Here is a 57,671-nt window from a genome sequence, read left to right as displayed (position 1 = left end):
GGGCCGTCCCCGTCGTGGTCCCGGCCGCGGGTCCCGTGGTGGTTCCGGCCGCGGTCGCCGTCGCGGACTCGATCGTGCTCTCGGTCGTGGTCTCGGTCGTCACGGCCGTCACCTCCGGTATTCCGCGGGTACGGCCCTGGACGCGATGGCCTCGAAGCGCCGGTCGAAGAGCGAGTCGACCTCGAACCCCTTCACGAAGCCGCCCTCCGCCAGCAGGTCGGCGGTCTCCTGCTCCCACTTGACGGCCTCGTCCCAGCTCGGCGGGAACAGCGGCTTGTTGGCGAGCGCGGTGATCGCCCGGGCCTGTGCGAGGGTCAGGTTCTGCGTCTTCACGTAGAACTCCTCGTTCCATTCGTCCGGGTGCTCGTACGCCCACACCTGGCCCTTCGCCCAGTGCGGGATGTACGCGGCGACCGCGGCCGCCTTCGCCCGGTCGGCCAGCACCGACGCCGGCGCCCAGAGCAGGTTGAGCAGGTCCACCACGTCGGTGGCGATGGTGTGGGCGCCCTTGGACCCGTACTGCTTGAGATAGGCCGGTGCCTGGCTGTTGGCGAGCGGCGCGACGTCCACCTGCCCGGCCTGGAGCGCGGTGAGGAACTGGTTGCTGGTCAGCGGTACGAGGTCGACGTCGTCGTAGGCGATGCCGGCCTGCTTCAGGGCGCGCAGCAGGACGACACCCTGCGCCTGTCCCTGGGAGAAGGCCAGCTTCTTCCCCCTGAAGCCCTGGACGTCCTCGATGTCACTGCCGGGCTTGGTGGCGAACAGGTAGTTGGGCTTCCGGGTGAGGTTGATCGCGACGATCTTCGCGTCGAAGCCCTGGAAGTGCGCCTGGATCGGCGGGATGCCGGCGTTGTTGCCGACGTCCAGGGACTTGGAGCGGAAGGCGTTGATGACATCGGGTCCGGCCCCGATGTTCACCCAGTCGGACACGGTGAACGGCAGCCCGGCCAGTCCCGCCAGCTTGAACTGGAGTTCCTGGACGCCCTGGTACGAGGAGATCGCGAGCTCGGTGCCCTGCGGGACCTTGCCGGACAGGGGTGCCGACAGGTCTCCCTGGGACCGGCTGCCGGTCGCGTCGGCAGTGGCGCAACCGCTCAGTCCGGCCGCCGCGGCGACACCGATGAGGGAGGACAGGAACACGCGCCGGTCGACACCGGACGTGGTCAGGGGGGAGGAGGGACGCGGCGGCCGTGCGGACAGTGGTGGCATGGAAGGACTCCGGGGATTCCAAGTGGCGGGAGGGCGCGCGGGGTTCCGGGCATGGCGAAGCCGGAAGGGACGCGGGCGCGCCGGAAGGACGCACGCCGGGGGCGTGACTGGGGAGACGGGCGACCGGGACGAAGGCGGCCGGACGGTCCGCGCGGCCCTCGGGGGTGAAGGCCGCCGGACGGTCCCGGCGCTTCGGCGGTCGGCCGCGGACAAGGACCGGCCGGTCGGCGGATCAGCGCGTCGGCGGACCGGTGTCCCGGAGAATTCGGTGACCGGGCGTCGGCGACGAGGTGTCGGCGACGGAAGCGTCACCGACGGAAGTGCCACTGACAGAAGTGCCGGTGACGGAAGTGCCGGTGACGGAAGTGCCGGTGACGGAAGTGTCAGTGGCAGGAACGCCGGTGACGAGGTGTCGGCGACGGCCGGTCAGCGAAAAGAGGTCAGCAACAACGTGTGCGTGCGACCCGCATCAGGTCGACCACACGGCACTTGGTGAGCGGAACCTGCACCCGCGCGCTGCTCATGCACATGATGCTCCTGTCCGGGAACGAGCCCTGTCAACATTCCGACTTCCTGAATTAATTAGCGCCCGGTGGGCGGCCCGCGGGGCCCAGCGGGTCGCGGTACAGGACGTCGAGCACGACCGATCCGCCCGCCACGGCCAGCACCGAGTCGGGGAAGCTGGTGGGGACGACCGCGGACGCCCGCTCCGGCCCCACCGCCTCGCGCAGCGCGACGAGGCAGTCCTCCCGGTGCATGGCGCCCATCTCGGTGACGACGACCGTCTCCGGGTTGAGCACGTCGAACAGCAGTCCCGCCGCCCGCCCGACCGTCCGGGACCGTTCCGTCAGCAGTTCCACGGCCACCGGGTCGCCCGCCGCCGCCGCGGAGAGCACGTGCATCGGGTTCGAGCCGTCCGTGACACCGCGCTCCCGGGCCCGCCGGCTCAGGGTCCGTTCGCTCAGCTCGGCCTGGAGGCAGCCCGTCCGGCCGCAGTCGCACCGCTCCGACCCGCCCGGCAGGGGCAGATGGGCGATCGCGCCCGCCTGCGATCGGGGCCCGTAGTGCACCTGGTCGTGGGTGGCGAAGGCGGCGTCCACCACGTTGCCGGCGAACAGGTGCAGCACGCTCCGGCTGCCCCTGGCCCGCCCGAACAGCCGCTCCCCGTTGACCAGCGCCCGCGCGTGGCCGTCCACGTGGACCGGCAGCCCCGTGCGGGCCTCGACGGCCTCCCGCACGGCCACGTCGCGCCAGCCCAGCAGCGGGTGCTCCACGATCGTGCCGGAGTCGGGGTCCACCCAGCCGCCGGCCGCCACGCCGACCCCGAGAGGGGTGCGGCCGGGGACGCCGGCGAGGAGGGCGGTGACCGCGTCGGCCGCGTTCGCGAGGACGAGGCCCGGCTCGGTGCGGTCGTGCCGCAGACGCCGCTCGGCCAGGACCCGGCCGCGCAGGTCCAGCAGCGCGACCGTCGTGTACGGCACGGCCACGTGCACCCCGCCGACCACGAAACGGGAGCGGTCCAGGTCGACCGGGAGGTGCGGACGCCCCACCCCGCCCGACCGGTGGGGCGCGGCGGCCTCCCGGATCAGGCCCCGCTCGGTGAAGCGGGCGCAGTAGTCGGTCACCGACGCCGGGGAGAGCCCGGTCAGCCGGGAGATCGTGCTGCGGGCGACCGGTCCGTGCTCCAGCACCGACCGCAGGATCACACTGGCGCTCGCCCGGCGCCGGTCGAGGACGGGGGAGGTGGGGGACGCGGGGGACATGGAGGACGTCGAAGGGGGTGCCACCGTACTGGCCATGGAGTTCTTCCTCGGGAGCTGGTCCGGCCGGGCGCCGACACGCACGCCATGCCGCAACGGGTGCGCCATGGGCCTGGTGTGGTCCGCTGGGCTCTCGTCCGAGGGGGCCGGATCCGTTCCGTCCCGCCTCAGGAGGGGCGGCGACAGGTGGCGGTGCCCTGGCGGCGCAGGTCGACGTAGCGACGCGAGGCGAAGTTCAGGGCCTGGGGAACCATGGGGTGAAGGGTAGGGGCCGGGCCGGGGGACCCGCCAGGTACGCCCAAGGACCGGACACCGCGTACGTCCGACGGGGCGACACCCGTCGGAGTCTTTGGTGAATCCCCACAGTTCCGGACCCGAGCGAACCCGTAGCGAAAACGACGTCACCTCAGTGACCAGCATCACCTTCGGGCAGGTGTACCAGGCACTCTTTGTAAGGAGCCCACCAAGCCCCGGATCCGTGCTTTGTCGAGCGCTGACGGTGATCACCCGCGGGCCCCTGGGATAGCGTCGCCGTGTTCCGACCCGTCCTCCCCCGAGCTCTCCCCGGGCCAAGGGGGCAACCCCGTTCGCCGGAGTCCTCATGAGCACCGCTGTCGCCACGCCCTCCCGCCCCGGTGAGGTCCTCGCCGACCTTCTTCCGGCCTCCCGCGTCCGTGACGCCGCCCTCGTGCTCGGCGGTGCCGCGCTCACCGGTCTCGCCGCGCAGATCTCGCTGCCCGTGCCCGGTTCCCCGGTGCCGGTGACCGGCCAGACCTTCGCCGCGCTGCTCGTCGGCACGGCGCTCGGCGCCCGCCGCGGCTTCCTGTCGCTCGCCGTGTACGCCCTCGTGGGCGTGGCCGGCGTCCCGTGGTTCGCGCAGGGCGGCTCCGGCGCCTCGGCACCGTCCTTCGGCTACATCCTCGGCATGCTGCTCGCGTCGACCGTCGTGGGCGCCCTGGCCCGCCGCGGCGCCGACCGCTCCGTGCTGCGCATGGCGGGCACGATGCTCCTCGGCGAGGCGATCATCTACGCGATCGGCGTCCCCTACCTGGCCCTGGCCACCGGCATGTCGGCGAGCGCGGCCGTCGCGGCGGGCCTCACCCCGTTCCTGATCGGCGACGTCCTCAAGGCCGCCCTGGCGATGGGCATCCTGCCCGCCGCGTGGAAGCTCGTCGACAAGAAGTGATGACCGCGCCGGTGGGGCGACGACTTCACCGGCCACGACGTCACCGGCCTCCCGGACGACGTCGACACCCGCCCGGCGCTCGTGTTCGAGCCGTGGCGGACAAGCGCACGAGGCCCGCCGGGTTCGGTCGGAAGACCGGCCCGGCGGGCCTTCGCGTTTCCCGGTCACCGGCGCCGTGCCCGGCGGCCGGTGTTCCCGCCGCGGCCCCGCGGCTCCGGCCCGCCGCGGCCCCGCGGCTCCGGCCCGCCGCGGCCCCGCGGCTCCGGCCGACACCGGTGCCGCGCCCGCCGTGCCGAGCGGCACGACCCCGGTTCCGGGACCGGTCCTCGGCAGCCGGTCCCCGCCCGGTGCCACCGGCTTGTCGTCGGTGCCCGGCGGCAGCGGGGCCGCCGGGGCGTCCGGGGACGGATTGTCGTACCGGGCGGGAGCGGACCCTGAAGGGCCACGACCAGGTCGAGGCCGGTTCTGTCGTGCCGTGAGACCGGCCACCGCCACGGCCCGGCGGACCGGAGCCGGGGGCGGAGGGGAGCGGAGGGAAACGGGAAGGGGCCCGCGGCGGTGTGCCGCGGGCCCCTCCTCGACTCGGGCTTCGGTGGCGGGTCAGGCGCCGACCTCGGCCCGGGGCTCCTCGTTCGAGACGCTCACGGCCGGCTGCTCGGAGGAGCGGGCGCCGGTCTTCTGGCGGACGAGGGCGATGACCAGCACGACCGCCGCGACGAGCAGCGACAGCAGTACGGTCTCGCGGCCGTCGTGCTCGGTGTCGGTCAGCATGTAGCCGAGCACGAAGACGATCATCGCGGCGGTCGCCCAGGTCAGGTACGGGTAGAGCCACATCCGCACGACGAGCTTCTCCGGCGCCTCACGCTGGATGATCTTCCGCATCCGCAGCTGCGAGAAGCAGATGACGAGCCACACGAACAGGGCCACCGCACCGGAGGAGTTGACCAGGAAGAGGAAGACCGAGTCCGGGAACTTGTAGTTGAAGAACACGGCGACGAAGCCGAACGCGACCGAGGCGAGGATGGCGGCGAGCGGCACACCGCGGCCCGTGGTGCGGGCGAACGCCTTCGGCGCGTCCCCGCGCTGACCGAGCGAGAAGGCCATGCGGGAGGCGGTGTAGAGGCCGGAGTTGAGGCAGGACAGCACGGACGTCAGAACGATGAAGTTCATGATCTGGTCGGCGCCCGTGATGCCGAGGGAGCCGAGCGCGGCGACGTACGAGCCCTTGTCCTTGATCGACGGGTCGTTCCAGGGCAGCAGCGTGACGACGACGAGGATCGAGCCCAGGTAGAAGACGGCGATGCGCCAGATGATGCTGTTCGTCGACTTGGTCACGGCCCGCTGCGGGTCCTCGGACTCACCGGCGGCGAGCGTCGCGATCTCGCTGCCCATGAAGGAGAAGACGACCAGCAGCACACCGGTCAGGATCGCGCCGGGTCCGTTCGGCAGGAAGCCGCCGTGGCCGGTCAGGTTGTCCAGCCCGGCCTTCGGGGCCTCCACGCCGGGCAGCATCCCGAAGACGGCGAGGGCGCCGACCACGATGAACGCGCCGATCGCCACGACCTTGATCCCGGCGAACCAGAACTCGAACTCGCCGTACGAGCCGACCGAGACCAGGTTGGTGGCCGTCAGGACCACCATCACGATGAGCGCCCAGGCCCACTGCGGTACGGCGGGGATCCATCCTTCGAGGATCGCGGCGCCGGCGGTGGCCTCCACGGCCAGGACCACCACCCAGAAGAACCAGTACAGCCAGCCGATGGAGAAGCCCGCCCAGCGGCCGAGCGCGCGGTCGGCGTGCGCGGAGAACGAGCCCGAGGTCGGATTGGCGGCGGACATCTCACCGAGCATCCGCATCACCAGCACCACGAGCGTGCCGACGAGGGCGTACGAGAGGAGGATGCCGGGGCCCGCAGTGGCGATGCCGGAGCTGGAACCGACGAAGAGACCGGCACCGATGACACCACCGATGGCGATCATCGACAGATGGCGGTTCTTGAGCCCGGCATGGAGGCCGCCACCGGGTTCTCCGGGGCCTCCGGAGGCCTGAGCGGCCTTCGTGGGGGTCGGCTGCGAGGTCATGAAAGGGGTTCCTTTGCGCCGGATGAGCAGGTTCCCGCACGGAGCGCCCGACTCGTACGAGCGGTGTGCGGGGTGCGCGCTGGTCCCTCGTGAGGACCGGCGTGCAAGCGGGCTCCAGTGAAACGGAGGCAAATGGATTCGTGAACCTTTGAATCCAGATCGTTACTTGAGGTTTCCTTGAGGTTTTGTAGGCTGGCTCACGTTTTTATGGTGTGGGACCCGGCGCGGCCGCCCCGGAACGGCCGTGTCACACTCGGACCATGCGCGTGTATCTCGGATCCGACCATGCCGGTCTCGAACTGAAGAACCACCTCGTCGAGTGGCTCAAGGCCGCCGGCCACGAGCCCGTCGACTGCGGGCCCCACATCTACGACGCCGAGGACGACTACCCGCCGTTCTGCCTCCGCGCGGCGGAGCGCACCGTGGCCGACCCGGGCTCCCTCGGTGTCGTCATCGGCGGCTCCGGCAACGGCGAGCAGATCGCCGCGAACAAGGTCGCCGGCGTACGGGCCGTCCTCGCCTGGAGCGAGGAGACCGCCGCGCTGGGCCGCGAGCACAACAACGCCAACGTCATCTCCGTCGGCGCCCGCATGCACACCGAGGAGGAGGCGACGAAGTTCGTCGAGACCTTCCTCGGCACGCCCTTCACCGGCGTGGAGCGCCACGTCCGCCGCATCGAGATGCTCGCGGACTACGAGAAGACCCGGAAGCTCCCGCCGATCCCGGCCCACCACCCGCAGCAGCCGCAGGACTAGTACCGCCGGGCCGCGGGCCGGGGACCCGGGGCGCCGACACCCGGCCCGCCGGGTCGCCGGCCGCCGGACGAGACAGACAGCAGGAGGAACGGTGCCCGAGGGGCACACCATTCACCGGCTCGCCGAGGACTACCTCGCCGCGTTCGGTGGCCGCGCCGTCCGCGTCACCAGCCCCCAGGGCAGGTTCGCGGACGCCGCGGCCCTCCTCGACGGATCGGTCCTGACCGAGACGCAGGCCCACGGCAAGCACCTCTTCCTCGGATTCCGTCCACAGCGGTGGGTCCACATCCACCTCGGCCTCTTCGGGAAGGTCGGATTCGGCGGCACGCCCGCCCCGCCGCCCACGGACACCGTCCGCCTGCGTCTCGTGAACGAGACCGCGTACGTCGACCTGCGCGGTCCCACCACCTGCGCGCTGATCACGGACGGCGAGAAACACGCGATACACGACCGTCTCGGCCCCGACCCGCTGCGCCCGGACGCCGATCCCTCGGCCGCCTACCGCCGGGTCTCCCGCAGCCGTACGACGATCGCCGCGCTGCTGATGGACCAGAAGGTCGTCGCCGGTGTGGGCAACGTCTACCGCGCGGAGGTCCTCTTCCGGCACGGCATCGACCCCTACCGCGCGGGGAAGGACCTCGGCGCCGCGGAGTGGGACGCGATCTGGGCCGACCTCGTGGACCTCATGCGCGAGGGCGTCCGCAACAACCGCATCGACACGGTCCGCCCCGAACACACCCCCGAGGCGATGGGCCGCCCGCCGCGCGTGGACGACCACGGCGGCGAGGTCTACGTCTACCGCAGGGCCACTCTGCCCTGCCACATCTGTGGCGGCGAGATCAGCACCGCCGATCTCGCCGCCCGCAACCTCTTCTGGTGCCCGGCCTGCCAGAAGGCCGGGACCTGAGGGCCGCCGACGCCTGAGGGCCGCAGGGACCCGAGGGCCGACAGGGGACCCGAGGACTGCCGGGACCCGAGGGCTCTAGAACCCGTGCGGCAGCCACGGGGCGACCACCGAGGCGAACGCCGTCGACGCCTCGGCCAGCGATCCCTGCCGCAGTTCCCGCACCAGGCCGCCGGCCGCGAGCGAGGCCAGGGACACACCGCCCAGATGGACGGCTCCCAACTCCCGCACGGTCAGGGCGAGATCGGGGGCGTCCTCGGTCCGTACGCACACCGCGCCCTTGGCGTCTCCGGTCAGCCGCCAACGCCCCTCGTTCCAGGGGCAGAAGGAGTCCTCGACCTCGAACACCACGTCCACCGGGGCCTGGTAGGTCCGCGCCTCCAGCGCCGCGCCGACCTCGACGAGCCGCACGTGCAGCGAGTCCTTCACCCGCAGCTGGCAGCGGCGGACGTCCGAGACCAGGTGCTGCCAGGCGTCGTCCACCGGGCGCCCCCGGGTCCGCAGCGTGGACGTCAGGTCGATGTCGAAGAGGAACCGCCACAGCGCGGCCCGTGCCGCCGGGTCCAGTCCCTCCAGGTCCGCCATCGTCACCGCGCCGTTGTGCCCGGCCGGACCCCACTCCGGCTTGACCCGGAAACGCGTGTACCCGACGATCTCGCCGTCCCGCTCGGCGACCACGCACTGCAGCGGCGAGGCGCCGTTCCGTTCGCTCTCCGGGTCGAGCAGCATCAGCCGCTCCCAGCCGGGCCGACGGGCCAGCATCCCGGGCCGCTGCGGCACGAGCCGCGCGTACACCGCCTCGCACGCGTCCAGCACCTCGGCCGGCACCGCGTAGCGCAGCCGTACGTCATCGGTACCGGGCGGCACGGACAGCCGGACCCTGGCGGTGTCGATCTCCGCGCTGACCGACGAGGTCGCGATGCCGTAGCCGAAACGCCCGTAGATCACCGGCTCCGACGCGACCAGGACGGCGAGCGCCTCACCCCGGGCGCGGACGTCGTCGAGCTGGCGGCGCATCATCGCCGTGAGCAGCCCGCGCCGCCGGTGCGTGGCCGCGACGCTCACCATCGTCACCCCGGCCGCCGGCACCGAGGCGCCGCCCGGGACCGTGACACGGAAGGAGAAGGCCCCCGCCGTACCCACACAGCTCTCCCCGTCCCACGCGCCCAGCGAACGGTCGTACTCTGTGAGCGCGTTCCACAGCCCGCGCTCCTCGGACGACTCCGCCACACCCCCGAACGCGCGGAGCAGGCTCTCGTACCATTCGTCCCAGTCGTCCTGCCGCAGCACCCGAACGTCAGTCGTCATGGCCCATGCCTACCAGGGCAATGCGGTACGAGCGAGGGAATTTCGCCCGTCCGCGACGGCTCCCGGCGCGAACGCGCCGGTGCGGTTCTCTGTGAAGTTGAGCGCTCGGAGGGGGGACAAGTGGGACCTCCCGTGCCAAGCGCCTGGTCCGATGGATAGGGTCCCGAACTAATGGCAGCAGGACGAGAGCGGCGCGCTGAAGCCGATACGTTCACGGCCCGGTTGAAGATGCAATGGCACCGGGTCCGCACAGCGCTGCGCAGATCCGCCGTCGACTACTTCCGCGGGGACGGTTCCGACTGGATCGCACTGGCCGGACTGCTGATCATGATCCCGGTGATCGCCTCCACGACCCTGGTCAACTCGGTGTGGTGCTCGCCCGCCGCGCTGGTCCTGCCGATCGTGGCCGGAGGCCTGCTGCTGCGGCCCGCCAGCCTGCTCGGGCTGTACGCGGCCGCCGCCACCGCGCTCATAGTGGAGTCCGTGAAGCTCGGCCCGTACACCGAGGGCCCCTCCCGGGTGACGCCCGGCGTGGTCCTCGTGGTCGCGGCCTGCGGCTTCTTCGGACTGCTGATCGCACAGTTCCGCAGCCGCGTGGGCGTGCCCTGGAGGCGCGGCGGCACGATGCTCTTCGACCTGCGCGAACGCATCCGCGTCCAGAGCAAGCTCCCGAAGCTGCCGGTCGGCTGGCACCGCGAGATGGCGCTGCGCCCGGCGGGCGGCCAGTCCTTCTCCGGGGACTTCGTCGTGGCCGCCCGGACGAACGGCGGCCGGACCCTCGAAGTCGTCCTCACGGACGTCTCCGGCAAGGGAATGGACGCGGGTTCACGCGCCCTGCTGCTGTCCGGGGCCTTCGGCGGCCTCCTAGGCTCCCTGCCCCCGCACGCCTTCCTGCCCGCCGCGAACGGCTACCTGCTGCGCCAGGACTGGGACGAGGGCTTCGCCACCTCGATCCACCTCGTGCTCGACCTCGACTCGGGCGACTACGAGCTCTTCTCCGCCGGACACCCGCCGGGCCTCCAGCTCAGCGCGGGCAGCGGCCGCTGGGAGGAGAAGGCCGCCGAGGGCCCCCTGCTCGGCGTGTACGACGGCGCCCAGTTCGACCCGGTGAAGGGCTCGCTGCGGCCCGGTGATGTGCTCATGCTGTTCACGGACGGCCTGGTGGAGACCGCCGACCGGGACATCGTCGAGGGCATCGACCGGCTCACCGGCGAGGCCGACCGCTATGTCGCCGGCGGCTTCCACGGCGCCGCCTGGCACCTCATCGAGGCGGTGGCCAGGGACGTCAACGACGACCGGGCCCTCCTCCTCATCTGTCGCGACGCGCTGGCCCCGGTACGCTGACCGCGCCCGCGATCCCGGGAGGGGAAGCGGCGGCCCGTACCGAGGAGGCACTGATCGCGTGACCCGACCCCTGCTGACCCTGGCCGAAGTCGAAGCGCTCGCCCGCGCGGCGCACGCGGACCAGACCGACAAGGCCGGCCGTCCGTACGCCGAGCACCTCCAGGCCGTGGCGGACGGCGTCCGTGAGCGCGGCGGCGACGACGACCAGGTGGCGGCGGCCTGGCTGCACGACGCCGTCGAGGACGACGCCCTTTCCGAGCAGTGGCTGGACGAGGCCGCGCTGAGCCCCCGTACGAAGGACATCGTGCGAGCGCTCACCAAGGCGGACGGCGAGCCCCCGGAGTCCTACGCGCGACGCGTCCGCACCACCCGGGGCGCCCTGCTGGTCAAGGCGTCCGACCTGGCGCACAACTCCGACCCGCGCCGCCTCGCCGTCCTCGACGAGCTGACCCGGGCCCGGCTGGCGCGGAAGTACGAGACGATGCGCGCCCTGCTGGGGCTGCCGCCGGGCTGAGCGCCGACGGGTACGGCAAGGGCGGGACCGGAGTCTCCGGTCCCGCCCTTGCCGTACCCGTCCCGTCACCGGTCGTCCGGCGGCCTCTACGCGGCGGTCTTGGCCCGTTCCCGGGCGGCCTCCGTCGCGTCCCGCCTGAACGCCCATTCCATCTTCGGCTCCATCGAGAACCGGAAGACCCGCTGGACGGGCCGGGTGCACAGGACCGTGACGAGCGCGGCCGCGGCCACCGTCACGAGCAGCACGCCGAGCGGCTCGTGCAGCCGGCCGTCGTCGAACCAGCCCCAGTACTCGGACGCCTTGACGACGAAACCGTGCAGCAGGTAGCCGTACAGCGTGCCCGCGCCGAGCGCCGTGAACCAGAACGTGCGCCGCGGCACCCAGGCGAAGAAGCAGGCCGTGAGCACCAGCGAGCAGCCGTAGAGCGCGAGCGTCATGACGACGCCGGCCCACCAGGGGGCACCCAGCTCCTGCGCGCTGTCGCGGTGGAAGAACCAGGCGGTGTTCATCAGGGGCACGGCCCACCAGCCGACGAGCAGCGCCACGGCGAAGACCGGCACCGACAGGATGCGCACCGAGCGGCGCCGCACGAGCTGGAAGTGCTCGGGCTTCATGAACAGGCCGAGGACGAAGAACGGCAGGAACTGCAGCACCCGCTGGAGGTCCAGGTCGTCACCGATCTCGGGGGAGACGGACGCGAGCAGGGCGAGGCACACCGCCACCGGGATCGGCCAGCGGACCAGCTTCCACAGCGGGGTCGTCAGCCGCCAGACGAACAGCGCGACCAGGAACCAGGTGAGGTACCAGGGGTCGAGCAGGCTGATCGCCTGGTCGGGGTCGCCCCCGGCGGAGCGGTCGAAGAGCGAGTACGCCGTCTCGAACAGGACGTACGGGACGACCACGCCGGTGACCAGGCGCTTGAGGCGGTCGGGGCGCATGTCGAAGCCGCGCGAGAAGTAGCCGGAGATGATGATGAAGGCCGGCATGTGGAAGGTGTACACGACCGTGTACAGGGCCTCCAGGAAGCGGCTCTGGCCCTTCAGCGGTTCCCACGCGTGGCCCATGGCCACGAGCACGATCGCCAGGTACTTCGCGTTGTCGAAGAAGGCGTCGCGCGCCTTGGCGGGCTTGGCGCCCGGAGCGGCGGCCGCCGTCGCGGACGTCCCGGGTGTGCGCGGACTCGGTACTCCGTCCGCCGGCTGCTGTACCGGGGGGAGCGGTGATCTGTGGTGGCCGTGGGATCGGAGCACGTTGGTCACAGGCCCTCCCGCCAAGAACTCCGGGGGGCGGTTCTGGACCTCGCTGCTCGAACGGGGGGCGTGGCGGCGTGGAACATCTGAGGCACCCTAGCGTCGTGTGTGCGTTCTCGTAAAACGCCCGATGTCATTCCTGCTTATCGCCTGCGCGTACCCGGGATTCGGAGATGTGTGCCTGCCGATCCGCAAGTGGTTCCGTATATCGATTCGCTCACCGACTGGAGGTGTTCTGTCCGGATTCATGTTGATTAAGTAGTGCATAACGCCTGCGGGCGACTCTGGTGCTATGTCCGATTGGTGCCTATTTCGTCGTCCGTGTGCCGGGCCTGTGGTGTGCCTGTGGCAACAATTCGAATTGCCTGCGAACAGGATGTGTGGACACGGCAACCGTCGTCTGGAATTCGCCGTGGCGGCACGCCTTCGAATTGCGCCGCGCGGCACCGTCCCCGGTGTGCTCCCGCGCGCCCTGCGCAGGACGGGGCGGTGCCGCTCCGATGGGGCGCCGGCTCGCTCGGGGGTCCACCCCTGGCCAACGATGCGTCACCTGTCGCATACGAATGGCCGGTTGGTGGCACGATGTTTCTGGCGGGGGTGTGCGGGGTCGCACCCCCGGGCCGGGAGAGCGGACCGATCGTAGGGTGTGATCAGTTGTGGCCATTTCGCTGTCAGTGGTGCTGCTGTTGGCGATCATCCTCGTGGTGCTGATCCGAGGGGGATCCATCAAGCCGGGACCCGCCATCGTCGCGGTGCTCTTCGGCTTCTTCCTCGCGTCGACCGGTATGGCCCCGTCCATCAACCGGTTTCTCGACTCGATAGCGCAGACCATCAACTCGATCAGCTTCTGAACGGGACGCGGATCGCGCCGGGTGTGCGCCACTGGCCGCGCACGCCGTCCCGTGCGTCCCCGCGCCCGAAAGGCCCGGGGAAAGGACGAGGGCCAGGCGGGGAATCCATCCTCCGGCCTGGCCCTACGTCATATGGAGCGGGTGACGGGAATCGAACCCGCGTAGCTAGTTTGGAAGACTAGTGCTCTACCATTGAGCTACACCCGCACAGCACGCGCCGCAGGTCAGCGACCGCGGCAACAGGATGCATCGTAGCGGGTCGACGGCCCGCAACGCACACTCCGTTCCCGTCCGCGTCCGCGGTCGCGAAATGCGGCGGCCGCACTGTCTGCGGGCATGTACCCTACGTGTCGCACCGACGGGGTGTGGCGCAGCTTGGTAGCGCGTCCGCTTTGGGAGCGGAAGGCCGTGGGTTCAAATCCCGCCACCCCGACCACCGGCAGGGCCGTGCGGGATCCGCCCGGGCGAGATCATCTTTTGGGGCGTGTACCGCCTGCGGTTAGTATGCAAGCTGCGTGCCGTATGTCTGCAGTGTTACGTCTCTCGAGGGCCGCGGAATCCGCCCAGGGCTCTGCCAGGCCGGCAGCGGCACGCAGCAGAACCCCCCAAGAAGTCAGCCACAAGGAGACCGAACCGTGAAGAGCGCCGTGGAGACCCTGAACCCGACCCGGGTTCGGCTCACTGTCGAGGTGCCCTTCGAGGAGCTCAAGGACAGCCTCGACGCGGCGTACAAGAAGATCAACCAGCAGGTCACGGTGAAGGGCTTCCGGAAGGGCAAGATCCCGGCGCGCGTCATCGACCAGCGGTTCGGTCGGGGCGCCGTGCTCGAGGAGGCCGTCAACGACGCGCTCCCGAAGTTCTACACCGAAGCGGTCAACGAGGCTGAGCTGAACGTCCTCGGCCAGCCCGAGGTCGACATCACCGAGCTGAAGGACGGCGAGACGCTGAACTTCACCGCCGAGGTCGACGTCCGCCCGACCATCGAGATCCCGGACTACTCCGGCATCGAGGTCGAGGTCGACGCCGTCGAGGTCAGCGACGAGGACGTCGAGAAGGCCGTCTCCGACCTGCGCGAGCGCTTCGCGTCGACCTCCCCGGTCGAGCGCGCCGCCCAGGACGCCGACGTCGTCACCATCGACCTCGAGGCCAAGGTCGACGGCGAGGTCCTGGAGGACGGCGTCGCCAGCGGTGTCTCCTACACCATCGGCTCCGGCGAGCTGCTCGACGGCATCGACGAGGCCGTGAAGGGCCTGGAGGCCGGTGGCGAGGCCACCTTCACCTCCGAGCTCAAGGGCGGCTCCGCCGCCGGCAAGGAGGCCGAGGTCACCGTCAAGGTCACCCAGGTCGCCGCGCGTGAGCTGCCCGAGCTGGACGACGAGTTCGCGCAGCTCGCCTCCGAGTTCGACACCCTCGACGAGCTCAAGGCGGACAGCCGCAAGCGCCTCGAGAACATGAAGCAGTACGACCAGGCCACGCAGGCCCAGGAGCGCGTCCTGGAGAAGCTGCTGGAGCTCGTCGAGGTGCCGGTCCCCGAGAAGCTCCTCGAGGACGAGATCAACACCCGCAAGCACAACCTCGAGCACCACCAGCTCGGCCAGATGGGCCTCGACCTCGCGAAGTACCTGGAGATCCAGGGCAAGACCGAGGAAGAGTTCGACGCCGAGACCAAGGAAGCCGCGGTCAAGGGCATCAAGACGCAGTTCGTCCTCGACGAGCTCGTCAACAAGGAGAAGCTGAACGTCAACCAGGAGGAGCTCACCGAGCACCTCATGCGTCGCGCGGCCTCCTCCGGCATGTCCCCCGACCAGTTCGCCCAGGCCGTCGTCGAGGGCGGCCAGGTCCCGATGCTCGTCGGCGAGGTCGCCCGCGGCAAGGCCCTCGCGGTCGTCGTCGAGGCCGCCACGGTCAAGGACACCAACGGCGAGATCGTCGACCTGGACGACGAGGAGGACGAGACGGCCGAGACCGTCGAGGCCACCACCGAGGACGCCGAGGCCGCCGAGGCCGAGTCCGAGGAGAACACCGAGGCCTGATCGCCTCAGCAGTAAGCCTTGACGGGCCCCCGGGGACTTCCACGTCCCCGGGGGCCCGTCGGCTTTCCCGGGCGCCGGGAACCTCTCTCCGCCGGGCCCCGCCGGCCGGCCCAGGGGCGCGAGGAACTGCGCGAGCGACCCCCACCGCGCCGCGGCCGCGCTCCGGCCCCGGCCGCAGGCGGGTGCGGCCGTTCGAGGGTGCCCGCCACCGACCCGAGCCGGTGACAGGGGGCGCCCGGAGCCCTGGTGAAGCCGACGCAGCGCACACGCGGCGCATGCGCTCACAGCGAACAGTTCCCTCTGCGGGATTCCCCGGAGGGACCCGCGCGTTAGGGTCCATGAATACGAGGGCAGGGGAGTCCCCGGACGCCGTCGGGAGACGGCGCGGAACCCGGGGTCCCAAGCCCCTGCAGAAGACGTGAGACGGCCCGGCGCCGTCGTAAGACGAGCAGGTGGATACGTGACGAATCTGATGCCCTCCGCCGCCGGTGAGCCCAACTTCGGTGGTGGCCTCGGCGACCAGGTCTACAACCGGCTGCTCAACGAGCGGATCATCTTCCTCGGCCAGCCGGTGGACGACGACATCGCCAACAAGATCACCGCGCAGCTGCTGCTCCTTGCCTCCGACCCGGACAAGGACATCTACCTCTACATCAACAGCCCCGGCGGATCGATCACGGCCGGCATGGCGATCTACGACACCATGCAGTACATCAAGAACGACGTGGTGACGATCGCCATGGGCATGGCGGCCTCGATGGGCCAGTTCCTGCTCAGCGCCGGTACCCCCGGCAAGCGCTTCGCCCTGCCGAACGCCGAGATCCTGATCCACCAGCCCTCCGCGGGTCTCGCGGGCTCCGCGTCGGACATCAAGATCCACGCCGAGCGGCTGCTGCACACCAAGAAGCGGATGGCGGAGCTGACCGCCTTCCACACCGGCCAGACGGTGGAGCAGGTCACCATCGACTCGGACCGCGACCGCTGGTTCGACCCGATCGAGGCCAAGGAGTACGGCCTCATCGACGACATCATGCCCACCGCTGCCGGCATGCCGGGCGGCGGCGGCACCGGGGCGGCGTAAGCCCCTCCAGTGCCCCCGAGGGCGGCGCGGGGCCCCCTCCCGCCCCTGGAGAGGGGCAAGGCCCCCAGCGTGCCCACAGCCGACCGCTCAGCCCTTTTCAGGTTTTCCAGGAGACCACAGTGAACGACTTCCCCGGCAGCGGCCTCTACGCCCGCACGCAGGCCGAGTACACCGGTCCTCGCGCGGAGTCCCGCTACGTCATCCCGCGCTTCGTCGAGCGCACCTCGCAGGGCGTGCGCGAGTACGACCCGTACGCGAAGCTGTTCGAGGAGCGCGTGATCTTCCTCGGCGTGCAGATCGACGACGCCTCCGCCAACGACGTCATGGCGCAGCTCCTGTGCCTGGAGTCGATGGACCCCGACCGTGACATCTCGGTCTACATCAACAGCCCCGGCGGCTCGTTCACGGCCCTCACGGCCATCTACGACACGATGCAGTTCGTGAAGCCGGACATCCAGACCGTCTGCATGGGCCAGGCCGCCTCGGCCGCCGCGATCCTGCTGGCGGCCGGCACCCCGGGCAAGCGCATGGCGCTCCCGAACGCGCGCGTGCTGATCCACCAGCCCTACAGCGAGACCGGACGCGGTCAGGTCTCCGACCTCGAGATCGCCGCGAACGAGATCCTTCGCATGCGCGGTCAGCTGGAGGACATGCTGGCCAAGCACTCGACCACGCCGCTCGAGAAGATCCGCGAGGACATCGAGCGCGACAAGATCCTCACGGCCGAGGACGCGCTGGCGTACGGCCTGATCGACCAGATCATTTCCACCCGGAAGATGAACAACTCCGCGGTCGTGTGACGTATCCCGGTATCGTCTGCCGCTCCTTGGCGCGGTTCACGACAAAGTGAACCGCGCCAAGGGGGGCCCGAACGAGGGGCTCGGCAAGGTACCGTCGGACATAAGGCAGCACCAGGAGCCGCTGGACCCAGGCGGCTCCCAGGCGAAGGGGAAGCACACCGTGGCACGCATCGGTGACGGCGGCGATCTGCTCAAGTGCTCGTTCTGCGGCAAGAGCCAGAAGCAGGTCAAGAAGCTCATCGCAGGCCCCGGTGTGTACATCTGCGACGAGTGCATCGATCTCTGCAACGAGATCATCGAGGAGGAGCTCGCGGAGACGAGCGAGGTGCGCTGGGAGGAACTCCCCAAGCCCCGCGAGATCTACGAGTTCCTCGAGGGTTACGTGGTCGGCCAGGAGTCGGCCAAGAAGGCCCTCTCCGTAGCGGTGTACAACCACTACAAGCGCGTCCAGGCCGGCGAGAACAGCACGGGCCAGAACCGCGAGGACGCCATCGAGCTGGCGAAGTCCAACATCCTCCTGCTGGGCCCCACGGGCTCAGGCAAGACGCTCCTCGCCCAGACCCTCGCGCGCATGCTGAACGTCCCGTTCGCCATCGCCGACGCGACCGCGCTGACGGAGGCGGGTTACGTCGGCGAGGACGTCGAGAACATCCTGCTGAAGCTGATCCAGGCCGCCGACTACGACGTCAAGAAGGCCGAGACCGGGATCATCTACATCGACGAGATCGACAAGGTCGCCCGTAAGAGCGAAAACCCGTCGATCACGCGTGACGTCTCCGGCGAGGGCGTGCAGCAGGCGCTGCTCAAGATCCTGGAGGGCACCACGGCCTCGGTGCCGCCGCAGGGCGGGCGCAAGCACCCGCACCAGGAGTTCATCCAGATCGACACGACGAACGTGCTGTTCATCGTGGGCGGCGCGTTCGCGGGCCTGGAGAAGCTCATCGAGTCCAGGGCCGGCGCGAAGGGCATCGGCTTCGGCGCGACGATCCGCTCGAAGCGCGAGCTGGAGTCCAAGGACCAGTTCGAGGCCGTCATGCCGGAGGACCTGGTCAAGTTCGGCATGATCCCCGAGTTCATCGGCCGTCTGCCGGTCATCACCTCGGTCCACAACCTGGACCGCGAGGCGCTCCTGCAGATCCTGGTCGAGCCGCGCAACGCCCTGGTCAAGCAGTACCAGCGCCTGTTCGAACTCGACGGTGTGGAGCTGGACTTCGAGCGCGAGGCCCTGGAGGCCATCGCCGACCAGGCCATCCTGCGCCAGACCGGTGCCCGGGGCCTGCGCGCCATCATGGAGGAAGTCCTCCAGGCCGTGATGTACGAGGTCCCCTCCCGCAAGGACGTGGCCCGCGTCGTCATCACCGCCGACGTGGTCCTGCGCAACGTCAACCCGACCCTGATCCCGAGGGACGCCCGCCGCGGCGGCCCGGGGGAGCAGAAGACGGCCTAGTCGCCGCACACGTACGAAGGGGCGCCCTGCGATTCGATCGCCGGGCGCCCCTTCGTGGTTGTCCTGTGCGGGCCGGTCAGGCCTTGACGCGGACGTCGTTGCGGAGCTTCGCGGCGATCTCGGCCGCGGCCTCGGGCGTGCTGCCCTTGCCGGCCATCATGCTCGCGAAGTCGATCGGCATCACGAAGCCCAGCGTGCTGTGGTCGCCCCAGATGCAGATCGGCATGTTGAACTCCTTCGGCCCGGCGGCACCCGTGCCCGAGGAGTCGTTCTTGACCTTGATCTCCTGGCACTTGAGGACGGCGCCGTCGAGCGCGCTCGGCGTGTACGCCTTCGGGCTGCCGACGAGCTCGCCGTCCTTGGTGCCTTCCTTCTCCTGGTTCTTCTTCATGTCGGCGAACATGTTGTCGACGGCCTTCTCCGGGTCGTCGATGGTTCCCCAGACACCGCCGAAGGAGATCTGCTTCATCGCCAGCGGGTTGCTCTTGTCGCCCGACTGGTACGCCGCGTTGACGTCCTTGGGGTTCTTCACACCCCAGCCCTCGGCGTCCTTCAGGTCCTTCTTGGTCATGCCGCCACCGGTGTCGCCGGCCTCGGTGGACTTCTTGTACTCGTCGCCGAGGACGGACGCCGGCGTCGTCAGCTTGTGCGGGCCGTCGTCGGCCACGTCGGAGCCGCTGCTGCCGCTGAACATCAGGTACGCGCCCACCGCGACCGCCGCCACCACGGCCACGCCGCCGATGATCAGGGCCGTCTTCTTCTTGCCGCCGGCCGGCTCGGGCGGCATCGGGACCGTGCCGTAGGGCGGCTGGCCGTACGGGGGAGCCTGCGGCGGGACGCCCGGGGCCTGCGGCGGGTAGCCGTAGCCGGGCTGGGGAGCCTGCGGGGGGTAGCCGTAGCCGGGCTGGGGAGCCGGCGGCTGCTGGCCGTAGGGGCCAGGCTGGCCGCCCGGCTGACCGTAGGGTCCGGGCTGCTGGGGCTGCCCGCCGTACGGGCCCGGCTGGTTGTAGCTCATTTCTGGGTTCCCCTCCAGATGCCTTATGTGTTCCCGACATCCTGACGCACAGGTCGGACAACCAGATCCGCAGGGGGTGCACCGTTACGAAGTAATCCCGTTTCGGGACACGGGCGTGACGCCCCTAAACTGATCCCGTGACCGATAACGCTCATCAGCAGCCAACAGCGCCCAACACCGAACTGCCGACCCAGTACGCGCCGGCCGATGTAGAGGGGCCGCTGTACGAGCGCTGGGTAGAGCGCGGCTACTTCGAGGCCGACGCGAAGAGCGACAAGCCTCCGTTCACGGTGGTCATCCCGCCGCCGAACGTCACCGGCAGCCTGCACCTCGGCCACGCCTTCGAGCACACCCTCATCGACGCCCTCACGCGCCGCAAGCGCATGCAGGGCTTCGAGACGCTGTGGCAGCCCGGCATGGACCACGCGGGCATCGCCACCCAGAACGTCGTCGAGCGGGAGCTCGGCAAGGAGGGCAAGTCGCGGCACGACCTCGGCCGGGAGGCGTTCGTCGAGCGCGTCTGGCAGTGGAAGGCCGAGTCCGGCGGGCAGATCTCCGGCCAGATGCGCCGCCTCGGCGACGGCGTCGCCTGGTCGCGCGAGCGCTTCACCATGGACGAGGGTCTCTCCCAGTCCGTCCAGACGATCTTCAAGAAGCTCTACGACGACGAGCTGATCTACCGCGCCGAGCGCATCATCAACTGGTGCCCGCGCTGTCTGACGGCCATCTCCGACATCGAGGTCGAGTACCAGGACGACGACGGCGAGCTCGTCTCCATGAAGTACGGCGAGGGGGACGAGTCCATCGTCGTCGCCACCACCCGTGCCGAGACGATGCTCGGTGACACCGCCGTCGCCGTCCACCCGGAGGACGAGCGCTACAAGCACCTCGTCGGCAAGCTCATCAGGCTGCCGCTGACCGACCGCTCCATCCCGGTCGTCGCGGACGAGCACGTCGACCCCGAGTTCGGCACCGGCGCCGTCAAGGTGACGCCCGCTCACGACCCGAACGACTTCGAGATCGGGCAGCGCCACAACCTGCCCAACATCGCCGTCATGGACGAGCACGCGGTCATCACGGTCCCCGGCCCCTTCCAGGGCCTGGACCGCCTGGAGGCCCGTTCCGCCATCGTCGGCGCCCTGCGCGCCGAAGGCCGGATCGTCGCGGAGAAGCGGCCGTACAGCCACTCCGTGGGCCACTGCTCGCGCTGCAAGACCACCATCGAGCCGCGGCTTTCCATGCAGTGGTGGGTCAAGGTCGGCCCGCTGGCGAAGGCCGCCGGCGACGCCGTCCGCGACGGCCGCGTCAAGATCCACCCGCAGGAGATGGAGAAGCGGTACTTCGACTGGGTCGACAACCTCCACGACTGGTGCATCTCGCGGCAGCTGTGGTGGGGCCACCGGATCCCGGTCTGGTACGGGCCGAACGGCGAGATCGTCTGCGTCGGTCCCGACGACGAGGCTCCGACGGGCGAGGGCTGGCACCAGGACACCGACGTCCTCGACACCTGGTTCTCCTCCGGCCTGTGGCCGTTCTCCACGCTCGGCTGGCCCGAACAGACCGAGAGCCTCGCGAAGTTCTACCCGAACTCCGTCCTGGTCACCGGCTACGACATCCTCTTCTTCTGGGTCGCCCGGATGATGATGTTCGGTCTGTACGCGATGGACGGCACCCCGCCGTTCCACACCATCGCCCTGCACGGCATGGTCCGCGACCAGTTCGGCAAGAAGATGTCCAAGTCCTTCGGGAACGCGGTCAACCCGCTGGACTGGATGGACAAGTACGGCAGCGACGCACTGCGGTTCACGCTCGCGCGCGGCGCCAACCCCGGCGTCGACGTGCCGATCGGCGAGGACTGGGTCCAGGGCTCGCGCAACTTCGCCAACAAGATCTGGAACGCGACCCGCTTCGCGCTGATGAACGGTGCGACGGTCGAGGGCGAACTCCCGCCCGTCGAGAAGCTGTCGGCCACCGACCGCTGGATCCTGTCCCGGCTGAACGCCACGGTCGCCGAAGTCGACGCCCTGTACGACGACTTCCAGTTCGCCAAGCTGTCGGACGCGCTGTTCCACTTCGCGTGGGACGAGGTCTTCGACTGGTACGTCGAGCTGTCCAAGACCACGTTCATGGCGGGCGGCGAGCCCGCGAAGGTCTCCGGCCGGGTCCTCGGCGAGGTCCTGGACGTCACGCTCCGCCTCCTGCACCCGATCGTCCCCTTCGTCACCGAGACGCTGTGGACGACGCTCACCGGCGGCGAGTCGGTCGTCATCGCCGACTGGCCGACCGCTGTGTCCGTCCCTGGGGCTGACGCCCCGGGGGGCTTCCGGGACGAGGCCGCCGAGCAGGAGATCGAGAAGCTCCAGCAGGTCATCACGGAGGTCCGCCGCTTCCGTGCCGACCAGGGCCTCCAGCCGGGCCAGCGGGTCCCGGCCCGGCTGACCCTCGACGGGACCGCGCTGGCCCCGCACGAGGCGGCCATCCGCCAGCTCCTGCGGCTCCAGCCGGAGGGCGAGAGCTTCTCGGCCACGGCGACCCTGCCGGTGGCGGGCGCCACGGTCGCGCTCGACCTCTCGGGCACGATCGACGTCGCCGCGGAGCGCAAGCGGCTGGCCAAGGACCTCGCGGCCGCCGAGAAGGAGAAGGCCCAGGCCAACGCCAAGCTCGGCAACGAGGCGTTCCTCGCCAAGGCGCCGGACAACGTCGTGGACAAGATCCGCGGACGGCTCGCCAAGGCGGACGAGGACATCGCCCGCATCCAGACCCAGCTGGAGCGCCTGCCCGAGGCGTAGCGGTTCGCCCCTGTGCGTGAAGGCCCCCGGAACCCTCCAGTTCCGGGGGCCTTCGGTCTGTCCCCGGCCTTCTTTCGCCCCCTCCGCCCCTACCCGTCCCGTACCCGGGAGCTGCCGCCCCCGGACCCCCGCTTCGGCCTGACGGCCTCGTCCTCAATCGCCGGACGGGCTGAGAACCAGCCCCTCCGGCGTAGCGCCCCCGCGACGGGACGGGTAGGGGCGGAGGGGGCGAAAAACCCCATGCGGCCCCACACGCCCCCACACCCCGCCACCTCCGTAGACTGGCCCCGTGAGCGACCTCCCCCCGCACGACAGCAGCGCGTCCGACGAGTCGCAGGACCGCGACCCGACCGGTCTCTTCGACGAGATCGTGGCCAACGAGACCGACCGCGACCCCGATCTCGCGGTGATCGAGGCCGGCAGCCGCACCCTGCGCACCCAGGGCGGCGGCGGTCCCCAGGCCGACGTACCCGGGCGGCCCGCCGACCCCGAGGTCGACAAGGCACTGCGCGAGGTGGAGGCCGAGCTCGCCACCCGCTGGGGCGAGACCAAGCTGGAGCCGTCCGTCAGCCGGATCGCCGCCCTGATGGACGTCCTCGGCGAGCCGCAGCGCGCGTACCCCTCGATCCACATCACCGGCACCAACGGCAAGACCTCCACCGCCCGCATGGTCGAGGCACTGCTCGGCGCCTTCGAGCTGCGCACCGGCCGCTACACCAGCCCCCACGTGCAGTCGATCACCGAGCGGATCAGCCTGGACGGGGCCCCGATGCCCGCCGAGCGCTTCGTCGAGACGTACAACGACATCAAGCCCTACGTCGAGTTGGTCGACGGACGGCAGGAGTACCGGCTGTCCTTCTTCGAGGTGCTCACCGCGATGGCGTACGCCGCCTTCGCCGACGCTCCCGTGGACGTCGCCGTCGTCGAGGTCGGCATGGGCGGCAGCTGGGACGCCACGAACGTGATCGACGCGGACGTCGCCGTCGTGACCCCCATCGACCTCGACCACACCGACCGGCTCGGCGGGACGCACGCCGAGATCGCCGCCGAGAAGGCCGGCATCGTCAAGCAGGACGCCACCGTCATCCTCGCCCAGCAGCCGGTCGACGCGGCCCAGGTGCTGCTGAAGAAGGCCGTCGAGGTCGACGCGACGGTGGCCCGCGAGGGCCTCGAATTCGGCGTCGTGGCACGGCAGATCGCGGTCGGCGGACAGCTCCTCACCCTGCGCGGACTCGGCGGGGAGTACGAGGAGGTCTTCCTGCCGCTGCACGGCGCCTACCAGGCGCACAACGCAGCCGTAGCGCTCGCCGCGGTCGAGGCGTTCTTCGGCGTCGGCTCGGCCCACGCCCAGCGGCTCGACATCGACACCGTGCGCAAGGCGTTCGCCTCGGTCACCTCGCCGGGCCGTCTGGAGATCGTGCGCCGCTCGCCCACCGTGGTGCTCGACGCGGCGCACAACCCCGCGGGCGCCCGCGCCACCGCCGAGGCGGTGAGCGAGGTCTTCGACTTCAGCAGGCTGATCGGGGTCGTCGGCGCGAGCGGCGACAAGAACGTGCGCGGGGTGCTCGAAGCCTTCGAGCCGATCTTCGCGGAGGTCGTCGTCACCCAGAACTCCAGCCACCGGGCGATGGACGCGGACGAACTGGCCGGGATCGCCGTCGAGGTCTTCGGCGAGGACCGGGTCCAGGTCGAACCGCGGCTCGACGACGCCCTGGAGGCCGCCATCACGCTCGCCGAGGAAGAGGGCGAGTACGCGGGCGGGGGAGTGCTGGTCACCGGATCCGTCATCACGGTCGGCGAGGCCCGACTGCTCCTGGGGAGGGGCTGACCCACATGCGTACGCTCTGTGCTTCCACGCTGATCGGCGAGTTCTTCGTCATCGGCTTCGCCGGGCTCGTGGCCATGAAGGAACCCGACCTGTCCGTCGCCACGGTCTGGACGGTCTGCGGGGTCCTGATGGCGCTGAGCGTGCTGCTGTGCGGCGTGATCACGCGGCCCGGCGGCGTCCAGCTCGGCTGGGTCCTTCAGGTCCTGCTCATCGCCGGCGGGTTCGTCGTGCCGTCGATGTTCGTCCTGGGCGCGGCCTTCGCCGCCCTGTGGTGGGCCTCGGTCCACTACGGCCGGAAGATCGACGAGGCCAAGGCGAGGTTCGCCGCGCAGGCGCAGCCCCCGGCACAGGCCGAGCCGGGCGGCAACCCGGCGTAGCCGTTCCGGTGGGACGCGTGGGGCGCGCGAGCGCGCGGAACGGGCGGACGGGAAGCACGCGCCCCTACCACTTGACGCTGTGCGACAGTCCCCCGGACACGCCCTGTAGCCTCGGTCATCCGCACAAGTGTGACCCTAAGGAGCATTCCCGTGAGCCAGCGCACCCTCGTCCTTCTCAAGCCCGACGCCGTCCGTCGCGGCCTGACCGGCGAGATCATCAGCCGCATCGAGCGCAAGGCCGGCTGGCAGATCACCGCGCTGGAGCTGCGGACCCTGGACCAGGACACGCTGGAGCAGCACTACGGCGAGCACAAGGGCAAGCCCTTCTACGAGCCGCTGGTGGCGTTCATGGCCTCCGGTCCCGTCGTGGCCCTGATCGTCGAGGGCGAGCGGGTCATCGAGGGCGTGCGCGCCCTGGCCGGCCCGACCGACCCGATCGCCGCCGCCCCCGGCTCCATCCGCGGTGACTACGGCGTGATCGTCCGCGAGAACCTGATCCACGCCTCCGACTCCGAGGAGTCCGCCGAGCGCGAGGTGAAGATCTTCTTCCCCGGCCGCGCCTGAGCGCCCGTACGACGGTTCCGCGCGCCGTCCATGTGCACGGACGGTCACGGTCTCGCGTACGGACGGCCTCGCCAAGGTCACGGGCGGCCTCTTCGAGGCCGCCCGAAACGGTCTCCGGAGTCCGTGGAACAGAACATTTTCAAAGAATTTTCTGAGTCCGCGTCAGTAGGGTTTCGGCAGCCTGACCTGGGACGGCCGTGAAAAATCCGGCCGTCCTGTGTCATATACGCGCTGATCTGGGGAACGGGTGACCCCGATGGCCCGTCTCCGCAAGCGAGTCGCTCCGCCATCTGCCGACAATGGCCAAGACCCTCGCGCAGTGTGCGTGCGGGCGCGTCTACGATGGAAGCGTTCACGTCGCTGCACCAACCTCGCGCCGTCCCTAAAAAGCCGTCAACGTTCGCTTTGGGAAGGCCAGACGAATCCTGATGGGGAACTCAATGTCGTTCATCGGCCGTGACATGGCTGTCGACCTCGGGACCGCCAACACGCTGGTGTACGTCAGGGGTCGGGGGATCGTTCTCAACGAGCCGTCCGTCGTCGCGATCAACACCAACACCGGCGGGATCCTCGCGGTGGGCGCGGAAGCCAAGAAGATGATCGGGCGGACGCCGGGCAACATCGTCGCCGTGCGCCCGCTGAAGGACGGCGTCATCGCCGACTTCGAGATCACCGAGCGCATGCTCCGCTACTTCATCCTGAAGATCCACAAGCGACGCTACCTCGCCCGCCCCCGTGTCGTCGTCTGCGTGCCCTCGGGCATCACGGGCGTCGAGCGCCGTGCCGTCATCGAGGCGTCGTCCCAGGCCGGCGCCCGTCAGGTGCACATCATCGAGGAGCCCATGGCCGCGGCCATCGGCGCCGGCCTGCCGGTCCACGAGGCCACGGGCAACATGGTGGTGGACATCGGCGGCGGCACCACGGAGGTCGCGGTCATCTCGCTCGGCGGCATCGTCACCGCCCAGTCCATCCGCGTCGCGGGCGACGAGCTGGACAACGCGATCATCCAGCACATCAAGAAGGAGTACAGCCTCCTCCTCGGTGAGCGGACGGCCGAGCAGATCAAGCTCACGATCGGTTCGGCGTACGACCTCGACACCGACGAACACACCGAGATCCGCGGCCGGGACCTGGTCTCCGGTCTGCCCAAGACGGTCGTCATCTCCGCCGCGGAGGTCCGCAAGGCGATCGAGGAGCCGGTCAACGCCATCGTCGACGCCGTGAAGACGACGCTCGACAAGTGCCCGCCCGAGCTCTCCGGCGACGTGATGGACCGGGGCATCGTCCTGACCGGCGGCGGAGCACTGCTGCGCGGCCTGGACGAGCGGCTGCGCCGCGAGACCGGCATGCCGATCCACATCGCCGAGGACCCGCTCGACAGCGTGGCGCTCGGCTCGGGCAAGTGCGTCGAGGAGTTCGAGGCGCTCCAGCAGGTCCTGGACGCCCAGCCCCGCAGATGACGTAACACTTCGATTCCGCCGTACGAGATCACCGCTTCTCGTGCGGCGGATCGTTGGTATGGAGGCATAAACTCCTGTGACAAAGAGTCATAACCTCCCCCATATCAGCCCCCCGTCACACCCCAGTCTCATCGCACCGTGGGCGTTCTCCTCGCCCAGGGCGCGCCCCTGTTGACCCAATACGACGAGGAAGGCACGGCCGCCGCACGTGAGGGACACACGAGAGAGCCGGCTGCTCCTGGTGCTGCTGATCGCCATCGCGTTCGCACTGATCACGGTGGACATCCGCGGCGGGCAGGACTCACCGGTCGACGGTGCCCGCCAGGCCGCCGCGACGGTCTTCGGCCCGATCGAGAACGGGGTGTCGTCCGCGGTCGACCCCGTCGGCAACGCGATCTCCGCCGTCCGCGACTCCGGCGAACGGCACGACCGCGTCGCCCAACTGGAACACGACAACGCGGCGTTGAAGGCGAAGCTCGGCAGCGACGACCGCAACCGCAGCCGCCTCAGGCAGCTCGACAAGATGATCAAGGTGGCGGGCGAGGGCCAGTACGGCATCAAGGGTGCCGAGGTCATCGCCATAGGCGCCGCCCAGGGCTTCTCCTGGACCGTCACCATCGACGTCGGGGCCAACGACGGCGTCCAGCGCGACATGACCGTCCTGAACGGCGACGGACTGGTCGGCCGGGTCACCACCGTCGGCCCCGACACCGCGACCGTGCTCCTCGCCAACGACCCCGACTTCACCGTCGGCACCCGCATGGAGTCGACCGACGAACTCGGCTTCGCCTCAGGGCAGGGCGACCGCCCGCTGCGCGTCGAGCTCCTCAACGCCAAGGCGAAGATCGGGAAGGGCGACCGGCTCGTCACCTTCGGCTCGCAGTCCGACAAGCCGTTCGTGCCCGGCGTCCCCGTCGGTGTCGTCTCCCGGATCGACCCCTCCGGCGGCGACCTGACCCGCACGATCTACGTGACGCCCTTCGTCTCGTTCACCAAGCTCGACATCGTCGGCGTCGTCGTCGCCGCGCCCAAGAGCGACCCGCGCGACACCGTGCTGCCCCCGAAACCCAAACCGACGCCCACGCCGACCGTGACCGTGACGGTCACCCCCTCGGCGAGCGCCCCCGACCTCGGCCAGCAGCAGTAAGCAGGAGGAGCCGAATCCCATGCGTTTCAACCGGATGCTGCTCTCCGTCACCCTGGTGGTCGTCGCCCTGGTGATCCAGGTGAGCGTCCTCGCCCGACTCCACCTCCCGGGCGCCGTCCCCGACCTGGTCCTGCTGACCGTGCTCGCCCTCGCCCTGGTCTACGGCCACGTCGGCGGCGCGCTCATCGGCTTCGGCGCGGGACTGCTCTCCGACCTCGCCCCGCCCGCCGACCACGCCGCCGGACGCTACGCCCTCGTGCTCTGCGTCGTCGGCTACCTCGCCGGCCTCGCCAGGCCCGAGAACGGCAGGCTCAAGTCGGCCACCGGCCCCATGGTCGTGGTCGTCGCCGCCGCGATCGGCTCCACCGTGCTCTACGCGGGCGTCGGCGCACTCGTCGGCGACACCGCCGCCCGCCACGTCGGCCTGAACAACCTGCTCATCACGGCCGCCCTCTACGACCTGCTGCTCGCGCCCTTCGTCGTGCCGGTGCTGATGGCGCTGGCCCGGCGGGCCGAGAACGATCCGCTCTCCGACGGCGGCACGGCCTCCAAGGCCGCCGACGTCTCCTCGGGCTGGCTGTCCTCCGGCACCGGCCTGCGCATCGGCAGCCAGCGCAGCGGCCTGCGGGTGAAGGCCGCCAAGGCACGCGTCGCCCGCGCCGGACGCATCAAGGGGGTCAAGCGGCTGTGACGACACCGACGCACCCCGCCCGGCGGCGGGCCCAAGCACCCCGGGCGTCACGGAACTTGACCGGTGGCGACGCCGCCGCACACAGGTTCGCCGTGTACTCGTATGACTCGTACGCACACTGAGAGGGGGAGGCAGCAGTGACCAACATCCCCGAGACCGGCAGGACCCCACGGGTCCAGATCCGGCTCGTCGTCATCCAGATTCTCGTGCTCTCCCTCCTCGGAACCCTCGGCGGACGCCTCTGGTACCTCCAGATCCGCAACGGCGACGAGTACGCCAAGGAAGCCTCCGGCAACCACGTCCAGCAGGTCGTCCAGCCCGCCGTGCGCGGCTCGATCCTCGACGCGCGGGGTGTGCCGATCGCCGACAACGAGACCCGGCTCGTGGTCTCCGCCTCGCGCACCGACCTGATGAAGATGGAGGACGACGGGAAGGCCGTCCTCACCAAGCTCGCAGGCGTGCTCGGCCTCAAGCCCGAGGACGTCATCCAGAAGGTCCGCCTCTGCGACGCCAAGACGCCGCAGCCGTGCTGGAACGGCTCGCCCTACCAGCCGATCCCCATCACCGACCAGGCCACCGCGCGCCAGGCCCTGCAGATCCGCGAGCGCTCCGAGGACTTCCCCGGCATCACCGCCGAGCCCGAGGCCGTGCGCCGTTACGCCGCCCCCGGCAAGGCCAACACCGCGCAGGTCCTCGGCTACCTCTCGCCCGTCACCGACGACGAGATCACCAAGGCCAAGGACACCGACTCGCCCTACCTGCGCTCCGACCAGGTCGGCCGCTCCGGCCTGGAGCGCCAGTACGACAAGGCCCTGCGCGGCAAGGCCGGCGTCACCCGCTACGAGGTCGACAACCTCGGCCGGGTCATCGGCAAGGCCAAGAGCGACAAGGCCGAACCCGGGGCCAACCTCGTCACCAGCATCGACGCCCGCGTCCAGCGCGTCGCCGAGTACGAGCTGAACGAGGCGATGAAGGAGGCCCGCAAGCAGCACGACCGCAACACCGGCGTCAACTACAAGGCCGACGCGGGAGCGGTCGTCGTGATGGAGGCCAAGACCGGCCGCGTCGTCGCCATGGCGTCCAACCCCGCCTACGACCCCAACGCCTGGGTCGGCGGCATCTCCGCCAAGGACTACAAGAAGCTGACCGGGAAGTCCTCCAACTACCCGCTGCTGAACAGGGCCATACAGGGTCAGGCCGCCCCCGGCTCGATCTTCAAGGTGGTCTCCACGGCCGCCGCCGTCAAGGCCGGCTACGACTTCGACGGCCACTACGAGTGCTCCAGCTCGTACTCGGTCGGCGGCCAGGTCTTCAAGAACTTCGAGTCCCAGAACCACGGCCAGATCGACCTGGGCCGGGCCCTGGAGGTCTCCTGCGACACCGTCTACTACCGGCTGGCGCACGCCCAGTGGCAGAAGGACGGCGGCATCTCCCCGAAGAGGAAGCCCAAGGACTACTTCTACAAGGCCGCCCACCAGTTCGGCCTCGGCGAGGAGACCGGCATCGACCTGCCCAACGAGGTCTCCGGCCGTGTCCCCGACCGCGAGTGGAAGCAGTCGTACTGGCAGGCCAACAAGAGCGGCTGGTGCAAGACGGGCAAGAAGAACGGCACCTACGTCGAGAAGATCTCGTATGAGAACTGCCTCGAGGGCAACAAGATGCGCGCCGGTGACGAGATCAACTACTCCATCGGCCAGGGCGACACCCTCGTGACCCCGATCCAGATGGCCACCATCTACGCGGCCATCTCCAACGGCGGCACCCTGTACGACCCGACGGTCGGCAAGGCGATCATCAGCGCCGACGGCAGCACCGTCCAGGAGATCAAGCCCCGGTCGCACGGCAAGCTGCCCGTCACCAAGCGGACGCTGGCCAAGATGGACGCGGCCCTCGAAGGCGTGGCCACCCGCGGTACCGCGGCCTGGCGCTTCGGCGGCTGGCCGCAGGACAAGATCGCGATGCACGCCAAGACCGGTACCGCCGAGGTCTACGGCAAGCAGACGACCTCGTGGTTCGCCACGTACACCAAGGACTACGCGATCGTCATGACGATCTCCCAGGGTGGTACGGGCTCCGGGGCCTCCGGCCCGGCTGTCCGCAACATCTACGACGCGCTGTACGGCATCGCCGACGACGGCACCATCACCCGCAAGAACGCGCTGCTGCCCACCCCGCAGAAGGGCCTGCCGAAGGTCAGGACGGACGGCACCATCGCCTCCCCGAAGATCTCCAAGGACCCGGCCAAGGAGCAGCAGACCTTCCAGAAGGCCATCGAGGAGGAGACGCAGACCCCCGACGGCACCCAGCCGCCGGCGACCACGGCCTCCCCCGAGACGGACCGTGAGACCCGGCGGCGCCGCCGCCGCGGGACGCGCGGCCGAGGAAGCCGGAAGGTGTGCGCATGAGCGGCGTGAACAGCTTCTCCGTCTCCGGATACGGGCCCCGGCGGGCCGGCTGGACGCGGGTCTTCGCCCGCGACTCGCTGGCCCGGCGCCTGGACTGGCCGATACTGCTGGCGGCCACGGCCCTGTCGCTGATCGGCTCGCTGCTGGTGTACTCGGCGACCCGCAACCGTACCGAGATCAACCAGGGCGACCCGTACTACTTCCTCATCCGCCATCTGATGAACACCGGCATCGGTTTCGCCCTGATGATCGGCACGATCTGGCTCGGCCACAAGACCCTGCGCACGGCCGTGCCGATCCTGTACGGGGTCTCCGTCTTCATGATCCTGCTGGTGCTGACCCCGCTCGGCGAGACGATCAACGGCCAGCGCAACTGGCTCGTCCTCGGCGGACTGTCGCTCCAGCCCGCCGAGTTCATCAAGATCACGATCATCCTGGGCATGGCGATGCTGCTGGCCACACGGGTGGACGCGGGCGACAAGCCGTACCCCGACCACCGCACGGTGGTGCAGGCACTGGGCCTCGCGGCCGTCCCGATGGTCATCGTGCTGCTCATGCCCGACCTCGGCACGATCATGGTCGCGGTCGTCATCGTGCTCGGCGTGCTGCTCTCCTCCGGCGCCTCCAACCGCTGGGTGTTCGGCCTCATCGGCACGGGCGCCCTCGGCGCGGTCGCCGCCTGGCGGCTGCAGGTCCTCGACGAGTACCAGATCAACCGCTTCGCGGCCTTCGCCAACCCCGAGCTCGACCCGGCGGGCGTCGGCTACAACACCAACCAGGCCCGCATCGCCATCGGCTCCGGCGGCCTCTTCGGCACCGGCCTCGGCCACGGCTCGCAGACGACCGGCCAGTTCGTCCCCGAGCAGCAGACGGACTTCGTCTTCACGGTCGCGGGCGAGGAACTGGGCTTCGTCGGCGCGGGCCTGATCCTGCTGCTCCTCGGCGTCATCATGTGGCGCGCCTGCCGCATCGCCCGCGAGACGACCGAGCTGTACGGCACGATCGTCGCCGCCGGGATCATCGCCTGGTTCGCGTTCCAGTCCTTCGAGAACGTCGGCATGACCCTCGGGATCATGCCGGTCGCCGGTCTGCCCCTCCCGTTCGTGTCCTACGGAGGGTCCTCCATGTTCGCGGTCTGGGTCGCGATCGGCCTCCTGCAGTCGATCAGGGTGCAGCGCCCGATGTCGGCCTAGCCGGCCCAGGGTCCGCCGTCCGGACCGTGCGCCGGGGCCCGGAGCCCGGTCCGGACGCCGGGGCCCGGGCCGTACACCGGCCGGATTCCGGGTGTCGCCTCGGAGAACACGAGGTGACACCCGGCCCAACGGGGGAAAGAACGCCTTCGGTCAAGCCGGGGCCGGTTGGGTACTGCCCACCGTCCGCAAACACGTCTAGATTCAATTCATGGCGGACACGAAGCGCGAGATCGAGCGTAAGTACGAAGGTCCGGCGGCCGATGGCGACACACGGATGCCCGACCTGACCGGCGTCCCCGGAGTCACCGGCGTCGTCGACAAAGGGATCGCCGAACTCGACGCCACCTACTACGACACGTCCGACCAGCGTCTGGCCGCCGCCTCCCTCACCCTGCGCCGCCGCACCGGCGGGAACGACGCCGGCTGGCACCTGAAGTTCCCCGTCTCCGAAGGCGTGCGCGACGAGATCCGGGTCCCCCTCTCCGACAACGTGCCCCACGCCGTCGCGAGCCTCGTCCGCTCCCGCGTGCTCGACGCCGAACTCGTCCCCCTCGTACGCCTGCGGTCCGCCCGTGACGTCCGCCACCTCGTCGACGACTCCGGCGCCCTGCTCGCCGAGGTCAGCCTCGACCGCGTCCGCGCAGACCGGCCCGGCGGCGCGGAACCCACCGCCGCCTGGACCGAGATCGAGGTGGAACTCGCCGACGACGGCGACCCCGCCTTCCTCGACAAGGTCGAGAAGAAACTCCGCAAGGCCGGCCTGAAGCGCTCCGCCTCCCCCTCCAAACTGGCGAAAGCGCTCGACGCGACCGGCGGGCGCGCCGGGGAACCCGCGCCCCCGAAGGAGCCGGTCACCGCGGGCGACCACGTCCTCGCCTACCTCCGCGCCCAGTACGACGCCATCGTCGAACTCGATCCCGCCGTCCGCCGCGACCTCCCCGACTCCGTGCACAGCATGCGCGTCGCCACCCGCCGCATGCGCAGCACCTTCCGCTCGTACCGCAAGATCCTCGACCGCGCCGTCACCGACCCGATCGGCGACGAGCTGAAGTGGCTGGCCGGCGAGCTCGGCGCCGACCGCGACCGGGAGGTCCTCACCGAGCGGATCACCGAGTCCCTCGGCCGACTGCCCCGCACCCTGCTCGCCGGCCCCGTCCGCACCCGCCTGCGCACCTGGTCGAACGTCCGCCGCAGCGGCTCCAGACGCCGTCTGATCGCCGTCCTGGACGGCAAGCGGTACCTGGCCCTGCTGATCGCGCTCGACGCGCTCGTGGCCGACCCGCCGCTGCGCAAGGCGGCCGGCGGCGACCCCGGGAAGGTGATCGCGAAAGCCGTCCGCGAGGACTTCGAGAAGGTCTCCGGCCTCGTCGGCCAGGCCCTCGACCTGCCGCCGGGCACCGACCGCGACCACGCGATGCACGAGGCCCGCAAGAAGGCCAAGCGCACCCGCTACGCCGCCGAGGCCGCGGCCCCGGCCCTGGGCGGACCGGCCGCCGGCCTGGTCAAGTCGATGAAGTCGCTGCAGGGCCTCCTCGGCGACCACCAGGACAGCGTGATGACCCGGGAGGCCCTGCGGGAAGTGGCGGTCCTGGCCCAGGCGGCGGGGGAGAGCTCGTTCACCTACGGGGTGCTCTACGGCCGCGAGGAGCAGCGCGCCGCCGCGGCCGAGGCGGCGCTGCCGGGCGCCTGGGAGAAGATCGAGGGGCAGACGGCGGTCTGAGGGCGGTCCTCGCGGCAGCCGGGGCGCTTTGCCGGAGCTGGGGGAGTGAGGCTGTCGGAGCCGTGGGAGCGAGGCGGCCGGGGCCCGGTGTCCGTCCGGCGGTGCGGCGGGCCCCTCCGGTCGCGTTACGCTAGATGGTCACCCCCATCAGCTCACGAAGGTTCGCGAGATGCCTGCCGAAACCGCCGTGTCGGTCTTCCCACAGCTCGAAGCTCTGCTCCCGCATGTGCAGAAGCCGATCCAGTACGTCGGCGGAGAGCTCAACTCCACGGTCAAGCCCTGGGAGTCCTGTGACGTCCGCTGGGCCCTGATGTACCCCGACGCCTACGAGGTCGGCCTGCCCAACCAGGGCGTCATGATCCTCTACGAGGTGCTGAACGAACGCGAGGGCGTCCTCGCCGAGCGCACGTACAGCGTCTGGCCGGACCTCGAGGAGCTGATGCGCGAGCACCGGGTCCCGCAGTTCACCGTGGACAGCCACCGCCCGGTGAAGGCCTTCGACGTGTTCGGCCTGTCCTTCTCCACGGAGCTGGGCTACACGAACATGCTGACCGCCCTGGACCTCGCGGGCATCCCGCTGGAGTCCAAGGACCGCACGCTCGACGACCCGATCGTCCTCGCCGGCGGCCACGCGGCCTTCAACCCCGAGCCGATCGCCGACTTCATCGACGCGGCGATCATCGGCGACGGCGAGCAGGCCGTGCTCGACATGACCGAGATCATCCGCGCCTGGAAGGCGGAGGGCCGTCCCGGAGGCCGCGAGGAGGTCCTCTTCCGCCTGGCGAAGACGGGCAACGTCTACATCCCCGCCTTCTACGACGTCGAGTACCTCCCGGACGGCCGCATCGGCCGCGTGGTCCCGAACAAGTCGGGCGTCCCGTGGCGCGTGTCCAAGCACACGGTCATGGACCTCGACGAGTGGCCCTACCCCAAGCAGCCGCTGGTCCCGCTGGCCGAGACGGTCCACGAGCGGATGTCGGTGGAGATCTTCCGCGGCTGTACGCGCGGCTGCCGCTTCTGCCAGGCGGGCATGATCACCCGCCCGGTGCGCGAGCGCTCCATCACGGGCATCGGCGAGATGGTCGAGAAGGGTCTGAAGGCCACGGGCTTCGAGGAAGTGGGCCTGCTGTCCCTCTCCTCGGCCGACCACTCGGAGATCGGCGACATCGCCAAGGGTCTGGCCGACCGGTACGAGGAGGACAAGATCGGCCTGTCCCTCCCCTCCACCCGCGTGGACGCCTTCAACGTCGACCTGGCCAACGAGCTGACCCGCAACGGCCGCCGCTCGGGCCTGACCTTCGCCCCCGAGGGCGGCTCCGAGCGCATGCGCAAGGTCATCAACAAGATGGTCTCGGAAGAGGACCTCATCCGGACCGTCTCCACCGCCTACGGCAACGGCTGGCGCCAGGTGAAGCTGTACTTCATGTGCGGCCTGCCGACGGAGACGGACGAGGACGTCATGCAGATCGCCGACATGGCGATGAACGTGATCGCCGAGGGCCGCAAGGTCTCCGGCCAGAACGACATCCGCTGCACGGTGTCCATCGGCGGCTTCGTCCCCAAGCCGCACACCCCCTTCCAGTGGGCGCCGCAGCTCTCCGCCGAGGACACGGACGCCCGCCTGGAGAAGCTCCGCGACAAGATCCGCGGCGACAAGAAGTACGGCCGCTCGATCGGCTTCCGCTACCACGACGGCAAGCCCGGCATCGTCGAGGGCCTCCTCTCCCGCGGCGACCGCCGCATCGGCTCGGTCATCCGCGCCGTCTACGAGGACGGCGGCCGCTTCGACGGCTGGCGCGAGCACTTCTCGTACGACCGCTGGATGGCCTGCGCCGACAAGTCCCTGGCACCCTTCGGCGTCGACGTCGACTGGTACACCACCCGCGAGCGCACCTACGAGGAGGTCCTGCCCTGGGACCACCTGGACTCGGGCCTCGACAAGGACTGGCTCTGGGAGGACTGGCAGGACGCCCTCGACGAGACCGAGGTCGAGGACTGCCGCTGGACCCCGTGCTTCGACTGCGGGGTCTGCCCGCAGATGGACACCAGCATCCAAATCGGCCCCACCGGCAAGAAGCTGCTGCCGCTGACGGTCAAGAACGCCGCGTCGGCGCCGAGCGGTCACTCTCACTGACGTGAGCGGGGCACTCGATCGGGTGATCGAGGCACTGGCGGGGGCGAGCGAGGACGAGGTGACGGCGGCACTGTCCGCGGCCGGCGCCTCGGTCCCTCGCCCGTCGACGCCGCCAGCACTCCTCAGGACGCCCCTGCCGGGCCCTGAGGCTTCGCTGCACATCTGGAGTGGGGCTGAGGTCCGTATCGGCCTGCGTGTGACTGCATGAACCTGCGAGCCCCCTATTCCTGAGCGGGAAGGGGGGCTCGTCGGCGTTCGTCGGTGAATGGTCAAGACGGTCAAGGAAATCCGCGACTTCCTCGCTCACTCCTGGCGGCGGATCTTTGCCGCAGGACGCTAGGCGCAGACCTGCCAGCTGCCCCCTGCTGGGACATCGTTCGCCGACGCCGCGAGCGGCAGGATCTCCCTGTGGCGGCCGTCGGCCCGCACGACCTCGGCTCGCAGAACGCCGGCAGTCCATGTGTCGAGCTCCACGCCATAGATCGTGCGGGTCGCGTCACCGGCCTCGATGACGCGAACCTTTCTCACGACGAGGCGCTTGTCACCACAGGAAAGGGACCGGATGGTCTCTCTGTCGGCCGCGATGATGAGTCCGTACGCACCCCGGGCGCTGTACAGATCCCCTTCGTGGAGTCGCTCCAGCTTCGGCGTGGGGCTGATGCGGTCGTCGGGCGTCGTCGAACACGTCAACGCGCTGGCCGTCCCGCCGTAGAACGCGGAGCAGTAGCGCGCGTCGGTCGTCACCCAGAAGAACACCGTGCCCCTGGGCCCCACGCTCACCGGGCTCAACCCCGCACGGTCGGGGGCGTTCTCACTCGTGGAGATCTCGCTGAGCACACCCTGGCGGTGCCGCTCCACTTGCGCCTGCGGTGACTCTTGAGAGGGCGAGGGGGAAGCCTGCCGCTGCGGCGATGCGGACTTGCTGTCGCGAGGCTCGGCGGAGCGCGCACCTCCCGCACCTCCCGTACACGAAGCGAGCGCGCCCGAAGCGATCACGGCCACAGCCGCCACGGCGACTCTCGCCCAACGATGTCCCATCATGCTGATCCCCCACCTGGCCCCGGCCCCGAAAATTCAGGTCAGCCTACGGGCGTGGGCCGCGAAGCGGAGAGGGGTGCGCGGCGTCGGGGGACACGCCGCCGCATCTGGAGCGGGACGCTTGCGGCCTCCCGCACGAGTCGGTGTCGACGGAGTGGGTCGTGCCCGTCGCGTGTCCGATTCGGACGGGGACCAGGGAAGGGGGGCATGGTCGGTGGGCGGGGAGTGCACGCGGGGAGTGTGGGTGGGGGATCCGGAAAACGATTGCGACTATGGCATGTCCATGCAGGAAGATGTGTGCATGATGCGACCCGCCCGTGCGCTGCTCCCCCTTCTCCTGCTGCCGGTTCTCCTCACGGGATGTGACGCGGACGGGAACGGCGGGGCGGTCGCCGACAGCGCCGACCTCGACGCCGCCGCACGTGTCTGGGGCGTCGCACCGGAACTCGTCTACGTCACCGAGGTCTCCGGGTACGCCGTGTTCCGGGAGACGGCCGGCGAGTACGAGGACGAGTTCGTCGTCGCGTACCGGTCCGAGAAGGGTGCCACCAAGTTCGGCCTCTTCGTGGGCCGCGGCACGATGACGGCGGAGAACTGCACCGAGCAGCCGCTGGGCGAGGTGGCGGACAGGCACGTCGTCTGTGAGCGCGACGGCGACGCCTGGTACCGCAAGGCGGGTGAAAGCCACGAGTACGCGGTGCCCGACGGCGACGTGGTGGTTCATCTGATCGCCGACGCGGACAAGGTCGACCGCGCCGTTCTGCGTGAGGCGGCCGAGGCGGCCCACCGCCCGGACGGCGCCGAACTGGCCGCCCTCCTGCCGCCCACCCACGGCGCGGACACCTGATCGGAGAGCGGGCGGAATGACCTCGTTGCGATGTGAAGCCACTTGCTGGGCACTTGAGGCCGACGACGACTTCTACCCCGGGTGGGTCGAGGTGCGCCTGACGGACGCCCACGGTCGGCAGTGGGTCTTCTTCGACAAGCCGCCGATCTTCGGCGGCGGTGATGAGCTGGGCCCCGGGTCCGCGTACCCCGTCCCCGTGACGATCGGCTGCGTGATCTTGAGCCGCGCCTCGGACCCGGACGGCAACGAGGTCGTCACGGTCTCCACGGGTGGACGGCCGCAAGCCGCGGAGGACGACCGGAGCGAGTTCGACGTTCGCCCCGACCAACTGGTAGAGCCCTGACCGGGGGAGGGCCTGGTCCACGTATGACCCGCGGGACCCGCTTGGGTCCATGACGATCAAAGGTGCCGGCGGGGCGATCGACCCCTGGGCGCTCCTTCTGGAGACGGACTGGAACAGCGTCGAACACTGCTGCCCCGACGCGGTCCGGCGACCCCTGGGGTCTGCTTCCACGAGGACCGTCGCCGGTCCATGCGTGCGGCACTCCTGGAACGGCTGGGTGATCTCGCCGACTCCGCGATGTGCGACGAAGACGGCCCGGGGGAACCCGACGACGTCGCCGCGGTACGTGCCCTCCTCCCGCTGATCCACGAGGCGGCGCGGCCGTACCTCGCCGACGCGGACCCTCTGGTCCGGGAAGCCGCGGTGCACGCGGCCGCGATGACGCTCGCCGTGCCCGAACTGGCCTTACGCATAACGGAGCTCGTGCCGCTGGTGCGTGCCACGCTCGGCACGAGCGAGTACCGGGGGTGCCGGTACCTCGCCAGACGGTGCCTCGTGACCTGGGGCGCAGAGTCAGGCCCCTGCCCGGCCCGCGGATCCCGGGTCCCGGACCGGTGGACCGTCCCGGGGAGGGCGGCTGCTCCGACGCCCGCCGTTTCTGATGCCAGGACGCCAAGGGGTGCCGCAGGCGCTTACCTCTGAGGTCATTGTGGCGTGCGGCGCCCCTGGCTACCTTCGCGTCGACCCGCCGGAACGAACGAAGGAGCCGGACGTGCCCGCATACGGGTTCGCGCACTTACGGGACCGTCGTCCCCACCAGGACATCCTGGAGTACCTGGAAAAGATCCAGGGCACCCTCGACCCGTTCCAGGGCCGCTTTCTGATCCACGGCCCGCCGGCGGCGGTCATGGAGGGAAGCTGGCCCGGCAGCATGGTGCTGATCGAGTTCCCCGGCATGGCCGAGGCCCGTGCCTGGTACGAGTCCCCCGAGTACCAGAGGATCCTGAGGCTGCGGGCCGACCACATCGACGGGGACCTCGTGCTGGTGGAGGGCGTCGGTCCCGGATACGACCCGCGTGAACGCGCGGAGAAACTCCGGGCGAAGACGCCCGGGAAACGCACCTGACCCCGTAGAGCCCCGAGCCGGTCGAGTCCGGGCCCGCCTCGGACGCGGCCGCCTGGAAGGCATTGGTCGTCGGTTCTGCCGGAATGCCCCGCACCGAGGGCCACTTCCCGGGCCCCGCCGGGATCCGTCAGTGCTTGAAGGAGTCCTTGGCCCCTTCCTTCACGCCGCGCATCCTGCCCCGCGTCTCGAGGGCGGCGCCCTTCGCCGCGAGGGTTTCCTTGTGCATCGCGTGGGCCGCCTTGCGCACGGTCCTTCCGACGACCTGTTCGGCCTTTGCCCTGGCCCGTTCTCCGGCACTCATCGCAGCACCTCCGCGCAGCACCTTCGTGAAATCCCACCGGCCGTGTTCCCATGCGGCAAGAGGGAAAACCGGTGATCTTCCGGGTGCGCTCGTGACGTGCATATGTCTTATATGTGCGAGATGTGCGGCCGTGCGGGCCGGCGCGAGGGAAGGCGGTTACGGACGCTCGGCTCCTTCCAGGTGTTCGCGATCTCGTTCGCGTTCATCTCGGTGGCGGTCGGCATCTTCTCGACCTACGACGACGTGCTCCAGAACGCGGGCCCGGTGGGGATCTGGCTGTGGGTCGTCGCGACGGCGGGCCAGGTGCTGGTGGCGCTGGTGGTGGCGCAGCTCGCGGATCGTCTTCGCTATGGCGCGCGACGGGCGGTTCCCCGCCCACCGGCTGATGCGCCGGGTCAACCCGCGCACGCGGACACCGATCCCCGCGACGGTCCTGGTCCTCGTCGTGGGGATCGTCCTGATGGCCGCGCTGCCGGGCGACGCGCTGCTGCAGCTCATCACGGCGAGCACGATCATTCCCGCGCTCGTCTACGGCGCGACGATCGTCCTGCATCTCGCGGTGCGCCGCCGGCTGGACCGCAACAAGGGCGCCTTCGACCTCGGACGGTTCGAGCTGCCGGTCGCGGTCGGCGCCCTGGTGTGGACGGTGGCGTCCCTGGTCATGCTGGTCTCGCCGTCGGATCCGGACGCGGGGTAGCGTCGGCGCCGTTCAGGCGCGCAGGTCGCGGCTACCGAATGTTTGCCCGGTGCTCCACCCTTCGGGGTGGAGGTGAAGGGCATCCTGCCCATGGGGCCCGGAGGCCGCAGCGGCATGGCTAAGATCGCCCTGCCGGACGACGGAGTTGTCCGGCCTACCGCCGGACGGGCGGGATGTCAGGCCTGCGGAGGTCACGTGAGACCGGCCCTCACAGGTCGGCAGAGGCCCGTGAAACAGGAACCCGTGGTGGTGCTGCGGAGCGGTACGGACCGGAATCACCTGCCCTCGGGCAGGTGAGGGCGTCAATTCTCCTGTGAAGAGAGCGGCGCGGGTTCGAATCCCGTCGCCGGCTCCGGCCGGTGTCGTCCAGCGGCCGAGGACGCTTCGTCGCCGCCACCGACTTCGATCTCTGAACGCCAGGACCGGGCCGCCCGCCCCGGGACCCCCGGGCGGGCGGCCCGGTCGTGCGAGCCGGATGTCCTCGGACTCCCGGATATCCCTGTGCTCGTTTCACACGCCGCCGTTGACGGCGTCGGGCACCGGCTGCCGGGAGACCAGGATCCAGGGCTTGGGGCGGCCCGTCCGGTCGGCGCAGTTCAGGGTCGCGGGGCGGGCGGTGGTGAAGGCGACGCAGGCGGCTTCCCAGACCTGGCCGGTGGTGGTGATGACGTCGAACTTGATGCGCTTCACCGGACCGGACCGGTTGTGCGCGTTGACGGCGACGTCGCAGGGCCGACCGGCCGCGCCGCCCGCGGGATAGGCGGGACGGGCGCTGAGGTCGGTCCACAGGACGGTCTGCTTCTCGCCCGTCCGCTGGTCGCGGATGCCCGCGTACGTCCGTCCGCCGGTCAGCGCGAGACGGATCTCGAAGTCCTCCGACTCCTGCGCGGCGTCGATCCCGACGCAGGGTCCCGTCGGTCCCGTCGGGCCGGTTCTGCCCCGGGGACCGACGGCCCCGGTAGCTCCGGTTGCCCCGGTTGCCCCGGTTGCCCCGGTCGGGCCCTGGGGGCCGGCGGGTCCGGTCGCGCCCCTCGGGCCCCGTGGCCCCCGGCACCCCCTTCCGTCGTCGGGCTGTCCGCTCGCCGGGGCCCGGCCCTCCAAGTGGGGCGGTCTGCATCCGCCGTCCGGGTTCGCCGTCGTACGGCCGGACGCGGTCAGGTCCGCCGGGGTCGCGGGGCCGACCACCCCCGACGCCATCACCAGCGCCAGCGAGGCGACCACACCCGCCCTCTTGTACCGGCCGCGGGCCGGCGGGCCCGGCGGACGGGCGGTCCGGGACTCAGGATTCATGCGGGGGCGCTCCTAGCGTCGATCGGTGGGATTTCCCTGAAGCCGATCGCGAGCTTGACCCGTCGACGCCGGTCGGACCGGCGCATTCCGGAGAAACGCGCCATACAGATCATCAGATCAGCCCAATTAAGGGTCGGTTGGTGAATCCCGTCCAACTGTCGGTCTCCAGTTCGAAGTTGGACTTGCCGCACCCGATCGGGTGCCGGGGCCGGGTCCGGCGGGCGGGGTGTGGAGCGAGGTGTCCGGGGGAGCGGTGGCGTCCCGTCGGACACCCCTTCTCGCGCTCGTTGTTCCGCCGGCCGGTTCGGGTTCGGCGCGCACGGGGAACCGGTGGCGGGGGACCAGGGGTCAGATGCCGCCGTTGACGGCGCCCGGTGCCGGCTGGAGGGTCACCGGCATCCACGGGTTGAGGACGGCGGGGTTGTTGGCGTCGGCACAGACCAGCGTGGCCGGGTGGGTGTTGGTGCGGGCCGCGCAGGTGGTCTCCCGGACCTGGCCCGTGGTGGTCAGGACGGAGAACTTGATGGGGGAGTTGTTCTGGCCGTGCCCGTTGACGGAGACGCCGCAGGGCTGGCTGAGGAGGGGGTAGCCGGGGTGGTTGCCGAGCTCGGTCCACAGGAAGTTCTGTGCCTCGTTGGTCCGCTGGTCGCGGATGCCCGCGTACACCTTTCCGGTGGCGGTCATCACGGCCCGGAGTTCGTAGTCGTTCGACTCCTGTGCCGAATCGATGGTGGAGCAGGGGCCGGTGACGCCGTTGAGGCCGTTGATCCCCGGCGTGCCCGCGATCCCGGCCGGGCCCGTGGGGCCGGTGGCTCCTGTGGCGCCGGTCGCACCGCTCGTTCCGGTGGTGCCCGGGGTCCCGGCGGGCCCGGTGGCGCCTTGGGTCCCGGCTGCTCCGGTGCCCCCCCCGTTGCCCCGGTCTCCCCTTGGACCCCGCCCGCCCCGGTGGCCCCCGTGGCCCCGGTGCCCCCCTGTGAACCCTGGGGGCCGGTGGGACCGGTCGGACCCGTCGGGCCCTGCGGCCGATCGGGCACTGTTTCGGCGAAGGGCCGCGCACGCGGCGCTCCCGGACGTCCGCCGTGTGCCACATTGGCCGCCGTGAAGCCGCCGACCATCTGCCTCTGCATGATCGTCAAGAACGAGTCGCGGGTCATCGAACGCTGCCTCGGCTCGGTCCGCCACCTGATCGACACCTGGGTCATCTCCGACACCGGCTCGACGGACGGCACCCAGGACCTGGTCCGCGCGGCACTCGCCGGCGTCCCGGGCGAGCTCCACGAGGAGCCCTGGGTCGACTTCGGCCACAACCGCACCCGCAACATCCGCCGCGCCCGCGGCCGGGCCGACTTCCTCCTCACCGTCGACGCCGACCACGTCCTGCGCCAGGACGCCCCGCTGCCCCCGCTGACGGCGACCTCGTACATGCTGCGCTACGACACCCCGGGCACCCAGCACCGCTTCAAGCACCTGATGCGCGGGGACAGGGACTGGCGCTACGAGGGCGTCACCCACGAGTACCCGTGCACCGACGGACCCGACGTCCAGGAGAACCTGGACGCGCTGGTGATCGAGGACCACGCGGACGGCGGCTGCCGCGCCGACAAGTTCGAACGCGACGCCCGGCTGCTGCGGGGCGAGCTGGAGCGCGACCCCGCCAACACCCGCACGGTCTTCTACCTCGCCAACACCGAACGCGACCTCGGGAACGCCGAGGAGGCGGTCACGCTGTACGAGCGGCGCGCGGCGATGGGCGGCTGGCCGGAGGAGGTCTACTGCTCGCTGCTGGAGGCCGGTCTCCTCAGGGCCGAGCGGACCGGGGACTGGCCGGGGGCGATGGACGCGTTCACCCGTGCCTGGGAGGCGCGTCCGCAACGGCTCGAAGCCTGCTATGAACTGGCCTCCCGGCTGCGGGTCCTGGGCCGGTACCACAGCGCGCACGCCCTGCTCGGCGCCGTCCTCGACCGGCCCGAACCCGACGACCTGCTCTTCACCCGGAGCTGGGTGTACCGCTGGGGACTGCTCTTCGAGTACTCGATCACCGCCTACTGGGTGGGCGACCCCGCGGGCTCGGTCCGGGCCTGCGACCGGCTGCTGGCCCTTCCCGACCTGCCCGAGGCGGTCCGGCGCCAGACCGGCGTCAACCGCGAGTTTTCCGTCCGGCGCCTGGCCACCGTCCCCGCACCGGCCCCGGTTCCCGGCAGTCCGGCGGCGTCCAGGGAGGGCGAGGGATAAGCCCCGGCGGGCGGCGGGAGCAGGGGTGCGCCACAGAAGCGGAGGTATGTCGCATCCATTGTGGCGGCGGATGCGTCTACACAGGCATGGATCTGGAAAAAGCGCCCGGCGCCCGGCCCGGTACGCAGGCCGAGGGATGTCTCGCCGTCGCGATCCGCGTTCCGGTGCGGATCGTGGTGCTCGTCCTCGTCGTGCCGGTACGGATGGTGTGGGACGCCCTCGTCGTCGGCGGGCGGTTCCTCCGGGACACGCTGTTCCGGCCGCTGGGGCGGGCGCTCGGCTGGGTGGCACGGGCGCTGTTCGTGTGGCCCTGGGTCGCGCTGTGGCGCCACGTCGTCCGTCCGGTCGGCCAGGGGCTGGCCTGGCTCGGCCGGGTCCTGCTCGTCGTTCCCGCGGTCTGGCTGTACCGCACGGTCCTGACACCGGTCGGGCACGCCCTCGCCCGGGCGGCCCGGGGCACCGCTGCCGGGTTCGGGTGGTTCTTCGGCGGTCTCGCGGCCGGGCTCGCCTGGATCTTCGGCGGTCTCGCGGCCGCGTGCCGCTGGCTGTACGCGCGGCTGCTCACTCCGGCCGGGCACGCCGTTGCCTGGGTGTTCAAGGGCATCGGCATGGTCCTCGCGGCCGTCGGGCTCGGGACGTACACAGTCGTCGCCTGGCTGGTCCGGTACCTGCTCGTGGTACCCGCCCTGTGGCTGTACACCTGGGTCCTCACCCCGATCGGCAGGGCGGCCGCCTTCCTCGCCGACGGGTTCGTGCGGATCGTACGGATGATCTTCGTGGGCATCGGGACGGCGCTGTACTGGACCGCCCGCGTCCTGCTGGTGCTTCCCGCGCTCGCCGTGTGGCGCTGGGTCCTCGTGCCGGTCGGGCGGGCCCTCGCCGTCGTGGCCAGGGAGATCGGCGAGGCGCTCGGGCACGCGTGGCGGATCGCCGGGTACGTGTCGCTCGCCGTCGGACGGTTCTTCGCCCGTCTTTTCCGGTGGACCTTCGTCGAACCGGCGCGCTGGGTCTACCGGACCGTGCTGACACCGGTGGGGCACGCCGTGCGCGACCGGGTGCTGAGACCCGCGGCCGAGGCGGCGCGCGCGGTCCGGCGGACGGCGCGGCAGACGCTGGAGTCCGCCCGGGACAGCGCCCGCCAGGCCCGGGCCGACTTCCGGCGGATGCTCTTCGGAACCCCCGCGGAACCACAGCCGGTCGCCCGGCGGGAACCAGCGGCCGGTGAGACACGTACTCTAGGTAGCAGTACGACCGCACTCATGAAGGACTGAGCGACACTGGGCAAGCGACAGCCCGAAGGCCCGCCGCCCGCACCCGCGGTGCAGCGCATCCGACTGCGCTACACCAAGCGCGGCCGCCTCCGGTTCACCAGCCACCGTGACTTCCAGCGCGCCTTCGAGCGTGCCCTGCGCCGTGCCGCCGTACCCATGGCGTACTCGGCAGGGTTCACGCCCCATCCGAAGGTGTCGTACGCCAATGCCGCACCCACCGGCACGGGCAGCGAGGCGGAGTACCTGGAGATCGCGCTCACCGACCGGCGCGACCCCGAGAAACTGCGCGAGCTCCTCGACGAGTCGATGCCCCACGGGCTCGACATCACCGAGGCGGTCGAGGCCCGCGTCTCGGGTCTCGCCGACCGGCTCACCGCCTCCGTGTGGGAGATGCGCCTCGACGGCGTGGACCCGGCGGAAGCGGAGCGCGCGGTGGAGGCCTTCAACGCGGCCGAGACCGTCGAGGTCAGCCGCAAGACCAAGAACGGCATGCGGACGTTCGACGCCCGCGGTGCCGTGGCGAGCCTCGGGACGACCTCCGAGACGCACAGTCCACAGGCTGATAGGCCGACCGACCAGCCCTGTGCGATACTGCGGCTGGTTGTTCGGCACGTGACGCCTGCCGTTCGACCCGACGACGTCCTGTCCGGTCTTCGCGCCGTGGCCGACCTGGCGCCGCCGGTCGCCGCAGCGGTGACCAGGCTGGCGCAGGGGCTGTTCGATGAAGAGACCGGCACGGTGACCGACCCGCTCGCGCCCGACCGCGAGGCGGTCGCAGCCGCCCCAGCCGATCGCACCGGGGCCGGCGAGACCGCCGCCGCGAAGGCGTCGGCGTAAGGAAGGTCCCGCGAAGGACAGAAGTCGTAGCGCCGCCCTCGTATCCGGGAGCCACCTGGGTCGGGCAGCGCACCGACCTTAAGACTTTCGCCAGGCCGTACGCACACATGGCGTACGGAACCGGCGAGACAGGACACAGAGAGCTCCCGTGCGGCGCCCGCGCCCCGGACGGCGGCACCGCGCACAGCGCGAGCCGCGGACGTCACCGGCACCGCCGGACCAGGCGCGGCGCCCGGGAGCCTGACGGGAGATCCACCCGCATGCTCGAGCCGACCGAACCCACCGAGGGTTCCGAAAACAACAACACCCCCAGCGACACCCTGCCGCCGCGGCGCCGCCGCCGCGCCGCGTCGCGTCCCGCCGGTCCGCCGGCCGCCGCCTCCGAGGCCGTGGCCGAGACCACCGCGCCGGCCATACCGGCCGTGGCGTCCGCCGACCTCGTGGCCGAGGAAGCCGCCGAGGAGGCGGTGACCTCCGCGAACGCCGAGGCCGAGGAGACGGACGAGACCGAGGAGGCCCCGGCCGAGGCCGCCGCCGTCCCCGAGACCGACGACGCCGCACCGCGCCGTACGCGCCGCCGTGCCACCCGCCGGGCCTCCGCGCCCGCCGGTGCGCCCGCGACGGCCGACACCGCGACGGCCGACACCGTGACGGCCGGGGCCGACGAGACCGTCGAGCCCGCCGCCGTCGCCGAGCCCGAGAGCCGACCCGCCGCGGCCGCCCCGGCCACGGCCGAGGAGACCGCGCCCGTCGGCCGCACGCGCCGTCGTGCCACCCGCCGGGCCTCCGCCCCCGCCGGCGCACCCGCCGCGGCCGAGGCCGTCGAGGCCGTGACGGCCGCCGCCGAGCCGGCCGCCGCCCCCGCCGCCGCGGAGGCCGAGCCCGAGGCGCCCGCCGCCGAGCCGGCCGTCGAGGACGCCGCACCGCGCCGCACGACCCGCCGTCGTGCCACCCGCCGGGCCACCGCCCCCGCCAGCGCGCCCGAGGGCGACACCGCCGAGGAGCGGGTGGAGACGCCCGTGAGCGGCGAGAGCGAGCCCGAGGAGGTGGCGCTCCCGGAGGCCGCCGAGGCCGAGGCCGCGCAGCCCGGTGCCGCGCGTACGGAAGCCGCGCAGACCGAGGAGGGCGGCCCGCGCCGCGCCCGCCGCCGCGCCACCCGCAAGGCCGCCGTCGGTTTCTCCGCGCCCGGGCAGAAGGAGACCGAGGAGTCCTCGCGGCGCCCGGCCCGTCCCGCCGTCGCCGTGTTCCAGGCGCCGGTGTTCACCGAGCCGATGTTCCAGACGCCCGAGCGGGCCGCCGCCGCGGCCGCCGCCGAGGCGGCCGAGGCCGCCGAGGCCCCCGAGGCGGCCGAGACCGTCCAGGAGCCAGCCGTCGGCCGCAGGCGCCGTCGCCGCCGGGGGTTCGAGGACGAGCCGCAGGCCGTGACCGAGGAGCCGCAGGAGCCCGTCGAGGACACCGAGTCCGCCGAGGACCTGGAATCCGCCGAGGACGCGGAGGACGTCGTCGAGGGTGACGAGGGCGAGGAGGAGTCCGCGGGCTCCCGCCGCCGCCGCCGTCGCGGCGGCCGCCGCCGTCGTCGCGGCGAGTCCGCCGAGTCGGACGTGGACGGCGAGGCCGGCGAGGACGACTTCGCCGCCGAGCAGGCCGCGCAGGACGCCGAGGACACCGCCGAGCAGGCCGAGGAGGACGCCGAGGAGGCGGAGGAGCGCGAGGAGGCGGGCGGCTCCAGCAGCAGCCGCCGTCGCCGTCGCCGCCGTCGCCGCGCCGGTGACTCCGGCGGCGACGCCGAGCAGCCCGGCGAGAACGACCCCGAGCGCACCGTCGTCAAGGTCCGCGAGCCGCGCGGCAGGCGCGAGGAGCAGCCCTCGGACGAGGTGCAGTCCATCAAGGGCTCGACGCGCCTGGAGGCGAAGAAGCAGCGCCGCCGCGAGGGCCGCGAGCAGGGCCGCCGCCGCGTCCCGATCATCACCGAGGCCGAGTTCCTGGCCCGCCGCGAGGCCGTCGAGCGGGTGATGGTCGTCCGCCAGAGCGGCGAGCGCACCCAGATCGGCGTCCTCGAGGACAACGTGCTCGTCGAGCACTACGTCAACAAGGAGCAGGCGACCTCGTACGTCGGCAACGTCTACCTGGGCAAGGTCCAGAACGTGCTGCCGTCGATGGAGGCCGCCTTCATCGACATCGGCAAGGGCCGCAACGCGGTGCTCTACGCCGGTGAGGTCAACTTCGAGGCGCTCGGCATGGCCAACGGGCCGCGCCGCATCGAGTCCGCCCTCAAGTCGGGCCAGTCGGTCCTGGTGCAGGTCACCAAGGACCCGATCGGCCACAAGGGCGCCCGTCTGACCAGCCAGGTCTCCCTCCCGGGCCGCTACCTCGTGTACGTGCCCGAGGGCTCGATGACCGGCATCAGCCGCAAGCTGCCCGACACCGAGCGCGCGCGCCTGAAGACCATCCTCAAGAAGATCGTCCCCGAGGACGCGGGCGTCATCGTGCGCACCGCCGCCGAGGGCGCGAGCGAGGACGAGCTGCGCCGTGACGTCGAACGTCTGCAGGCGCAGTGGGAGGACATCCAGAAGAAGGCGAAGAGCGGCAACGCCCCGACCCTGCTGTACGGCGAGCCGGACATGACCGTCCGTGTCGTCCGCGACATCTTCAACGAGGACTTCTCCAAGGTCATCGTCAGCGGTGACGAGGCGTGGGGGACCATCCACGGCTACGTCTCCCACGTGGCGCCCGACCTGGCCGACCGGCTGTCGAAGTGGACCTCCGAGGTCGACGTCTTCGCCACCTACCGGATCGACGAGCAGCTGATGAAGGCGCTGGACCGCAAGGTCTGGCTGCCCAGCGGCGGCTCGCTGGTGATCGACAAGACCGAGGCCATGATCGTGGTCGACGTCAACACCGGGAAGTTCACCGGCCAGGGCGGCAACCTGGAGGAGACCGTCACCAGGAACAACCTGGAGGCGGCCGAGGAGATCGTGCGCCAGCTGCGGCTGCGCGACCTGGGCGGCATCGTCGTCATCGACTTCATCGACATGGTCCTGGAGTCCAACCGCGACCTGGTGCTGCGGCGCCTGCTCGAATGCCTGGGCCGTGACCGTACGAAGCACCAGGTGGCCGAGGTGACCTCGCTGGGCCTGGTGCAGATGACCCGCAAGCGGGTCGGCCAGGGTCTGCTGGAGTCCTTCTCCGAGACCTGTGTCCACTGCAACGGCCGTGGCGTCATCGTGCACATGGAGCAGCCGACCTCCATCGGCGGCGGCGGCAAGCGCAAGAAGCGCGGCCGCGGCGGTGCCGAGCAGGTCCACGACCACGAGCACGAGCTCGCCCAGGAACCGGCCGAGGAGACCGAGGCCGAGACCGAGGCGGAGGTGGCCGCCGAGGTCGCCGCGCCCGTCGCCCTGGTCGAGACCGAGTTCCAGCCGGACGAGGAGCTGTACGGCAGCGCCGCCGAGGCGGAGGCCGCGGCCACCCGTGGCCGTTCGCGGCGCCGCGCCTCGCGGCGCGCGTCCGCTCCGGCGGGTGCGCCGAGGTCCGAGGAGCGTGCTCCCCGGACCCGGCGCGAGGAGCGCGCCGAGCGGGCCGCCGCGCGGTCCCGTGAGGCCGCCGAGGCCGAGCCGTTCGCGGTCGAGGACCCGGTCGTCGAGGCTCCGGTCGCCGAGCAGCCGGTCGTCGAGGCTCAGGTCACCGAGGCTCCGGCCGAGGTCGTCGAGGCTCCCGTGGCCGCCGTGGCGGAGACCGAGGCCGCTCCCCAGGGCCGTACGCGCCGTCGTGCGACCCGCAAGGTGTCGGCCCCGGCCGGTTCGCCCCGGTCGGCCGAGGAGGCCGTGGTGACGGTCACGGAGCCGGTCGCGGCACCCGTCGCCGAAGCCCCCGAGCAGGCCGACGCCGAGGCGGAGAAGGCGCCCGAGCCGGTGGCCGAGGCCCCCGCCGAGAGCGCCGCGCCGGCCCGTCCGCGCCGCCGTGCCGTGCGCAAGGCCACCGCGCCCACCGCTTCCGCGGAGGCGGCCGTCGTGGTCGTCCCGTCGGCGGCCGCGGAGCCTGCGGCCGTGGAGTCCGCGTCTGTGGAGTCCGCGGAGCCGGTCGCCGAGCCGGAGGCCGTCGAGGCCGACGCCGAGGCCCCGGCCGCCAAGAAGGCGGCCCGCAAGACGGCCAAGAAGGTGACGGCGAAGAAGGCCGCCACCAAGAAGACCGTCGCCGCGAAGAAGACGGCCGCGAAGAAGACCACGGCCAAGAAGGCGACCGCGAAGAAGGCGGCCGCCAAGTCCACGGCGAAGAAGACCGCGGCGGCGGAGCAGACGCTCTCCACCGTCACCGCGTCCACCGACGAGGGCTGAGGCTCCGCACGGTGTCCCCGGCCCGCTCGACGAGCGGGCCGGGGACACCGCGTGACCGGTGGCGCACCCGCGGGGCCCGGCCTGGTTTGACCCTTTCGGCCGTGGCCCCGTAACCTTGACCGTCGGCGTGTCCCCTGACGCGCCGCATCCCCGTAAACCTCTTCCTCCCGGTGGCACGAGCCTGGTGCTCGGCGTTCCGGGAGAGGCCGCTCGCGCGAGCCGGCGGCTGGACTGCGGGGTCCGTTCCGAGCGAAAGAGAGATCCGCGTGTACGCCATCGTGCGCAGCGGTGGTCGCCAGCACAAGGTTGCTGTCGGCGACATCGTTGAGGTTGACAAGATTTCCACCGCCAAGGTTGGCGACACGGTCGAGCTCTCGACCCTGCTCGTTGTCGACGGCGAAGCCGTGACGAGCGACCCCTGGGTCCTTGCCGGCATCAAGGTCCAGGCCGAGGTCGTGGACCACCACAAGGGCGCGAAGATCGACATCCTTCGCTACAAGAACAAGACCGGCTACCGCCGTCGTCAGGGCCACCGCCAGCAGTACACGGCGATCAAGGTCACTGAGATCCCCGCGGCTGCGAAGTAAGGGTAGGGACTGAGACATGGCACACAAGAAGGGCGCATCGTCCACTCGGAACGGTCGCGACTCCAACGCTCAGCGGCTCGGTGTGAAGCGCTTCGGCGGTCAGACCGTCAACGCCGGTGAGATCCTGGTCCGCCAGCGCGGCACGCACTTCCACCCCGGCACCGGTGTCGGCCGTGGCAAGGACGACACGCTGTTCGCGCTGGACGCCGGTGCGGTCGAGTTCGGCACGCACCGTGGCCGCAAGGTCGTGAACATCGTTCCGGTCGCCTGATCGAGTCCCGTCGAGGCCGACCGGTCCCGCGCGGACCGGTCGCAGACCTCGGGGCCCAGGCTCCGTAGAACAGAAGTTCTCCGCGAGGCGGACCTCACTTCCCCCACGGGAAGCGGGTCCGCCTTTCGCGTGTTACGCAAGAGACATTCGGTACGTACTGATGCGGGCCGAAGAACCGAAGTAACCGAAGTAAACCGAAGTGCTGGAGGCACCCCACATGACCACCTTCGTGGACCGCGTCGAGCTGCACGTCGCCGCGGGTAGCGGAGGCCACGGCTGTGCCTCCGTGCACCGGGAGAAGTTCAAGCCGCTCGGCGGCCCGGACGGCGGCAACGGCGGCCACGGCGGTGACGTGATCCTGGTCGTCGACCAGTCCGTCACCACGCTGCTCGACTACCACCACTCGCCGCACCGCAAGGCCACCAGCGGCAAGCCCGGCGAGGGCGGCAACCGTTCCGGCAAGGACGGCCAGGACCTGGTCCTGCCGGTGCCGGACGGCACGGTCGTGCTCGACAAGGCGGGCAACGTCCTCGCGGACCTCGTCGGACAGGGCACCTCCTACGTCGCCGCCGAGGGCGGCCGCGGCGGGCTCGGCAACGCGGCGCTGGCCTCGGCCCGCCGCAAGGCGCCCGGCTTCGCGCTGCTCGGTGTGCCCGGCGGCCTCCAGGACATCGTCCTGGAGCTGAAGACCGTCGCCGACGTGGCCCTCGTCGGCTACCCGAGCGCCGGCAAGTCCTCGCTCATCTCGGTCCTGTCCGCCGCCAAGCCGAAGATCGCGGACTACCCCTTCACGACCCTCGTCCCGAACCTGGGTGTGGTGACCGCGGGCGAGACCGTCTACACCATCGCCGACGTGCCCGGTCTCATCCCCGGCGCCAGCCAGGGCAAGGGCCTCGGCCTGGAGTTCCTGCGCCACGTGGAGCGGTGCAGCGTGCTCGTCCACGTCCTGGACACCGCCACCCTCGAGTCCGAGCGCGACCCGGTCTCCGACCTCGACATCATCGAGGAGGAGCTGAAGCAGTACGGCGGTCTGGACAACCGTCCGCGCATGGTCGTCCTCAACAAGATCGACGTGCCGGACGGCAAGGACCTGGCGGAGATGGTCCGCCCCGACCTGGAGTCGCGCGGCTACCGCGTCTTCGAGGTGTCCGCGGTCGCCCACACGGGCCTCAAGGAGCTGTCCTTCGCGCTCGCCGACCTGGTCGCGAAGTCGCGGGCCGCGAAGCCCAAGGAGGAGGCGACCCGGATCGTCATCCGTCCGAAGGCGGTCGACGACGCCGGCTTCACCGTCACGCCGGAGGAGGACGGCCTCTTCCGCGTGCGCGGCGAGAAGCCCGAACGCTGGGTGCGCCAGACCGACTTCAACAACGACGAGGCCGTCGGTTACCTCGCCGACCGCCTCAACCGCCTCGGCGTCGAGGCCGAGCTGATGAAGGCGGGCGCCCGCGCCGGCGACGGCGTCGCGATCGGCCCCGAGGAGAACGCGGTCGTCTTCGACTGGGAGCCCACCGTCATGGCCGGTGCGGAGATGCTGGGCCGCCGTGGTGAGGACCACCGCTTCGACGCTCCGCGCCCCGCCACCCAGCGCCGCCGGGACCGCCAGGCCGAGCGGGACGAGTCGGAGAAGGCGTACGACGACTTCAATCCGTTCTAGGACCTGTCCGGTCCGGGGTCTGTCTGGTCAGGGGCCTGCCCGTTCTGGGACCCGTCCGGTGGATCGCGCCGCGGATGCGGGGGCCGCTCCGGCGGGCCCTCGGACCAGGCCCCGGCCCCGGTCCCGGGCCGGGTGAACGCGGGGGAAACCCGGGGCATGGACAGGACAACCAAACGGCCGGGCCGAGGGTCGTAACGGGCGTGGAGAGGATCTTCCTCTCCACGCCCGTCGTGCGTTCCGCTCCGGAAGCGGACCCTCCCCAGGTCAGGAACCCCATGTCCCGTCGCCGTTCCTTCCTCGCCCGCCGCAGGCCCTTCGTCATCGGTGCCGGTGTCGCCCTGGCCGCGGGCGCGCTGGCCGTGCCCGCCGTCAACGCCGTGCCCGCGCCGACGACCGCCTCCACGCCGAGCGCCGAGCGGCTGCACGACGACTTCAACGGTGACGGCTATTCCGACCTGGCGATCGGGGCGCCGGGCACCACCGTGGACGGTCTGAAGGGCGCCGGAGCCGTCAGCGTGGTGTACGGCGCCTCCGGCGGACTGTCCACCGCGCGCAAGCAGGTGCTGACCTGGCCGGGGCACGGCACGGGCGACACACCGGAGTACGGCTACGGCTCCGGGCTGCGCAGTGCCGACCTCGACGGCGACGGATACGCTGATCTGCTCTCGTCCGTGAGGATGTGGATGATGGACGTCGATGACGGTTACGCCGTGGTCGTCAACTGGGGCGGCCCCAAGGGGCTCTCGGCGGTTCCCACACGGCTCACCTGGAGCCCGGGCTATGAGTGGCAAGGGCAGTTCGCCGTCGGCGACGTCGACGGAGACAAGCACCTCGACCTGGTGACGAACGGTGCGGACGCCTGGATCAAGGGGGAGGCGAACGAGGGAGGCAGCACGGTACGGCGCGGTCCGTTCACCCGTGACGGCCTGAACGCCGGGAAGGACTACTTCCATGTGGTCCCGCAGAAGACCCTGTCCAACCCCGTGATGGCGGCGGGCGACGTGACCGGGGACGGGGTGGACGACCTCGTGGTGAGCGCCGGGGACACCGGCTCGCGTACGACGTCGCTGCTGGTCGGCGGCAAGGACGGCTTTGCGGACAAGGGCCTGCTGCGTGACGCCCAGGGGCGGGCCGTCGGGGGCGAGGACATCGTGATCGGCGACCTGGACAAGGACGGGTACGGCGACATCGTCGTCGGCCGCTCGGCGCCGGGCGGCGCGGGCGACGCCGGAGCGCTGACCAAGGGCGGCGGCCTGAGCGTCGTCTACGGCGGCCCCGGGGGCGTCTCGGCCACCCGCAAGCCGGTGTGGATCAGCCAGGACACCCCGGGCGTGCCCGGCACCGACGAGAAGGGCGACGGCATGGGCTCCGGCCTGTCCGTCGGCGACACGAACGGTGACGGCTACCTCGACGTGGCGACCGGACTGCCCGGCGAGGACCTCGGCACCACCGTCGACGCGGGCGGAGTGCTCGTCCTCAGGGGCAGTGCCTCGGGCCTGACCGGCACCGGCGCCAAGTCGTTCACCCAGAGCACCTCCGGCGTGCCCGGTACGGCGGAGAAGCTGGACCGCTTCGGCGCCGAGACGGCCCTGGTGGACGGCAACGGTGACAAGAAGGACGGCCTGGTCGTCGGCGACCCGGGCGAGAACGCGGGCACCGGAGCCGTGTGGACCTTCTCCGCCGGCTCCGGCGGCATCACGGCGAGCGGTTCGGCCTCCTTCGGCGGGGCCACGCTGGGCCTCCCCGGCGCGACCGGCTCCGGCTTCGGTCATTCCCTCGGTGACTGACACGGTCCCGGTCGTTCCCCCGGCGGCCGAGGCGGTCCCGGCCGCCGGCTGACGCCTGCCGAGAGGACGTCAGGCCCGCCGCGACAGAGGGCGGTTCCCGTGAAGGTGTGTCCCGGGGTGTCCGGAGACCTCTGGAGGAACATCGAAATCCCCTGTCACGGCGGGTCGTTCGTTGCTCGCGCATTCGTCATGCCTACGATGCGCCTTGTTCAACAGGTGGGCCGCTGTGCCGTGTGGGCTTCCCGGTGTCCAAGAGGCAACCGACGCAAGGGAGTTCGCCCATGTCCGGAGCCGTCTCACACGATCGTCGCCGCTTCCTCACCGCCTCGGCCACCGTCCTCGGCGCCGCCGCCTCCGCCCAGCTCTGGCTGCCGGGCACCGCCCGTGCGGCCGAAACCCCCCTGCCCGAGGGTGTGTTCAGCCTCGGTGTGGCCTCCGGCGACCCGCTGCCCGACGCGGTCGTGCTGTGGACCCGGCTCGCCCCCGACCCGCTGAACGGCGGCGGCATGCCCGACCGCACCGTGCCGGTCGAGTGGGAGATCGCGGAGGAGGCCCGCTTCCGCAAGCCGGTGCGCCGCGGCACCGCGTACGCGCGTCCCGAGTACGGCCACAGCGTCCACGTCGACGTCCGCGGGCTGCGCGCCGACCGCGCGTACTGGTACCGCTTCCGCGCGGACGGCCAGGTCTCCCCGACGGGCCGCACCCGTACCGCGCCGCACCCCTACCGTGCGGGCGGCTCACTGCGCGTCGCCCTCGCCTCCTGCCAGAACTGGCAGAACGGCTACTTCACGCCGTACGCCGACATGCTCGAACAGGACCCCGACGTCGTCCTGTTCGTCGGCGACTACATCTACGAGTCCCCGCCGTCGGCGACGGCCGTGCGCCGCCACGAGGGCACCGGGGAGCCGTACACCCTCGTCCAGTACCGCAACCGGTACGCCCAGTACCGCAGCGACCCGCACCTCGCGGCGATGCACGCGAACGCCCCCTGGGTGGTCACCTTCGACGACCACGAGGTCGACAACGACTTCGCCGGGGAGATCCCGCAGGACCCGGACAAGCAGACGCACGACGCGTTCACGGCCCGGCTGGCCGCCGCCTACCAGGCGTACTACGAGCACATGCCGGTCCGGGCCACCGCGATCCCCGACGGGCCGCACATACGGATGTACCGGCGGCTCGACTTCGGGCGCCTCGCCCGGCTGAACGTCCTCGACACCCGCCAGTTCCGCAGCGACCAGGCGACGAGCCAGGAAGGCGCGCAGGACCCCTCGCTCACCATGCTCGGCGCGGCGCAGAAGGAGTGGCTGCTGCGCGGGATGCACCGCTCGCCCGCCCGCTGGAACCTCGTCGCCTCGCAGATCATGATGGCCGAGACCGACCTCCAGGTCGGCGAGGGCAAACTCTGGTACTACGACGCCTGGGACGGCTACCAGGCCGAACGCAACGCCCTCATGGGGGAGTTCGCGGACATCCGCAACCCCGTCGTCCTCACCGGCGACCGGCACCTCACGATGATCAGCGACCTCAAGGCGGACTTCGCCGACCCGGAGTCCGAGGTCGTGGGCGCCGAGTTCGTCGGGACGTCGATCGCGAGCGGCGGCGACCAGGACCAGGTGGCCTTCCACAAGCAGTGGGACCCGCGGATGCCGGACAACCCGCACTGGAAGTTCATCGACGCCCACCGCGGCTACCACCTGTTCGACGTCCGGCGGGACGGCATCGACGCCCAGGTGCGCGTCGCGGAGACGGTGCTGAGGCCCGACGCCGCCTCCAGCGTGCTGGCCCGCCTGCGGGTCGACGACGGGAAACCGGGCGTACGGCTCGTGTGACGGCCCCCGCGACGGGGGTGGGCCCCGGGACTCGTCGGAGTCCCGGGGCCTTCCCGTGCCGCGCCCGCGGGCCGGGCGGGGGGAGAGAGACCGCGCCCGTGCCGGGCGATCCCGCCCGTGTGCTTGGCCGCCGGATGTGTGGGCACCTGAGAAGAGCACCTGAGAAGAGCCTGAGGAACCCGCGCCGGACGTGTGCAGTTACTCACATCAAATCCGGACGATTCGGTCAGGAGTCCCCGAAGTCGCCTGTGGGCAAGGTGAATGACCGGTTGCGCGCACATATGCAGTGGACGGCGCTCACCTTGCACGGCAGTAACCGTAGGTGGGACCATTCCCGGGTTCCCTGTCGCCCCAAGGTAGGTCACCTGTGTCTGAGCACATTGCCAAGCCCCGTACCACCGCAGTGATCCTGGCCGGCGGGACCGGCCAGCGCGTGGGTCTGTCGATTCCGAAGCAACTGCTGAAGATCGCCGGCAAGGCGGTCATCGAGCACACGCTGACCACCTTCGAGCAGGCCGACTCGATCGACGACATCATCGTGCTCATGGCGCCGGGCTACGTGCCGGACGTCGAGAAGATCGTCGCGAAGGCGGGCTTCACGAAGGTGACCCGTGTCATCGAGGGCGGCTCGACCCGGAACGAGACCACCGAGCGCGCCATCGCCGCCCTCGGCGAGGGTCTGGCCGAGGGGGAGGACGCCAACGTCCTGTTCCACGACGCCGTGCGCCCGCTGCTGTCCGAGCGCGTCATAGACGACTGCGTCACGGCCCTGGAGCGCTACCAGGCCGTCGACGTCGCCATCCCGTCCGCGGACACGATCATCGTGACCCGCACCCACGGCGAGGACGGCGAGTTCATCACCGAGATCCCGGACCGCGCCCGGCTGCGCCGCGGCCAGACGCCCCAGGCGTTCAAGCTGTCCACCATCCGCCGCGCCTACCAGGTCGCGGCCGGTGACCCCAACTTCCAGGCCACGGACGACTGCTCGGTCGTGCTCAAGTACCTGCCGGACGTGCCGATCCACGTCGTGGCGGGCGACGAGTACAACATGAAGGTCACCCAGCCCGTCGACGTCTTCATCGCCGACAAGCTCTTCCAGCTCGCCTCCACCACCGCGCCCGAGCAGGCCGACGAGGCCGCGTACCGCGAGCTGCTCACCGGCAAGACCGTCGTCGTCTTCGGCGGCTCGTACGGCATCGGCAAGGACATAGCCGAGCTCGCCGAGGGCTACGGCGCGAAGACGTACGCGCTCGGCCGCTCCACCACCGGCACGCACGTCGAGAACCCCGAGGAGGTCGACGACGCGCTCTCCGCGGCGTACGCGGAGACCGGGCGCATCGACTACGTCATCAACACGGCGGGCGTGCTGCGCATCGGCAAGCTGGCCGAGACGGACAACGCGACCATCGAGGAAGCGCTGAAGGTCAACTACCTGGC

At 70.9% G+C, this 57,671-nt stretch carries 46 protein-coding genes and 3 tRNA genes (1 of these 49 only partly in view); 38 read left to right on the top strand and 11 right to left on the bottom strand.

The genetic code is table 11. The annotated features are described in order from the left end of the window. Nucleotides 1-108 precede the first annotated feature (108 nt). Both ACFW6B_RS00480 and ACFW6B_RS00475 read right to left on the bottom strand, forming a co-directional pair. Nucleotides 109-1,209, bottom strand: a complete 1,101-nt coding sequence (locus ACFW6B_RS00480; RefSeq protein ID WP_386591048.1) for an ABC transporter substrate-binding protein — start codon at nt 1,207-1,209, stop codon at nt 109-111. A gap of 578 nt (nt 1,210-1,787) precedes the next feature. After that, nucleotides 1,788-3,008, bottom strand: a complete 1,221-nt coding sequence (locus tag ACFW6B_RS00475; protein WP_386591046.1) for an ROK family protein — start codon at nt 3,006-3,008, stop codon at nt 1,788-1,790. A 562-nt stretch (nt 3,009-3,570) separates the two neighbouring features. Between ACFW6B_RS00475 and ACFW6B_RS00470 the strand changes: the two genes are divergently transcribed. Beyond that, the gene (locus ACFW6B_RS00470) at nt 3,571-4,155 is read left to right on the top strand and encodes a biotin transporter BioY (protein WP_386591045.1); all 585 of its coding nucleotides are present in this window, start codon (nt 3,571-3,573) and stop codon (nt 4,153-4,155) included. Between the two features lie 600 nt (nt 4,156-4,755). Here ACFW6B_RS00470 and ACFW6B_RS00465 read toward each other — a convergent pair. Then, complete coding sequence (locus ACFW6B_RS00465) at nt 4,756-6,237, bottom strand: amino acid permease (protein WP_386591044.1); 1,482 nt, start codon at nt 6,235-6,237, stop codon at nt 4,756-4,758. 260 nt (nt 6,238-6,497) lie between these two features. Between ACFW6B_RS00465 and ACFW6B_RS00460 the strand changes: the two genes are divergently transcribed. Next, complete coding sequence (locus tag ACFW6B_RS00460; protein WP_386591042.1) at nt 6,498-6,992, top strand: ribose-5-phosphate isomerase; 495 nt, start codon at nt 6,498-6,500, stop codon at nt 6,990-6,992. A gap of 91 nt (nt 6,993-7,083) precedes the next feature. Then, nucleotides 7,084-7,899 (top strand): Fpg/Nei family DNA glycosylase, encoded by an 816-nt coding sequence (locus ACFW6B_RS00455; protein WP_386591041.1) that lies wholly within the window; start codon nt 7,084-7,086, stop codon nt 7,897-7,899. A 75-nt stretch (nt 7,900-7,974) separates the two neighbouring features. On the opposite strand, the gene ACFW6B_RS00450 is transcribed toward ACFW6B_RS00455, so the two are convergent. Continuing rightward, complete coding sequence (locus ACFW6B_RS00450; protein WP_386591040.1) at nt 7,975-9,204, bottom strand: GNAT family N-acetyltransferase; 1,230 nt, start codon at nt 9,202-9,204, stop codon at nt 7,975-7,977. A 171-nt stretch (nt 9,205-9,375) separates the two neighbouring features. Between ACFW6B_RS00450 and ACFW6B_RS00445 the strand changes: the two genes are divergently transcribed. Both ACFW6B_RS00445 and ACFW6B_RS00440 read left to right on the top strand, forming a co-directional pair. Continuing rightward, a complete protein-coding gene (locus tag ACFW6B_RS00445) occupies nt 9,376-10,548 on the top strand; it encodes a PP2C family protein-serine/threonine phosphatase (RefSeq protein WP_386591039.1) in 1,173 nt (390 codons plus the stop codon). 58 nt (nt 10,549-10,606) lie between these two features. Further along, on the top strand, nt 10,607-11,062 hold the full coding sequence (locus ACFW6B_RS00440) for an HD domain-containing protein (RefSeq protein ID WP_386591038.1): 456 nt from the start codon (nt 10,607-10,609) through the stop codon (nt 11,060-11,062). Nucleotides 11,063-11,148: 86 nt separating this feature from the next. Here ACFW6B_RS00440 and ACFW6B_RS00435 read toward each other — a convergent pair whose 3' ends face one another. After that, nucleotides 11,149-12,321, bottom strand: a complete 1,173-nt coding sequence (locus tag ACFW6B_RS00435) for an acyltransferase family protein (RefSeq protein ID WP_386591037.1) — start codon at nt 12,319-12,321, stop codon at nt 11,149-11,151. 647 nt (nt 12,322-12,968) lie between these two features. Here ACFW6B_RS00435 and ACFW6B_RS00430 point away from each other — a divergent pair. Beyond that, nucleotides 12,969-13,163, top strand: a complete 195-nt coding sequence (locus ACFW6B_RS00430; protein WP_103551386.1) for a hypothetical protein — start codon at nt 12,969-12,971, stop codon at nt 13,161-13,163. Between the two features lie 133 nt (nt 13,164-13,296). Here the strand turns inward: ACFW6B_RS00430 and ACFW6B_RS00425 are convergent. Then, nucleotides 13,297-13,370: transfer RNA gene (locus ACFW6B_RS00425), tRNA-Gly, on the bottom strand. A gap of 152 nt (nt 13,371-13,522) precedes the next feature. Here ACFW6B_RS00425 and ACFW6B_RS00420 point away from each other — a divergent pair. The 5 genes from ACFW6B_RS00420 to clpX all read left to right on the top strand — a co-directional run bounded on the left by ACFW6B_RS00420 (nt 13,523) and on the right by clpX (nt 18,524). Further along, a tRNA-Pro gene (locus tag ACFW6B_RS00420) sits at nt 13,523-13,599 on the top strand. A gap of 199 nt (nt 13,600-13,798) precedes the next feature. Continuing rightward, entirely contained in the window at nt 13,799-15,196 is a 1,398-nt protein-coding gene (gene tig / locus ACFW6B_RS00415; protein ID WP_386591036.1) for a trigger factor, read from the top strand. A gap of 472 nt (nt 15,197-15,668) precedes the next feature. After that, complete coding sequence (locus tag ACFW6B_RS00410) at nt 15,669-16,277, top strand: ATP-dependent Clp protease proteolytic subunit (protein ID WP_192582552.1); 609 nt, start codon at nt 15,669-15,671, stop codon at nt 16,275-16,277. A gap of 119 nt (nt 16,278-16,396) precedes the next feature. Next, entirely contained in the window at nt 16,397-17,077 is a 681-nt protein-coding gene (locus ACFW6B_RS00405; protein ID WP_386591035.1) for an ATP-dependent Clp protease proteolytic subunit, read from the top strand. Nucleotides 17,078-17,237: 160 nt separating this feature from the next. Beyond that, a complete protein-coding gene (clpX, locus tag ACFW6B_RS00400) occupies nt 17,238-18,524 on the top strand; it encodes an ATP-dependent Clp protease ATP-binding subunit ClpX (protein WP_151471405.1) in 1,287 nt (428 codons plus the stop codon). 76 nt (nt 18,525-18,600) lie between these two features. Here the strand turns inward: clpX and ACFW6B_RS00395 are convergent, their stop codons facing one another. Continuing rightward, nucleotides 18,601-19,539: a hypothetical protein gene (locus ACFW6B_RS00395; protein ID WP_386591034.1), complete on the bottom strand. Its 939-nt coding sequence runs from the start codon at nt 19,537-19,539 to the stop codon at nt 18,601-18,603. A 137-nt stretch (nt 19,540-19,676) separates the two neighbouring features. Here ACFW6B_RS00395 and ACFW6B_RS00390 point away from each other — a divergent pair, with 137 nt between their 5' ends. The 11 genes from ACFW6B_RS00390 to ACFW6B_RS00340 all read left to right on the top strand — a co-directional run bounded on the left by ACFW6B_RS00390 (nt 19,677) and on the right by ACFW6B_RS00340 (nt 35,847). Beyond that, nucleotides 19,677-22,328 carry a valine--tRNA ligase gene (locus tag ACFW6B_RS00390; protein ID WP_386591033.1) on the top strand — a complete coding sequence of 884 codons (2,652 nt, stop codon included), beginning with the start codon at nt 19,677-19,679 and terminating at the stop codon, nt 22,326-22,328. A 289-nt stretch (nt 22,329-22,617) separates the two neighbouring features. After that, nucleotides 22,618-24,156, top strand: a complete 1,539-nt coding sequence (locus tag ACFW6B_RS00385; RefSeq protein WP_386591031.1) for a bifunctional folylpolyglutamate synthase/dihydrofolate synthase — start codon at nt 22,618-22,620, stop codon at nt 24,154-24,156. A gap of 5 nt (nt 24,157-24,161) precedes the next feature. Continuing rightward, nucleotides 24,162-24,533 carry a DUF4233 domain-containing protein gene (locus ACFW6B_RS00380; protein ID WP_386591030.1) on the top strand — a complete coding sequence of 124 codons (372 nt, stop codon included), beginning with the start codon at nt 24,162-24,164 and terminating at the stop codon, nt 24,531-24,533. Between the two features lie 150 nt (nt 24,534-24,683). Continuing rightward, nucleotides 24,684-25,097 carry a nucleoside-diphosphate kinase gene (gene ndk / locus ACFW6B_RS00375; RefSeq protein WP_045557536.1) on the top strand — a complete coding sequence of 138 codons (414 nt, stop codon included), beginning with the start codon at nt 24,684-24,686 and terminating at the stop codon, nt 25,095-25,097. A gap of 440 nt (nt 25,098-25,537) precedes the next feature. Continuing rightward, nucleotides 25,538-26,557: a rod shape-determining protein gene (locus tag ACFW6B_RS00370; protein WP_386591368.1), complete on the top strand. Its 1,020-nt coding sequence runs from the start codon at nt 25,538-25,540 to the stop codon at nt 26,555-26,557. 208 nt (nt 26,558-26,765) lie between these two features. Beyond that, the gene (gene mreC, locus ACFW6B_RS00365; protein WP_386591029.1) at nt 26,766-27,704 is read left to right on the top strand and encodes a rod shape-determining protein MreC; all 939 of its coding nucleotides are present in this window, start codon (nt 26,766-26,768) and stop codon (nt 27,702-27,704) included. A gap of 19 nt (nt 27,705-27,723) precedes the next feature. After that, nucleotides 27,724-28,395 (top strand): rod shape-determining protein MreD, encoded by a 672-nt coding sequence (gene mreD, locus ACFW6B_RS00360; RefSeq protein ID WP_386591028.1) that lies wholly within the window; start codon nt 27,724-27,726, stop codon nt 28,393-28,395. Nucleotides 28,396-28,532: 137 nt separating this feature from the next. After that, nucleotides 28,533-30,800: a penicillin-binding protein 2 gene (gene mrdA, locus ACFW6B_RS00355; RefSeq protein ID WP_386591027.1), complete on the top strand. Its 2,268-nt coding sequence runs from the start codon at nt 28,533-28,535 to the stop codon at nt 30,798-30,800. Beyond that, nucleotides 30,797-31,993, top strand: a complete 1,197-nt coding sequence (gene rodA, locus ACFW6B_RS00350) for a rod shape-determining protein RodA (RefSeq protein WP_386591025.1) — start codon at nt 30,797-30,799, stop codon at nt 31,991-31,993. The genes mrdA and rodA overlap by 4 nt, the downstream gene beginning before the upstream one ends. Before the next feature lie 208 nt (nt 31,994-32,201). Continuing rightward, a complete protein-coding gene (locus tag ACFW6B_RS00345) occupies nt 32,202-33,713 on the top strand; it encodes a CHAD domain-containing protein (protein ID WP_386591024.1) in 1,512 nt (503 codons plus the stop codon). Between the two features lie 169 nt (nt 33,714-33,882). Further along, entirely contained in the window at nt 33,883-35,847 is a 1,965-nt protein-coding gene (locus ACFW6B_RS00340; protein ID WP_386591023.1) for a TIGR03960 family B12-binding radical SAM protein, read from the top strand. A gap of 336 nt (nt 35,848-36,183) precedes the next feature. Here the strand turns inward: ACFW6B_RS00340 and ACFW6B_RS00335 are convergent, their stop codons facing one another. Continuing rightward, the gene (locus ACFW6B_RS00335) at nt 36,184-36,684 is read right to left on the bottom strand and encodes a hypothetical protein (protein ID WP_386591022.1); all 501 of its coding nucleotides are present in this window, start codon (nt 36,682-36,684) and stop codon (nt 36,184-36,186) included. Nucleotides 36,685-37,186: 502 nt separating this feature from the next. Between ACFW6B_RS00335 and ACFW6B_RS00330 the strand changes: the two genes are divergently transcribed. The 4 genes from ACFW6B_RS00330 (at nt 37,187) to ACFW6B_RS00315 (ending at nt 39,141) form a co-directional block, all read left to right on the top strand. Continuing rightward, nucleotides 37,187-37,732, top strand: coding sequence for a hypothetical protein (locus tag ACFW6B_RS00330; protein WP_386591021.1), 546 nt, complete (start codon nt 37,187-37,189; stop codon nt 37,730-37,732). A gap of 16 nt (nt 37,733-37,748) precedes the next feature. Beyond that, nucleotides 37,749-38,075, top strand: a complete 327-nt coding sequence (locus ACFW6B_RS00325; protein WP_386591020.1) for a hypothetical protein — start codon at nt 37,749-37,751, stop codon at nt 38,073-38,075. 189 nt (nt 38,076-38,264) lie between these two features. Beyond that, entirely contained in the window at nt 38,265-38,717 is a 453-nt protein-coding gene (locus ACFW6B_RS00320) for a hypothetical protein (protein WP_386591019.1), read from the top strand. Between the two features lie 70 nt (nt 38,718-38,787). Beyond that, nucleotides 38,788-39,141 (top strand): DUF1330 domain-containing protein, encoded by a 354-nt coding sequence (locus ACFW6B_RS00315; RefSeq protein WP_386591018.1) that lies wholly within the window; start codon nt 38,788-38,790, stop codon nt 39,139-39,141. Nucleotides 39,142-39,268: 127 nt separating this feature from the next. Here the strand turns inward: ACFW6B_RS00315 and ACFW6B_RS00310 are convergent, their stop codons facing one another. Beyond that, nucleotides 39,269-39,442, bottom strand: coding sequence for a hypothetical protein (locus ACFW6B_RS00310; RefSeq protein ID WP_386591017.1), 174 nt, complete (start codon nt 39,440-39,442; stop codon nt 39,269-39,271). Between the two features lie 25 nt (nt 39,443-39,467). Here ACFW6B_RS00310 and ACFW6B_RS00305 point away from each other — a divergent pair, with 25 nt between their 5' ends. Both ACFW6B_RS00305 and ACFW6B_RS00300 read left to right on the top strand, forming a co-directional pair. Beyond that, the gene (locus ACFW6B_RS00305) at nt 39,468-40,139 is read left to right on the top strand and encodes an amino acid permease (protein WP_386591016.1); all 672 of its coding nucleotides are present in this window, start codon (nt 39,468-39,470) and stop codon (nt 40,137-40,139) included. A gap of 289 nt (nt 40,140-40,428) precedes the next feature. Continuing rightward, nucleotides 40,429-40,491: transfer RNA gene (locus ACFW6B_RS00300), tRNA-Ser, on the top strand. Between the two features lie 158 nt (nt 40,492-40,649). Here the strand turns inward: ACFW6B_RS00300 and ACFW6B_RS00295 are convergent. Together ACFW6B_RS00295 and ACFW6B_RS00290 are read right to left on the bottom strand one after the other, a co-directional pair. Continuing rightward, nucleotides 40,650-41,429, bottom strand: coding sequence for a hypothetical protein (locus ACFW6B_RS00295; protein WP_386591015.1), 780 nt, complete (start codon nt 41,427-41,429; stop codon nt 40,650-40,652). Between the two features lie 348 nt (nt 41,430-41,777). After that, nucleotides 41,778-42,113 (bottom strand): hypothetical protein, encoded by a 336-nt coding sequence (locus ACFW6B_RS00290; protein WP_386591014.1) that lies wholly within the window; start codon nt 42,111-42,113, stop codon nt 41,778-41,780. A 414-nt stretch (nt 42,114-42,527) separates the two neighbouring features. On the opposite strand from ACFW6B_RS00290, the gene ACFW6B_RS00285 reads away from it, so the two are divergent. The 10 genes from ACFW6B_RS00285 to ACFW6B_RS00240 form a co-directional block, all read left to right on the top strand. After that, the gene (locus ACFW6B_RS00285; RefSeq protein WP_386591012.1) at nt 42,528-43,661 is read left to right on the top strand and encodes a tetratricopeptide repeat protein; all 1,134 of its coding nucleotides are present in this window, start codon (nt 42,528-42,530) and stop codon (nt 43,659-43,661) included. A gap of 86 nt (nt 43,662-43,747) precedes the next feature. Beyond that, nucleotides 43,748-44,932, top strand: coding sequence for a hypothetical protein (locus ACFW6B_RS00280; RefSeq protein ID WP_386591011.1), 1,185 nt, complete (start codon nt 43,748-43,750; stop codon nt 44,930-44,932). 48 nt (nt 44,933-44,980) lie between these two features. Continuing rightward, on the top strand, nt 44,981-45,769 hold the full coding sequence (locus tag ACFW6B_RS00275) for a TIGR03936 family radical SAM-associated protein (protein WP_386591010.1): 789 nt from the start codon (nt 44,981-44,983) through the stop codon (nt 45,767-45,769). 260 nt (nt 45,770-46,029) lie between these two features. After that, nucleotides 46,030-50,103 (top strand): ribonuclease E/G, encoded by a 4,074-nt coding sequence (locus ACFW6B_RS00270; RefSeq protein WP_386591009.1) that lies wholly within the window; start codon nt 46,030-46,032, stop codon nt 50,101-50,103. A gap of 266 nt (nt 50,104-50,369) precedes the next feature. Then, the gene (rplU, locus tag ACFW6B_RS00265) at nt 50,370-50,690 is read left to right on the top strand and encodes a 50S ribosomal protein L21 (RefSeq protein WP_103551359.1); all 321 of its coding nucleotides are present in this window, start codon (nt 50,370-50,372) and stop codon (nt 50,688-50,690) included. A gap of 16 nt (nt 50,691-50,706) precedes the next feature. After that, nucleotides 50,707-50,961, top strand: a complete 255-nt coding sequence (gene rpmA, locus ACFW6B_RS00260; RefSeq protein WP_030362615.1) for a 50S ribosomal protein L27 — start codon at nt 50,707-50,709, stop codon at nt 50,959-50,961. 217 nt (nt 50,962-51,178) lie between these two features. Next, entirely contained in the window at nt 51,179-52,615 is a 1,437-nt protein-coding gene (gene obgE / locus ACFW6B_RS00255; protein WP_386591008.1) for a GTPase ObgE, read from the top strand. Nucleotides 52,616-52,890: 275 nt separating this feature from the next. Then, nucleotides 52,891-54,402: a VCBS repeat-containing protein gene (locus ACFW6B_RS00250; RefSeq protein WP_386591007.1), complete on the top strand. Its 1,512-nt coding sequence runs from the start codon at nt 52,891-52,893 to the stop codon at nt 54,400-54,402. A 281-nt stretch (nt 54,403-54,683) separates the two neighbouring features. Further along, the gene (locus ACFW6B_RS00245; protein ID WP_386591006.1) at nt 54,684-56,234 is read left to right on the top strand and encodes an alkaline phosphatase D family protein; all 1,551 of its coding nucleotides are present in this window, start codon (nt 54,684-54,686) and stop codon (nt 56,232-56,234) included. Nucleotides 56,235-56,601: 367 nt separating this feature from the next. Continuing rightward, nucleotides 56,602-57,671 carry the 5' portion of a D-ribitol-5-phosphate cytidylyltransferase gene (locus ACFW6B_RS00240; protein ID WP_386591005.1) on the top strand. The gene runs 430 nt beyond the window's last position, so the window shows 1,070 of its 1,500 coding nt (coding positions 1-1,070); it begins with the start codon at nt 56,602-56,604; the stop codon falls past the right edge of the window.

The organism is Streptomyces sp. NPDC058751, from assembly GCF_042746485.1.
Lineage (GTDB): Bacteria > Actinomycetota > Actinomycetes > Streptomycetales > Streptomycetaceae > Streptomyces.
The sequence above is the reverse complement of the archived record's forward strand: the minus strand, read 5'-3'. Positions and strand labels throughout refer to the sequence as shown.

Coding starts and splice junctions, on each gene's coding strand:
- ACFW6B_RS00480 (WP_386591048.1), bottom strand. CDS start 1,209: ATGCCACCACTGTCCGCACGGCCGCCGCGTCCCTCCTCCCCCCTGACC.
- ACFW6B_RS00475 (WP_386591046.1), bottom strand. CDS start 3,008: ATGGCCAGTACGGTGGCACCCCCTTCGACGTCCTCCATGTCCCCCGCG.
- ACFW6B_RS00470 (WP_386591045.1), top strand. CDS start 3,571: ATGAGCACCGCTGTCGCCACGCCCTCCCGCCCCGGTGAGGTCCTCGCC.
- ACFW6B_RS00465 (WP_386591044.1), bottom strand. CDS start 6,237: ATGACCTCGCAGCCGACCCCCACGAAGGCCGCTCAGGCCTCCGGAGGC.
- ACFW6B_RS00460 (WP_386591042.1), top strand. CDS start 6,498: ATGCGCGTGTATCTCGGATCCGACCATGCCGGTCTCGAACTGAAGAAC.
- ACFW6B_RS00450 (WP_386591040.1), bottom strand. CDS start 9,204: ATGACGACTGACGTTCGGGTGCTGCGGCAGGACGACTGGGACGAATGG.
- ACFW6B_RS00445 (WP_386591039.1), top strand. CDS start 9,376: ATGGCAGCAGGACGAGAGCGGCGCGCTGAAGCCGATACGTTCACGGCC.
- ACFW6B_RS00410 (WP_192582552.1), top strand. CDS start 15,669: ATGCCCTCCGCCGCCGGTGAGCCCAACTTCGGTGGTGGCCTCGGCGAC.
- ACFW6B_RS00395 (WP_386591034.1), bottom strand. CDS start 19,539: ATGAGCTACAACCAGCCGGGCCCGTACGGCGGGCAGCCCCAGCAGCCC.
- ACFW6B_RS00380 (WP_386591030.1), top strand. CDS start 24,162: ATGCGTACGCTCTGTGCTTCCACGCTGATCGGCGAGTTCTTCGTCATC.
- ACFW6B_RS00370 (WP_386591368.1), top strand. CDS start 25,538: ATGTCGTTCATCGGCCGTGACATGGCTGTCGACCTCGGGACCGCCAAC.
- mreD (WP_386591028.1), top strand. CDS start 27,724: ATGCGTTTCAACCGGATGCTGCTCTCCGTCACCCTGGTGGTCGTCGCC.
- rodA (WP_386591025.1), top strand. CDS start 30,797: ATGAGCGGCGTGAACAGCTTCTCCGTCTCCGGATACGGGCCCCGGCGG.
- ACFW6B_RS00345 (WP_386591024.1), top strand. CDS start 32,202: ATGGCGGACACGAAGCGCGAGATCGAGCGTAAGTACGAAGGTCCGGCG.
- ACFW6B_RS00340 (WP_386591023.1), top strand. CDS start 33,883: ATGCCTGCCGAAACCGCCGTGTCGGTCTTCCCACAGCTCGAAGCTCTG.
- ACFW6B_RS00330 (WP_386591021.1), top strand. CDS start 37,187: ATGATGCGACCCGCCCGTGCGCTGCTCCCCCTTCTCCTGCTGCCGGTT.
- ACFW6B_RS00325 (WP_386591020.1), top strand. CDS start 37,749: ATGACCTCGTTGCGATGTGAAGCCACTTGCTGGGCACTTGAGGCCGAC.
- ACFW6B_RS00320 (WP_386591019.1), top strand. CDS start 38,265: ATGCGTGCGGCACTCCTGGAACGGCTGGGTGATCTCGCCGACTCCGCG.
- ACFW6B_RS00310 (WP_386591017.1), bottom strand. CDS start 39,442: ATGAGTGCCGGAGAACGGGCCAGGGCAAAGGCCGAACAGGTCGTCGGA.
- ACFW6B_RS00295 (WP_386591015.1), bottom strand. CDS start 41,429: ATGAATCCTGAGTCCCGGACCGCCCGTCCGCCGGGCCCGCCGGCCCGC.
- ACFW6B_RS00290 (WP_386591014.1), bottom strand. CDS start 42,113: ATGACCGCCACCGGAAAGGTGTACGCGGGCATCCGCGACCAGCGGACC.
- ACFW6B_RS00280 (WP_386591011.1), top strand. CDS start 43,748: ATGGATCTGGAAAAAGCGCCCGGCGCCCGGCCCGGTACGCAGGCCGAG.
- ACFW6B_RS00270 (WP_386591009.1), top strand. CDS start 46,030: ATGCTCGAGCCGACCGAACCCACCGAGGGTTCCGAAAACAACAACACC.
- rpmA (WP_030362615.1), top strand. CDS start 50,707: ATGGCACACAAGAAGGGCGCATCGTCCACTCGGAACGGTCGCGACTCC.
- obgE (WP_386591008.1), top strand. CDS start 51,179: ATGACCACCTTCGTGGACCGCGTCGAGCTGCACGTCGCCGCGGGTAGC.
- ACFW6B_RS00250 (WP_386591007.1), top strand. CDS start 52,891: ATGTCCCGTCGCCGTTCCTTCCTCGCCCGCCGCAGGCCCTTCGTCATC.
- ACFW6B_RS00245 (WP_386591006.1), top strand. CDS start 54,684: ATGTCCGGAGCCGTCTCACACGATCGTCGCCGCTTCCTCACCGCCTCG.